Genomic DNA, 55,999 nt, shown 5'->3' with positions numbered 1-55,999 from the left:
CCGCCACCGGATGCTCCGTTCCCATGAACCGGAGCATCCCCTCCGGCACCGACAGACTGGCACCGCGGGCCCCGTCCCCTGTCTGTGGTGCGAGGGCTACGGGCGGTCAGTTCGTCTCGGCCGGCTGGATCGCCGGCGCGGCGGGCTCGGCGAGCCAGTCGTTGACGGTCGCCACCGCCCGCGCGGCCGCGGCCCGAGAACGTGTGGTCCACCCGAACAGGGCCAGGGGAAGGATCTCGACCTCCGCGCCACCCTCGTCGCGATAGCGGGGGACGATCGTCGACCAGCCCTCGTTCGTCTCGCCCTCGCCGAGCTCGAGGACGGCGCCCCTCGGGATTGGCTTCCTCCTGCCGGCCCCGTAGAGGAAGACGCCGTCCTCGGTACGGCCGACGCGTGCCCGTGCGAACCGCCACGCCGCGAACAGCATCAGCGGCGTCAGCACGGCCGAGCTCACCCGGTTGGCCGTGTTCCCGGGCATCATAAAGGTGCCTTCGATGGCAGCCACGACAAGCCAGATCACCGCCACGAAGCCCGACCACGGCGACCATACGGTGCGGCGACCCACGAACATGCGCACACAGTAAGGCCTACGTGGGCGGCCGGGGAGAGCATGAGACATGCTGCTCGACGACGTCGCCGCCACGTCCGAGGCCGTCGCGGCCACGAGGTCACGGCTCGCGAAGCGCGCGTCCATCGCCGCGCTCCTGCGCCGCGCCGCCGAGGAGATCCCACCGGTCGGCGAGAGCGAGCCCGGGCCGGACGAGCTCGCCGTCGTCACGTCGTACCTCGCGGGTGAGCTCCGGCAGCGTCGGACCGGGCTCGGGTGGGCTTCCCTGCGTTCCCTTCCTGCGCCGGCCGACGAGGCGACACTGACGGTCAGCGAGGTCGACGCCGCGTTCGAGCGCATGGCCGGCTTGTCGGGGCCCGGGTCTGACACCGCCCGTGCGACGGAGGCCTCGGCGATCTTCGGGGCCGCGACCGAGCGGGAGCAGCGGTTCCTGCGCGGGCTCGTCACGGGCGAGCTGCGGCAGGGAGCGCTCGACGCCGTCGTCGTGGACGCGATCGCCGAGGCATCGGGGGCCACGGCGGACACAGCGCGACGAGCCGTGATGCTCCGCGGCGACACGGGCGCCGTCGCCGTCGCGGCGCTCCGGGCCCCCGACCCTGCGGCGGCCTCCGAGGTGCTCGGTGGCTTCGGGCTGGAGGTCGGGCGGCCCGTGCGGCCGATGCTCGCGCAGTCCGCGCCCGACGTCGCCGCCGCGATCGAGAAGCTCGGCCCGCCCGGGGCCGCGGTGTCCGTCGACACCAAGCTCGACGGCATCCGCATCCAAGTCCACCGCACCGGCGACGACGTCCGCGTCTTCACGCGCAGCCTCGACGACATCACGCCCCGCGTCCCCGAGATCGTGGCCGCCGCCCTCGCCCTGGACGCACGGGCCTTCGTGCTCGACGGCGAAGCCCTCGCCGTGGACGCGTCGGGCACGCCGCGCCCGTTCCAGGAGACGGCGTCGCGGTCAGCGACGCAGGAGGCCGAAGCGCTCGCGGCCGTCGAGCTGACGCCGTTCTTCTTCGACGTGCTGCACGTCGACGGCCGCGACCTCCTGGACGCACCCCTGCGCGACCGCCTCGCCGTCCTCGACGGGTTCGCCGGGCCGTACGCCGTCGGGCGGCTGGTGACCGGCGACGCGGACGCGGCGGGCGCGTTCTTCACGGACGCCGTCGCGCGGGGCCAGGAGGGCGTTGTCGTCAAGGCACTCGACGCGCCCTACGCCGCCGGACGGCGCGGGGCCGGGTGGGTCAAGGTGAAGCCGCGGCACACCCTCGACCTCGTGGTGCTCGCCGTCGAGCGCGGGTCAGGACGGCGGCAGGGGTACCTGTCGAACATCCACCTCGGCGCGCGCGACCCCGACGGCGGCTTCGTGATGCTGGGTAAGACGTTCAAGGGGATGACCGACCAGATGCTCGCGTGGCAGACCGAGCGGTTCCTCGAGCTCGCGGATGGGCCGACCGACGGGTACGTCGTGAAGGTGCGGCCCGAGCAGGTCGTGGAGATCGCGTTCGACGGCGTGCAGCGGTCCACCCGCTACCCCGGCGGCGTGGCACTCCGGTTCGCGCGGGTGCTGCGCTACCGCGACGACAAGACCCCCGCCGAGGCCGACACGATCGATGCCGTGCGCGTGTACGCGGCCGGCTAGGAGAGTGCAGCGCGTGCGGCATCGCGCGGCGTGCCCTCGGCGCGGAGGACTTCCACCGCGCGGGCGACGACCTCGACCGTGTCCTCCTTGAGCAGCACGACGTAGTGCGTGAGGTCGGAGGGCCTCTGAACCGTCCGTGGGAGTGAATCGATGAGTTCGCTTCGTTCGACGCGCCCGGCCCATAGCACGCGGTCAAGGCCCTTGGCGTACAGCCGATGGAACCGAACTCCCTCGTCGTTGGGCGATCCCGTGCACGACCACATGACGCCGGACCATCGCAGGACTACGGATCGCTGGTCGTCGTCGTCCCCGTGCGCGCGTAATGCCAATGTCAGTACGGCATCGACGGCGACGACGACTGCCTCAGGGGCATTCGGTTCCCACCGCACGCCGAAGTCGTGAGCGACTACCTGCTCGGCCATCTAGCGGACGCTAACGCATTCGGACACGCATCATCGGTCGTAGTGACTTCGTTGCGTGCAAGACGTTCAAGGGGATGACCGACCAGATGCTCGCGTGGCAGACCGAGCGGTTCCTCGAGCTCGCGGATGGGCCGACCGACGGGTACGTCGTGAAGGTGCGGCCCGAGCAAGTCGTGGAGATCGCGTTCGACGGCGTGCAGCGGTCCAGCAGATACCCGGGTGGCGTCGCCCTTCGTTTCGCGCATGTACTCCGCTACCGCGACGACAAGTCTGCGGCCGAGGCGGACACCATTGAGACGGTCCGCTCGTTCCGAGCCCCAGGGTCCGCCTACACAGAGAGCGGCGGCTCATAGCGAACGATCACCCAACGCTCGCCTGGACGAAGTACCCGCGGCAGGTGAGACGGCAGGTGTTCCGCGATGTATGACACGTGATGCGTTTGCCAGAAGTCTGCGATGCACTCGGTTTCGGCATCGGAGATCATGCCCAATCTCATCTCGTCGGGTTCGTTAGCGAGCATGAACCGGACAGCCAGCGTCGACTCGCCAAGCAAGTACGCGACTCCACGGATGTCAGCCGACAGCCGATCCCACAACGACCTGGTGATCGAGAAGAGCGCGTCGGCGTGCGTCACAGCGTGACTCTATCCACCGACTTCGGTCGTATGTCACTTTTAACCTGCAAGACGTTCAAGGGGATGACGGAAGCGATGCTCGCGTGTCAGACCGAGCGATTCACGGAGCTCGCCGACGGGCCGACCGACGGGTACGTCGTCAAGGTGCGGCCCGAGCAGGTCGTGGAGATCGCGTTCGACGGCGTGCAGCGGTCGACCCGCTACCCAGGCGGCGTCGCGCTCCGGTTCGCCCGAGTGCTGCGCTACCGCGACGACAAGACCCCCGCCGAGGCGGACACGATCGACACGGTGCGGTCCTACGCGGCGGGCGACTCGCGCGGCGGGTCGGCGTCGGCCGGGTAGGTCAGGCGACCGTCGTCGCCGTGCACCGGCGTCGCACCCCAGCGCCCCAGCTCGTGGGTACGGACCGACCCGGGCCCGAGGACGTGCTGCACGACGCCGCCTCGCGCCGCCACGGTGTTGGCGATCAGCAGCCGGTGGCACCGCCACGGCATCGGTTCAGCGCAGAGGACAACCGTCGGGAGCTCCGCTGCGAGCGTGAGCAGGTGGGCGACGCCGTCCTCGTACGCCGGCGTCAGCGTGTAGTCCGCGTACCCGCGGAAACTCGTGTTGTGCCATCCCGCGTTGAGGTCGCCCGCCTCCGGTCGGCGCGGGCGGTGCCCACCGAGCTCCGGCAGGTGCACGTAGTCGACGTCTGCGTGCCCCAGCCACTCGCGCATGACGTCGCGCGTGAACTGCGGGCTGCGCCGGGAGCTCGGCGCCACACGCACGTCCGCCACGCGTTCGACGCCTGCCTCGCGGAGCATCCCGACGAACGTGTCCTCGGGGCACGTCCAGTGGCCGATCGTCCACAGCTCGTCCGACGTCGCCATTCACTCCCCTCGGCAGGGCCGCGAGCCCAGCGCGGCTCGTGTCCACGCTACGCGGGCTCAGCGCCAGGTCGAGGCCGCCCGCCAAGTCGCCACGCGGCGGGCGACGAGCTCGAACGGGCCGTCCCGACGATCCAACGGCCTCCTGCGCGGAAGGGACCTCAGGAGGGCGCGACCCTCGGTATCGGCGATGCGGGCGAGGTCGTCGCTCCGCAGGAGCTGCCGCAGTCGCGACTCCGTCACCCGTGCGCACGACGCGAAACCGTTGTGGTGCTCGAACGCCCGCCGCTCGCTCTCGGTCGCGTCGGGGCCGACCAGGTAACCCCAGCGCCCCGCCTCCGTCGGCTGGCCGTCACGCCGGTAGGCCTCGGCCAGGAGTCGACGGACCTCGAGATCGTGCGGGTACGTCACGACGAGGCTCTTCAGCCGTTCGCGGGCCGCACGCACGTCACCGGCGGCGAGGTCCGCCTTCGCCCGGGTCAGTCCGCTCACAGCGGGCCCAGCACCTGGGCGGGCTCGGCGTCGAGCGCGAGGGTCTCGAGGACCGACGACAGTGCTCGCTCCTCGTACCGGAAGTGGTTCTCCATGATCGCGGCGATGCCGTCGAGATGCTGCTCGAGCTCCGGCGACGACGACGGCGCGTCCACCGCGCGCTGCAGCCCCGTCACCAGGGAGGCGACCAGCGCGTGGTCCTGCACCAACCGGTCCAGCGTCGGTCGCAGCGACGGGTGCGCGGCCGCGATCGCCGGGAACAGCTCCCGGTCCTCTCCCTCGTGGTGCCCGGTCAGGGCGGTGCAGAAGCCGTGGCAGAACAACAGGAGGTCGCGACTCGCCGCCTCGGCGGGCGCACCACCGGCGAGCGCCTCACGGGTGAGCCGCAGCGCGGCGCGCAGACGCGTGTGGACGCTCCGCAGCTCGTGGTTCCAGGCGACCAGCCTGGTCGTCTCGCCCTCAGTCACGTGAGAGCGAAGGGGACGACGTCGTCATGTCGTTGTCCTTCGGGTTCCGCGCCTCCATGCCTGACACGGTCTGCCACCGGCACGCGACGCTGGCGTCAACGTAGCACCGGGGCGCCGGCCGAACCGTCAACCCACGAGCCCTGGGCGAGCGTCGGACGGCGCACGAACTACCTTGGCGGGCGCGGCGCCGTCGTCGTCGGGAACCGGGGCCCGGCCGGGGAGGGCGAGCTGGACGTGCACGCTCAGCAGGTCGGCGCCGAGGACCCGGACGTTCACGGCGTTGAGGGCCCGCAGCGGGTGCCAGGCGATGACGCTGCGCTGGCGGGCGAGGGCGTCGTCGTCGGGGCGGACGGTCGCGATCCCGTCGACCCAGCGGTGCCGCAGCCCGAGCCTCAGCCGGAGGCGCACGTGCGGGTCGTGGCGGATGTTGCGGACGTAACCGGCGCGTTCGCCGTGCTCGGCGACGATCCACAGCTCGTCGCCGCGCCGGCCGTTGCCGACCGGGGTGCGGCGTGGCTTTCCCGTGGTGCGGCCGCGCGTCTCGAGGATCGCCACCCCGAAGGGGTTGAGCCCCACCAGGAACCCCGCCCGCACGACCGGGTTGACGATCCAGCGCTGGAGGATCCGGACGAGCAGGACCTTGAGCCTCGGGTTCGCCCAGGTCAGGACGAACAGCGCGACGTACACGCCCGTCTGGGCGAGCGGCTGCCACACGGCGCCCGGCTGGAGGAGGAACAGGCCCCAGACGATCGCGGCCGCGACGAGGGTGCCGACGGCGAGCCCTCGGGGGATGTGCGGGACGGGTGCGACGATGGACACGGTGACACTCCCTCGCGTGAGTAAGAGGTTCTTACTTCAGATTGAGGGTGTTACTTAGTGATGTCAACCCCTGGAAGCACGGACGAAGAGAGCCACGTGACCGAGCCAGCTCCCGCGCAGCGCCCGAGCCGCCGCGACCGCTACCGCGCCGAGACACGGGACGAGGCCAAGCGCATCGCCCTCGACCAGCTCGCGACCGGGGGTCAAGCGGCCCTCTCGCTCAACGCGATCGCGCGCGAGCTCGGCATGACCGGCCCGGCGCTCTACCGCTACTTCTCGAGCCGGGACGAGCTCCTCACCGCGCTGATCGTCGACGCCTACGACGACCTCGGCACGACCCTCACCCGCGCCATCGGCCTCGCGGCACCCGACGGGCCCGGCGAGCAGGTCCGCGTCCTCGGCCGCACGATGCGCGCCTGGGCCCTGGCGCAGCCGCACCGCTACCTGCTCCTGTTCGGCACCCCGTTCTCCGGGTACCGCGCCCCCGACGCCGCGATCGAGGCCGCGCAGGCCAGCCTCGGGTCTGTCATGGAGGCGATGGGCGACTTCGAGCCCCGCGAGGGACGACCCGCCGCCCCACCGACGATCCTCGAGCAGCAGCTCGAGCGCGCGCCGTGGATCCCCGAGGAGCTTCGCGGCGCGATCCCCGGCGCCGTGCTGGCCGACGTCATCCTGTCGTGGACCCGTCTGCACGGGCTCATCGGCCTCGAGGTCAACGGACAGTTCGCGACCATGGGGTTCGACCCTGCGCTGCTCCTCGAGCGGGAGCTGGACGCCATCGTCGGCGAAGGCTGAGCGCGCACGACGCCGACGAGCCCTGCGACCGGCCGCGGACGGCGCGGGAATCGGTCGCCCACCAGCCCGGTTGCCGCCGGTATGACGACGACGCAGGGCAGCGACACGACCAGCACTCACCTCGGCGGGCGGTACGGCGTGTGGCGACGGGGCCTCGACCTCGACGGCACGCTCGCGGCCGCCCTGGAGCGGCTCGGCTACGGCGCGGTGTGGGTCGGCGGCTCACCCGACGCGAGCCTCGCCAAGCCGGAGGAGCTGCTCGCGGCCACGCAGTCGCTCGTCGTCGGGACGGGCATCGTGAACATCTGGACGGCGGCCGTCGACGACGTCTCGATGTCGACCCGGCGGCTCCTCGACACGTACGGCGAACGGTTCGTGCTCGGGGTGGGGTCGGGGCACCGTGAGGCGTCCGGCGCGAAGGCAGCGACGCCGTACCAGGCTCTCGTCGAGTACGTCGACACCCTCGTCGCCGACGGCGTCCCCCGGGAGACCGTCGTGCTCGCCGCACTGGGCCCGCGCGTGCTGGGCCTGGCGCGCGACCGTACCGCGGGCGCCCACCCGTACCTCGTCACCCCCGAGCACACCCGGGGAGCGCGCGAGATCCTCGGCGCGGAGCCGCTGCTCGTGCCCGAGCAGCACGTCGTGCTCGACACGGACGTCGCACGAGCCCGCTCGGTGGCGCGCGCCGCCCTGGCGAACTACCTCCGGATGACCAACTACCGGAACTCGTGGCTGCGCCTCGGGTTCACCGAGGACGACCTCGCCGGCGGCGGCAGCGACCGGTTCGTCGACGCGGTCGTCTTCCACGGGACGACGGCGTCGGTCGCGGCGCGCCTCGCCGAGCACGTCGACGCGGGCGCCGACCAGGTGGCCGTCCAGCTCGTCGCCGGGGAGCCCGGCGAGCCCGCCGAGGACGGGTTCGCGCGCCTCGCCGCCGAGCTCGGGCTCGGCTGAGCCGCGGCACGCACGTCGGACGCGGCGTCGGCGGGGTCAGACCTCCGACGCGTGCCCGACGACGTCGCGCCACGAGTGCTGCGGCTCGAAGCCGAGCAGCCGGCGCGCCTTGTCGATCGACAGGAGCGTCTCCGTGCCCTCGAGCGGACGCCGGACCTCGACGTCCGGGAAGACCTCGGCCACCAGGTCCGCTGAGGGCCGCTCCATGACGGTGTCCGCGTTCGCGACGACGAACGCCTCGAACCCCTTCAGCTCGCTCTCGACGGCGAGCCGCACCGCCTGGGCGCCGTCGCGCGCGTCGATGTAGCCCCACAGGTTCCAGCGCCGCCGCGCGGCGTCGGCCTGCCAGGACGGGAACTCGGCGTAGTCCGCGAGCGCCATGACGTTCGAGAACCGGAGCCCGATGATCGACAGCTCGGGGTCCCAGCGCGCGAAGTGGCGGGCCATCTCCTCCTCGACGGCCTTGCCGAGCGAGTAGGTCGAGTTGGGGAGGACGGCGTACTCCTCGTCGACGGGGACGTAGGGCGGCGGGACGTCGAACGGCAGCCCGAGGACGGTCTCGCTGGAGGCCCACACGACCTTCTTCACGCCGGCGATCTTCGCGGCCTGGAAGACGTCGAACGTCGACGGCACGTTGTTGTGGAACGTCGCACCGCTGGTGCGGAGCCCGGGCGCGGGGATCGCGGCGAGGTGCACGACGGCGTCCACGCCGGAGTAGCGGTCGTCGACGCCGGTGAGCAGCTCGACGACCTGCCCGAGGTCGGTGAGGTCGGCGCGCGTGAACTGCCCGGGCTGCCCGGGCGGCGGCGGGACCTGGTCGACCGTCACGACGTCGTACCCGTGCTCGGCGAGGTCGGTCACGACCGCCTGCCCGAGCTTGCCGCTGCTGCCCGTCACCACCACGCGTGCCATACGGCCAGGCTAGCGGCCGCGCTCAACCCCGCCCGAAGACGTCGCGCAGGGCCGGTTCGAGCGTCGGGTGCCGGAACCGCCAGCCGAGGCCGGCGAGCACGTCGGACGTGCAGTGCCGGCCGGTGAGCCCGAGCGCGGGGTCGCTGCGGAGCAGCCACGACCCGAGCCGGGCGACGGGTGCCGGCGTGGGGAGCCCGACCCGGCGGCCCGTCACCGCGCGCAGCGTCGCCATGAGCTCGGCGTTGCGCACGGGCGTGGGCGCCGACGCGACGAGGACCCCGCCCGGCAGGGCCGGATCGTCCAGCCCCAGCGCGCCCCGGACGAGCGCGAGCCAGTCGTCGACGTGGATCCAGCTGACCCACTGCCGGCCCGTGCCGACCTTCCCGCCGAGCCCGAGCCGGGTGAGCAGCTCGAGCCGCCCGACGACCGGTGAGCCGGGCTGGAGCACGAGCGACGTCCGCAGGGTCACGACGTGCTCGGCGTGCGCGCCCCGGACGGCGTCCTCCCAGGGCTCCGCGACGCCCGTCATCTGCGGGAGGCCCGGGTCCGGGAGCGGCGTGCCTTCGGTGATGCGCTGCTCGCCGCCGTCGGACCAGATCGCCGTCGTGGACATCTGCACCCAGCGTGCCACGGGTCGTGACGCGGCCCGGCTCGCGGCGACGAGGGCCCGCGTCGCGTCGACGCGCGACGACCGCAGGCTCGCGACGTTCGCGTCCGTCGGGCGGACGTCCACCAGGCGTCCGGCGAGGTTCACGACCCGGACGGGCCGCGCGCCGTCGTCGAGCAGCGCGGCCCACGGGCCGACGGTCCGCCCGTCCCACTGCTCCTGCCGCACCGCCCACGTGGGATCGGGCCGGCGGGTGAGCACGACGACGTCCGCACCGCGCCCGAGCAGGTCCGCCACGAGCGCCCGGCCGAGGCTGCCGGAGCCACCGGCCACCACCACGCGAGACATTCGTCCAGCGTAGGTGTCGATCGGGCGCGATCTCGTTCGTAGTGTCGGTGAGAGCCGGACCTGCCGGCTCACCGACCAAGGAGACAGCCATGAAGCAGTACCTCCTCGCCGTGAACGGCGTCCAGGGCGAGCCGACCCCGCCCGACGACACGGTCCAGCAGATGTACGCGGCCGTCGACGCGTTCAACACCGAGCTCCAGGACGCGGGCGCGTGGGTGTTCGCAGGCGGCCTGTTCCCGCCGGACGTCGCCACGACGGTCCGCCCGCAGGGCGACGACGTCCTCGTGACCGACGGCCCGTTCGCCGAGACCAAGGAGTACCTGGGCGGGTTCTGGGTCATCAAGGCCGAGGACCTCGACGCGGCCCTCGCCTGGGCCAAGAAGGGCGCGCTCGCCTGCCAGGGCGCCGTCGAGGTGCGCCCGTTCCAGGAGGAGCCCGAGGCGTGACCTCCACCGAGCCCGGCCCGGGGGCGTCCGCCGTCGCGGACGTCTTCCGGGCCGAGTACGGGGCGTGCGTGGCGACCCTCGTCCGCACGTTCCACGACATCTCGCTCGCCGAGGAGGCGGTGCAGGAGGCGTTCGCCGTCGCCGTCGCGCGCTGGCCCGCCGACGGCACTCCCCCCAACCCCGGCGCCTGGATCACGACGACGGCACGACGCAAGGCGCTCGACGTCGTCCGGCGCGAGTCGACCCGGTCCGCGCGGTACGCGCAGGCGGCGCTCGTGCACGGGCCCGCGTCGGGGGTGCGGGACGACGAAGGCGCACTCGGCGCCCCCGACGACGAGACCGAGGAGGGCCCGGTGCGCGACGACCGGCTGCGGCTCGTCTTCACCTGCTGCCACCCGGCCCTGAACCGGGCAGCGCAGGTCGCGCTCACGCTGCGGCTGCTCGGGGGCCTCGAGACCGGCGAGATCGCGCGCGCGTTCCTCGTCCCCGAGCCGACGATGGCGCAGCGGCTCGTGCGTGCGAAGCGCAAGATCAAGGACGCCGGCATCCCCTACCGGGTGCCGTCCGACGCCGACCTCCCGGACCGGCTACGGTCCGTCCTCGACGTCGTGTACCTCGTGTTCAACGAGGGATACACCGGGTCGACGGGCGCGGCCCTGGTCCGCGACGACCTGTGCGCCGAGGCGATCCGGCTCGCCCGGCTCCTCGTCGCCCTCATGCCCGACGAGCCCGAGGCCGCCGGCCTCCTCGCCCTGCTCCTGCTCACCGACGCGCGCCGCGCCGCCCGCACCGACGCCGACGGCGAGCTCGTCCTCCTCGCCGACCAGGACCGCACCCGCTGGGACGCCCGCCGGATCGCCGAGGGCCAGGGCATCGTGCGCGCCCTGCTGCGCCGCGCGCGCCTCACCGGGACCGCGCCCGGCCCGTACCAGGTCCAGGCGGCCATCGCCGCCGTGCACGACGACGCCCCCACCTCCGACGCCACCGACTGGCGGCAGGTCGTCGCGCTCTACGACCAGCTCCTCGCCGTCGCGCCCACGCCCGTCGTCGCGCTCAACCGGGCGGTGGCGCTCGCGGAGGTTGCCGGGCCGGGTCCCGCGCTGGACGTCGTCGACGGCCTGCGGCTCGACGCCTACGCGCCGTGGCACGTGGCGCGCGCCGACCTGCTGCGCCGGCTCGGCCGGGCGGCCGAGGCTCGCGCCGCCTACGACGCGGCCGCGCGGCTCACGCAGAACGCCGTCGAGCGGCGGTTCCTCGAGCATCGGCGCGACGCGCCCTCCTGAGCGGAGGGGCGCAGCCGCCGGCCGCTCAGCGGTCCGACGTCTCGCGGGCCCGCTCCCCACCGGGCGCGTCGGGCGACATCCGGCTGTGCCGGTAGCCGTAGAACGCGTAGACGACGACGCCGATCGCGAACCAGCCGACGAACCGCAGCCACGTCACCGGCTGCAGCTTCGTGATGAGGTAGATCGAGAAGGCGATCCCGATGATCGGCACGACGGGCATCCACGGGAGACGGAACGTCCGCGGCGTCTCGGGCGACCGGTAGCGCAGCACGACCACCGCGCCCGACACCACGATGAACGCCAGCAGGATGCCGATGTTCGTGAGCTCGGCGGCGTCGAGGATGGGCGTGAACCCCGCGATCACGGCGGCGACGACGCCGATGATCCACGTCGGCCGGTGGGGTACGGCGTTGCGGTTCGTCTTGGCGAACCAGCCGGGCAGGAGCCCGTCGCGGCTCATCGAGAACCACACCCGCGACGCCCCCAGCGTGAACGCGAAGAGCACCGTGAAGATCCCGACGATCGCCCCGACCGCGACGACCTTCGCGAACCCGGGGAGACCGACGTAGTCGAACGCGACGGCGAACGCCCGGGTCGGGTCGAGGTCCTTGTAGCTCTGCATCCCGGTGAGGACGGTGGCGGCCAGCAGGTACAGCACCATGGCGATAGAGAGCGACAGGATGATGGCCTTGGGCAGGTTCCGCTGGGCCTCCTTGGACTCCTCCGCGGCGGTGCTCATCGCGTCGTACCCGAACACGGCGAAGAACACCGTCGCCGCGCCCGTGATGGTCCCGCCGAAGCCGTAGGGCAGGTACGGCGAGAAGTTCGAGCTCTTGACGTAGAACGCCCCGACGACGATCACGGCGACGACGATCGCGACCTTCACGAACACGAGGATCGTCTCCACGCGCGCCGAGGAGCTGATGCCCTTCGTCAGCAGGAACGCGACGAGCAGGCACAGGGCCATCGCGAACAGGTCCACCTTGTGGCCCGAACCGGTGCCCGGGGCGCCGAGCATCCACGCGGGCAGGTGCACGCCGACCGACTCGAGCAGGAACGACAGATACCCGGACACCGAGATCGCGACGACCGCGACGATCGCCGTGTACTCGAGCAGCAGGTCCCAGCCGATGAACCAGCCCACGGCCTCGCCCAGCACCGCGTAGCCGTACGTGTAGGCCGAGCCGGCCTTCGGGATCATCCCCCCGAACTCGGCATAGCTGAGGGCCGCGCACGCACTGGCGATGCCGGCGACGAGGAACGAGATCGTCACGCCCGGACCCGCGTCGGTGTGCGCGACGGCGCCCGCGAGCGTGAAGATGCCCGCGCCGATGATCGCGCCGAGCCCGATCGCCGTGAGCTGCCACAGGCCGAGGCTCCGCTTCAGCCCGCCCGGCTCCTCGGACGTCTCGATGGGTTTGCGCCGCCAGACGCTGCGGAGACCAGGAGCCGACCGGCTCACGCTGGGTGCTGCTGGGCCGTCGCTCGGCATCGCCGTCCCTCCGTCGGAACCTCGTGGTCCCTCTCAGGCCTACCCCCGTCCGCCGGTGCTCACCACCGGGCGCGTGCACGCGGGAGCGCGCATGGTGGGGACATCCCCACCACGGCCGGCGGCCTAGGACCATCGAGCCGCGCCCGCGCGCTCCCTAGCGTCGAAGCCATGACCACCACCGACGCACCCGCCCTCGAGATGCGAGGGCTGACCAAGACCTACGGCTCCGGCCCCACGGCCGTCGCCGCCCTCCGAGGAGTCGACGTCGCGTTCCCGCCCGGCACGTTCACGGCCGTGATGGGGCCGTCCGGCTCGGGCAAGAGCACGTTCCTCGCCTGCGCGGCCGGGCTCGACCGCCCCACCGGCGGCCAGGTGCTCGTCGAGGGCGTCGACCTCACCGCCCGGGACGAGGTGGGGCGCACGATGCTTCGGCGTGAGCGCATCGGCTTCGTGTTCCAGGACTTCAGCCTCGTCCCGTACCTGACCGCCGCCCAGAACGTCGAGCTCCCGCTCCGGCTCGCCGGACGACGCGCCGACGCGCGGCAGGTCGCGGCACTCCTCGCGCAGGTCGGGCTGGCCGACCGCGCCGAGCACCTGCCGAGCGCCCTCTCGGGCGGGCAGCAGCAGCGTGTCGCGGTCGCGCGCGCCCTCGTGACCGAACCGGGCGTCGTCCTCGCGGACGAGCCCACGGGAGCGCTCGACACGTCGACGGCCCGGTCGGTCCTGCGGCTGCTCCGGGCCGCCGTCGACACGCTCGGCCGGACCGTCGTCATGGTCACGCACGACCCGGTCGCCGCCGCCTGTGCCGACGCGGTCGTGTTCCTCGTCGACGGACGCCTCGCGGGACGGCTGGACGCCCCCACGCCCGAGGCCGTCGCCGCCCGGACGGCGCGGCTGGAGGACCTCGTCCCGGCGGCCGCACGATGAGCGCCGCGACCGCGACGCTGGCGGTCCGGTCGCTGCGGCGCCGTCCCGCGGCGGTGACCGCGACGTTCGTCGCCGCGCTCCTCGGGACGGTCCTCATGGGGTCGTTCGCGACGCTCGTCCAGACGGCGCTGTCCACCGACGGCGACGACCGGCAGCTCCTCGTCATCATGGGCGCGGTCGTCGGGGGCTGGAGCGCGCTCATCGTCCTGTTCTCGATCGCGTCGACCGTCGGCATCACCGCGACGCAGCGGGCCCGCGAGACCGGGCTCCTGCGCGCCGTCGGCGCCACGCCCCGCCAGGCGCTCGGGCTGGTCCTGTGGGAGACGCTCGCGGTCACGGCCGTCGCCGCGGCGCTGGGAGCGGGGACAGCGGCCGCGACCGGACGGCGCCTGCTCGACGCCCTGCGCGACGGCGGCCTCGTCGGGGACGACACCGCGTTCGCCGGCGGGCCGGCCTCGCTCGGCGCCGCCGCTGCCGCGGTCGTGCTCGTCGGCCTCGTCGCGGCGTGGCTCGCGGGCCGGCGCGCGACCGCGGGTCCCGTGGTCCGCGTGCTGCGCGAGCAGGGGTCCGAGATGCGTCGCCTGCCCCGGTGGAGGGTCGGCGTCGGGGTCGTGCTGCTCGGGTACGGCGTCGGGCTCGCGGTCGTCACGACCACGGTCGGGCGGACCTCGGACGACCCCCACCTGGCCCAGGAGACCGCCGGGCCCGCGGGCATCGTCGTCGCGGTCGGGCTCGCCGTGCTCGCGCCGTGGCTGCTTGCCGTCCTGGCGGCCCCGGCGCGCCGGCTCGCCGGCTCGTCGGCCGCCGGCCACCTCGCCGCCTCCAACACGACGCGGCGCGCGCCGCTCCTCGCCGGGGTGCTGGCACCGGTGGTCGTGCTCGTGGCCACGGCCAGCGGCACGCTGCTCATGGTCGGCGTCGACGGGCGCACCCTGGACTCCGCGGGCGACCCCGCCGGCATGGACGAGACGATCACGCTGCTCAACTACGTCGTCGCGGGGATGGTCTGCCTGTTCGCCGCGATCATGGTCGTCAACGCCTTCGCCGCTGTCGTGGCCGCGCGGCGTGCGGAGCTGCACCGGCTGTGGCTGGTCGGCGCGACCCGTCCCCAGATCCGCCGCGCCGTGGTGGGTGAGGCGGCGATCGTCGCCGCGGTCGGCGTCGTGCTCGGCACGCTCGCCGCCGCGGCGACCTTCGTCCCGTACGCCGTCGCCCGCGGCGAGGGTCCGCTGCCCGACGGCCAGCTCTGGCTCCTCCCGGCCGTCGCCGCCGGGGCGGCGGCCGTGACGCTCGGGTCGGCGTGGGCCTGCGCGCGACGCGTGGTCCGATGACAGGATGCGGTCCATGCCCGTGACCTCGGTGGCGCCGCTGCCCGCGGCGCCACCACGCCTCGGCCGTGCCGGCGTCGTCGAGCGGCTCCGCCTCACCGCGCTCTCGGGCGGGTACGCGCTCGCGATGGTCCCCGCGCTGCTGCTCGCCGTCCTCACGGCCGTGGCCGTCCCGCTCGTCCTCGTGACGGTCGGCGTCCCGCTGCTCGGGCTCCTCGTGCCCGCGACCGCCCGGCTCACCGCCGCCCACCGGCGCGTCGACTCCGCACTCCTGGGTGAGCCGGTCGGAGCCGGGTACGCCGACACCACCGGGGCCGGCCCGCTCGCCCGTCTCACGGTCTGGGCCCACGACGGCGCCCGGTGGCGCGACCAGGCGTTCTGCTGGTTCTCCGCGACGGGCGGGTTCGTCCTGTCGGTCCTGCCGGTCGCGCTGCTCGCCGCGCCCCTCGTGCACGTCGTCCTCGCCCTGGCGCTCGGGCGCGAGACGTGGCTCTGGCTCGCCCTCGCCGTGGGCCTGCCCGTCGCGCTCGTCGCCTGGTGGCTCGCGACGCCCGCGCTCTTCCGGGCCCGTCTTGCCGCGGAGCGCGGCATCCTCGACCAGGACCGCGTCGGCCGCCTCGCGCGGCGCGTCGACCAGGTCGAGGTGTCGCGCGCCGACTCGCTCGACCTCAACGCCGCCGAGATCCGCCGGATCGAGCGAGACCTGCACGACGGCGCGCAGGCCAGGATCGCCGCCGCCGGGATGAGCGCCGGGCTGGCCGAGAAGCTGCTCCGCACCGACCCCGACGCCGCCGCCGAGCTGCTCCGCGAGGTGCAGACCACCACGGTCGACGCGCTCGAGGACCTCCGGTCGCTGGTCCGCAGCATCCACCCGCCCGTCGTCGCCGACCGCGGCCTCGCGGGCGGCGTCGAGACGCTCGCCCTCTCGGTGCCGATCCCCGTCGCCGTCGCGCTCGACGTCCCCCGGCTGCCCGCGCCCGTCGAGTCCGCGACCTACTTCGCGGTCGCCGAGCTCCTCGCCAACGTCGTCAAGCACGCGCACGCCACGCACGCCCGGGTGACCGGGCGCCACGACGGGGCGCGCCTCGTGCTCGAGGTGACCGACGACGGTCGGGGCGGCGCCGACGCCGGAGGGTCGGGCCTGACCGGGATCCGGCGCCGGCTCGGTGCGTTCGACGGAAGCCTCCGGCTCGACAGCCCGCTCGGCGGGCCCACCACGGTGACGCTGGAGGTGCCGTGCCGGACGCCCTGAGGGTCGTCGTCGCCGAGGACCAGGCCCTGCTCCGCGTCGGGCTCGGGCGGATCCTCGAGGCCGGGGGCATGGTGGTCGCCGCGTCCGTGGCGGACGCCGCGTCCCTGCCCGCCGCGCTCGCCCGCGCCGACGTCGGGCTCGCGATCATCGACGTCCGGCTCCCGCCCACCTTCACGACCGAAGGGCTGCAGGCCGCGATCGCGATCCGCGCCGAGCGACCGTCCCTGCCCGTGCTCGTCCTGTCGCAGCACGTCGAGCCGCTCTACGCCCGCGAGCTGCTCGCGGACGGGCGCGGCGCCGTCGGGTACCTCCTCAAGGACCGCGTCATCGACGTCGACGCCTTCCTCGCCGCCGTCCGCCAGGTCGCCGCCGGCGGCACCGTCCTCGACCCGGAGGTCGTCTCGGTGCTCATCGCCGGCCGGCCCGTCGACCGGCTCACCGACCGCGAGCGCGACGTCCTGGCCCTCATGGCGGGCGGACGCTCCAACGCGGCGATCGCGGCGCGGCTCTTCCTGTCCGAGAAGGCGGTCGGCAAGCACATCGGCAGCATCTTCACCAAGCTCGACCTGCCGCCCGCACCCGACGACAACCGCCGCGTCCGCGCCGTCCTCGCCTGGCTCGACGGCTGACGCCCGCCAGCTCTCAGCGCCCGACGGCGGCCAGCACGTCCGCGACGAACGCGTCCACGGCCTCGGGGGTCGTGTCCCAGGCGCACATCCACCGCACCTCGACGAGGCCGTCGTCGCGGTGGTCGTCCCAGTCGTAGAAGCGCCAGCGCTCGCGCAGTCGCTGGGCGGCGGCCTGCGGGAGGGCCGCGAAGACGGCGTTCGAGTCGGTGTCGCGGGTCACGACGAGCCGGGCCGGGTCGGCCCCGCCCGCCTCGAGCGCCGCGCGCAACCGCGTGGCCATCGCGTTCGCGTGCTCGGCGGACCGCCTCCACAGCTCCGACCCGTACAGCGCGACGAGCTGCGCCGACACGAACCGCAGCTTCGACCCGAGCTGCATGGTGAGCTTGCGGACGTACTCCACACCGTCCACGGCCGACGGGTCCAGCACCACGACGGCCTCACCGAGGACGATCCCGTTCTTCGTCCCGCCGAGCGACACCACGTCCACCCCGACCGCGCTCGTCAGCTCGCCCAGCCCCACGCCCAGGTGGGCGGCAGCGTTGGCGAGGCGCGCGCCGTCGAGGTGGACGCGCATCCCGAGGCCGTGCGCGTGGTCCGTCAGCGCCCGCAGCTCCTCGACCGAGTACACCGTCCCGAGCTCGGTCGCCTGCGACACCGACACGACGAGCGGCTGGGCGCGGTGCGGGTCGCCCCAGCCCCACGCCTCGCGGTCGAGCAGCTCGGGCGTGAGACGGCCGTCCGGCGTCGGGACGGTGAGCAGCTTGATGCCCGCGACCCGCTCGGGCGCGGCGTTCTCGTCGGTCACGACGTGCGCCGTCGTCGGGGTCACGACGGCACCCCACCGCGGCAGCATCGACGCGAGCGACACGACGTTCGCGCCCGTCCCGTTGAACACCGGGTACGCGACGGCCTGGTCGCCGAAGTGCCCGCGGACGACGTCCTGGAGCTGCGCCGTCCACGGGTCGGCGCCGTACGAGACGGTGTGGCCGCGGTTCGCAGCGGCCATCGCCTCCAGCACCTCGGGGTGGGCGCCGGCGTAGTTGTCGGACGCGAAGGACACGTCGGGCAGCGGGGCGGGGTCGGGCGTGCGGTCGAACGGGAGAGTCACGCTCCCCATTCTCACGCGGGCGCTCGCGCGCACCCTCACGCGCGCTGCGTGGGCGCCCGGCGCGACCATGGACCCATGAGCGACGCGTCGACGACGTTCCGCCGGCTCCACGAGGGTCCCGGTCCCCTGCTGCTGCCCAACGCCTGGGACGTCGGCTCCGCGCTCGCGTTCGTCGCGGCGGGGTTCCCGGCCGTCGGGACGACGAGCTTCGGGGTCGGCGCGGCCGCCGGGCATCCGGACGGGCGCGGCGCGAGCCGCGACGCGACGGTCGCCCTGGTCGCGCGGCTGCGCGGGCTGCCCGTGCCGCTGTCGGTCGACGTCGAGGACGGGTACTCCGCCGACCCTGACGACGTCGCGGCCTTCGTCGCCCGGCTCGACGTGGCCGGCGTCAACCTCGAGGACAGCGCGGGCGGCGCGCTCGTCGACCCGGAGGTCCCGGCCGCGAAGATCGCCGCGATCCGCGCCGCGACCCCCGACGTGTTCGTCAACGCGCGCGTCGACACCTACTGGTTCCACCAGTCCGACACGGTCGACGCGACCCTCGCCCGCGCCCGGCGGTACGTCGAGGCAGGCGCCGACGGCGTGTTCGTGCCCGGCCTCGCCGACCCCGACGCGATCCCCGCGGTCGCCGCCGCGCTCGACGTCCCCGTCAACCTCCTGCCCGTCCCCGGGCTGACCGTCGACGACCTCGGCGCCCTCGGCGTGCGGCGCGTCAGCACCGGCTCGCTCCCCTACCGCGCGGCGATCGACGCGGGTGTCGCGGCCGCCACCCGGCTGCGGGACGGCGCGCCCCCGGTCGCTGCCACGCCGTACGCGGAGGCCCAAGCGCGGCTGGAGGCGTTCGAGGACGGGACGCTCGGGCGGTAGCCGGCGAGCGCCGCGCTACCGTCGAGCGCATGCGCGTGCTCGTGATCGGTGCCGGCGTGGCCGGCGCGTCCGTGGCCTGGTCCCTCGCCCGCCGCGGGGCGGAGGTGGTCGTCGTCGACCGGCTGCACGACGGCGCCGCGACCCTCGCCGGGGCGGGCATCGTCCGGGCGTCGCTGGGCATCACGGAGCCGGGGTTCGTCGAGGCGTACGCGGCCGCCGTCCGGCACTACCCGGAGGCGATGCGCTGCCTCGGTGACGCGCTGGGCCGCGACGTCGCCGACGAGGTCGGGTACCGCGTCGTCGGCGGGCTGTGGCTCTCGGACGACGACGCCTCCCTGGCCGACGTCGAGGCCCGGCTCCGCGCGTTCGACGGCGCACAGGTCGGGACCGTCTCGCGCCTCGACCCCGCCCAGACCCGCGAGCTGTTCCCGGTCGCCGCCCCCAAGCTCGCCGCGGTGCACGTGACCCGGGCCGCGCGCGTCGACGGGCGCCGCCTGCGGCTCGCGCTCCTCGCGGCGGCCCGTGCGCACGGCGCGGTCACCCACGACGACGACGCCCGCCTCTCCCCCGACGGCACCGCCGTGGTCCTCGCGTCGGGCGAGCGGCTGGAGGCGGACCACGTCGTCGTCGCGGCCGGGACGTGGACGCCCGACGCGCTCGCGCCGCGCGGCCTGACCGTGCCCGTCACGCCGCAGCGCGGGCAGATCAGCCACCTCGGGCTGCCCGGCACCGACACGTCGCGCTGGCCGACGGCGACAGCGGTCGGCTCGTCCCACTACCTGCTCGCGTTCGACGACTCGCGTGTCGTCGTCGGCGCGACCCGCGAGCGCGACGCCGGGACCGACTACCGGGTCACGGCCGCCGGGCAGCTCGAGGTACTGGGCGAGGCGCTGACCGTCGCACCCGGGCTGGCCGACGCCACGCTGCTCGAGACCCGCGTGGGCTTCCGTCCCACGAGCCCGGACGGCGTCCCGATCGTCGGGCGGGTCGCGGACGACGTCACCGTCGTCACGGGGTACGGCGCGTCGGGGCTCACCCTCGGCCCGTACGTCGGGGAGCGCGTCGCGGACGACGTGCTGGGAACCGGGGCCGACGACGCACAGAACCGGTCCCGCCACGCGCTCGCGGCCTTCGCGCCGTCCCGCTTCGCCGAGGCGCGATGAGCGTCTTGACGGTCCCGGAGTCGTTCCGGGCGATGCCGCGCTGGTGGCACGACGACGCCGGCCGCACCTGGCTCGACGCCCTTCCCGCGCTCGTGGACGCGCGCTGCGAGACGTGGGGCCTCGTCGTCGACGGCGAGCCGTGGCACGGGTCGAACGCGCTCGTCGTGCCGGTCCGCCGGGGCGGAGAGCCGCTCGCGCTCCGCCTCGCTCCCCCGGGCGACGACGTCGCGCAGGAGGTCCGTGCGCTGGGGCTGTGGGCCGGGCGCGGCACCGTGCGGCTCGTCGACGCCGACCTCGAGGCCCGGGCCACGCTCCTCGAGCGCCTCGACGGGAGCCGCACGCTCGAGGGCGAGCCCCTCGCCGTCGCGCTCCCGGTGCTCGGCGCGCTCATGCGGACCCTCGCCGTCCCCGTGCCCGACGACGTCCCCTCCACCTCCGCGGTGGCCGCCGGTCTGCGGGACTCGCTCGAGGACGATTGGCGCGCCGTCGGGCAGCCGACGCCGCGGTGGCAGCTCGACCACGTGCTCGCGGGCGCGGCGGAGCGCGCCGGGGCATCCGCGGGAGACCGGGCCGTGAACGGCGACCTGCACTTCGGCCAGGTGCTCGCGGGCGAGCGGGCGCCGTGGCTCGTCGTCGACCCGGTGCTGCTCCGCGGGGACCGGGAGTACGACCTCGGCCGGGTCCTGTGGTCACGCCTCGACGAGCTCCCCTCCGACGACGAGGTCAGCCGCGCGTTCCGCACCGTCGTCGACGCAGCCGAGGTCCCCGCCGACCGGGCGGCGAGCTGGGTCGTGCTGCGCGCGATGTCCTACCTCGTCTGGGGCCTCGAACGCGGGCTCACGATCGACCCGTCCCGGTGCCGTCGGCTGCTGGACCTCTTCTGCGCGTGACAGCTTCCCGGACCAGCGCCCCTGCTCGACTACTCTCCCCTGCGTGAGAGCCTCCCAGGTCGTCGGCGCCGTCGCCGTCCTCGCCGCCGGGAGCATGCTCGCCGGCTGCACCATCGCCCTGCACGGCACGCCGGCGCAGCCGACTCCCGCCACCACGACGTGGCACGTGTCGTGGCCGGCGATGCACGTCACCGTCGGACCGGAGGACCTCACCGAGGAGAGCGCGGCCGCGGAGGGCCACCTGGCCGACGCGCGCCGCGCGCTCGACACGTGTCGTAGCCGGCACGAGAGCGGCAGCGCCGACGGCGCCGACCCGTGCGCCGCGGAGCGGGACGCCCTGGGGCTCGCCCGGGCCGAGACCTGGATCGCCCACGACGACGCGACCCGGAGGACCGAGGGTGCTTACCTGCTGATCTGCGACGACGGCTCGCTGGTCGACCCCGAGGACGGCTACGCCGCCTGCCCCGACGACGCCCATCCCTAACCGGCGCCGTCGGCGGTCAGGTCACAGGCCGGCCTTGTCGAGGACCTCGAGGAACGCCTTCATCCACGGGCCGTTGTCGGGCCAGGCGCGCCCGGACACGAGGTTGCCGTCGACGACGTCCGCCCCGTCCTGGAACGTGCCGCCCGCCGTCTCGACGTCGACCGCGAGCTGCGGGTACGCGGACGTCGTCCGGCCCTGCAGGACGCCGGCCGCAGCGAGCAGCAACGGCCCGTGGCACAGCGCGGCGACCGGGGCGTCCCGGTCGAAGAACGCCTTGACGAGACGCTTGGCGTCCGCGTCGTTGCGGATGTACTCGGGCGCCCGCCCGCCCGGCACGACGACGGCCACGTAGTCGTCCGGGTTCACGTCGCGGAACGCGACGTCCGCGGGCCACGTGTGCCCGAGCTTCTCGGTCTACGTGTCGAAGGTGTCGACGAAGTCGTGCACGACGAACTGCAGCGTCTTCTTCTCGGGCGCCGCGACGACGACCTCGTACCCGGCCTCCTGGAGCCGCGCGTACGGGTACATCACCTCGAGCGTCTCCGCCGCGTCGCCGGTGAGGATGAGGATCTTGGCCATGACGCACCTCGCTGTGCTGGGGGGACCGACGAGTCCAGGGTGCCGCGCCCGGCCGCGCCCGGCGACCCGGGCCGTGCCTGCGCCGCGGGGCCGCGGCGTCCTGACATCCTTCTCCCCATGCACAAGGAGACGTCGGACGAACGTGACCTCCTGCAGGGCCGGCTGGCGGGGCAGCGTCGCCACGTCCTCGACCAGGTCGAGGGCCTCAGCGACGAGCAGCTGCGCCGGCCGGTCCTGCCATCCGGGTGGTCGTGCCTCGGCCTCCTGCGCCACCTCACGCTGTCCGACGAGCGGTACTGGTTCGGGGTCGTCATGGCCGGCGAGCCCCTGGACTTCTGGCCCGAGGGCGACGGCGGCGACTGGCGCGTCGACGACGACGAGCCCGCGGCCTCGGTCGTCGCGGCCTACCGCGACGCCGTCGACCGTTCGGACGCGATCATCGCCGGCCTGTCGCTCGACTCGCCGCCCGCCCGGCACGAGGACTGGTGGGCGGAGGCGGGGCAGACCTTCCCGGACCTGCGCACCGTCCTGGTCCACGTCCTCGTCGAGACCGCCACGCACGCCGGGCACCTCGACGCCGTGCGCGAGCTGCTCGACGGCAAGCTGTACCTCGAGGTCTGAGGCCGGCGGGCCCGCGGTTCAGTCGTCCGCGGCGTCGCCCTCGCTCCCGAAGACGGCGCCGGTACCGGGCGCCCACCGGACCGACACCGAGGGCTCGGACGACGGCCCGGTCCCGACCGCGTTCACCGCGCGGACCGTGAACGTGTACGCGACGCCCTGCTTGAGACCGGTGAACGTGGCGGACGTGCCGGCCACCGTGACGGTCTGCTCGGGCTTCCCGTTCTTCTTCACGGCTGTCACGGCGAAGGTGGTGATCGGGGCGTCGCCCGCGTCGTCGGGGGCGGTCCAGGAGACGGTCGCGTGCCGCGAGCCGACGTCGCTCACCGTCACGGCGGTCGGCGCGCCCGGCAGGCCGTTCGTGACGGACAGCCGCTGCACCGCCGCCGTCACGCCGGACGCCGCCTGGTACTGCACGTACCGGGCGTCGACCGACCCCGGGAGCGCGCCGGCGATCGGCGCGGTGACCGCCGGGTCGAGCGTGCTCACGTCGAGCCTGCTCTGCGCGCCCGCCGACGCCGCGACGGAGCCGAGCGTCGTCCACTCCTTCCCGTCCGAGGAGACCCGGACGGTGTACGGCGTCGTCGAGGAGCCGCCGGCCACGACCGTCACGTCGCGGACGGGCTGGACGCGGCCGAGGTCGGCGGTGAGGGTCGCGCCCGCCGACGTCGCCTTCCACTGGGTCGCGGCCGACCCGTCGACGGCGGCCACGGCCGGGTAGCTGGGGTCGGCCGAGGTGGCGTCGACGGTGGCGCAGCGCGCGAGGTCCGTCGTCGGGGTGGTGTCGGGGGTGCGGGTGGCGAGCGTGATCGACGAGCCCGGCCGGACGGTCCGGGTCCGCCCGCCCGCGCTGACCGGCATGGCCTCCCCGGACGTGAGCGTCACCGTCGTCGTGTCACGCGCGACGCTGACGTCGAACGTCCGCCCGTGCCAGCTCAGGCCCGTGAGGTCGAGGCCGGGGAGCTGCGGCGGCAGCATCGGGTCGAGCACCACGGCGTCGGTGTCCCAGCGCAGTCCGGTGAACCCGTAGTAGAGCTCCTGCAGGAACCCGCCGAGGCCGGTCGTGAAGTCGATGACGCCGGTGGCCTTGAGGTGCTCGGAGTACTGGTCGAACGGCCCGACGGCGTACGGGTCGAGGCTGCGCCGGAAGTACGTGTAGGCGGAGCAGCCGGGCGTCGACAGGGCGGCGGTATCGATCATGTTGATGGCGTCGGTCATGGCCGGCCCGCTCGCCGCGGTCCGCGGCGTGTAGTAGTCGAGGTCGGCCTGCGCGACCTCCTTCGGCATCGGGTAGTTCCACGGGTACTGCAGCATGACGACGTCGGCCTGGTTCACGGTCGCGCCGCTGTAGCCGTCGTACTCGAGGTGGGTGTTCGTCGCCGGGTCGAACGGGATCGACTGCGCGAGCCCCTTCGCCACGGCGTCCCAGCCCGGGTCGGCGTCGACCCCGAGGAGGGCTGCGGCGCGCTCCGCGATCTGGAGCGTCGTGAAGCCCGAGACGTTGACGTACGCGCTGTTGTTCACGTTGTCGTGGTTCTCGTCCGGGCCCTCGACGCCGCGCAGCTCGTAGCGTCCGTCGCCCGTCGAGACCGCGCGCGAGGCGTAGTAGCGCGCCGCGCCTTGCAGGACGGGCCAGCCCTTCTCGCGGAGCCACGTGAGGTCGCCGGTCGCCTGGTAGTAGTCCCACTGTGCGAGCGCGACGTCGCCGGTGATGTGGATCTCGCGCGGGTGGATCCCGACGTCGGCGCCCGTCTGCGCGCTCTCCCACGGGAACTGCGCCCCCTGGAGCCCGTGCGACGACGCGGTGGCCGTGGCGGCGTCGAGCAGGGTGTGCCGGTACTCGTTCATGCCCGACGCGAGGTCCGGGTGGGCGGCGAGCAGCGCCGGGTACATCCACGTCTCGGCGTCCCAGAACACGTGCCCGTTGTACTCGGCGGACGACAGCCCGCCCGGGCTCATGCTCCAGTCGACCCCGTCCCGGACGCTCTCGAGCATGTAGAAGAGGGCGGACCGCGCCTGGAGGGTCAGGGCCGCGTCGCCGGGGACCGTGATGTCGGACCGCCAGAGCCGGGCCCACGCGTCCTCGTGGTCGCCGAGCAGGCGGTCCCAGCCGGCGTCGGCCGCGGCCGACGACGCCTCGACCGCGGCGACGACCGGGTCGTTCGTCGCCGCGACGAGCGGCGCGGAGCCGTCCGCGGTGTCGGTGCCGCTCGCGACGCCCACGTACTTCGTGACCGTGTACGTGCGGCTGTCCTGGAGGTCGACCGAGCCCTGCTGGGCCACCGACCGGGCAGGGACACGGTCGACGGCGGCGGTGTCGCCGGTCCCGTCCCCGACGACGAGCGTCGACGCGAGCCCCGCGGTCATGCCGAGCCCGACGGTCGACGCCTTCTCGCTGATGAGGTGCCGGGCGCCGTCGCGCTGCTGGCCGGAGATCGTGGTGAGGTCGATCGGCGAGGGCGTGCGGTGGCTCGCGGGGAGGACGGTCGCGCGGCCGTCGAGGAGGTCGACGAACGACGCGCGCCCGCTCCACCCGAGCGGCTGGGCGGTCACGCGGACGGCCGCGACGTGGGTCTCCGCGCGGCTCACGAACACCTCGTACGTGAGGCGCGTCCGGTGACCCGCCGGGGACGTCCAGGTGAGTCGGGTGGTGAGGAGCCCGGTGTGCAGGTCGAGGGTCTGCTCGTAGTCGCTGACCGGCGACTTCTCCGAGCCGCCGATCGGCCCGGCCGAGAGCCCCACCGCGTCGACGTTGACCAGGCACGTGTCTGCCGTCCCGCACGAGATGGTGACGGCGTGGTCTCCCGCCGTGAGCGAGACGGGCACCGTCACGGTCCCCCACGTGTCCCAGCTCGCGGTCGCGGGCATCGTGAAGCTCGTGCCGGCCCCGCCGTCGACGCTCGCCGTGAGCGTCTGGCTCGACGAGTTCGTCGCTGCCGCGTAGCGGACCGTGACGAGCGCGTCACCCGCGGGCGCGTCGGCGAAGCGGACGGTGGTGCCCGACCCGCGCTTCGGCACGCCCCCGGACGCGAAGCCCGCGACGAAGCCCGTCCCGGTGAAGCCGTTGTGGTCGGCCGCGATCTTCGCCGCTCCGGCGAGCGTGCCGGCCTCGGCCTCGCACAGCGCCCCGAAGGCGCAGCCCGTCGAGCCGACGGTGATCGAGTCGACGTTGACGACGCAGGTGTCGGACGTGCCGCAGCCCAGCGCGACGGCGGTCTCGCCCGCACCGACCGTGATCGGCACGGTGACCGTCGCCCACGTGTTCCAGTCCTTGGTCGCGGGCATCCGGACGGTGGTGGCGGCGCCGTCGACCGTCGCCGTGAGCGTCTGGGTGGACGTGTTGGCGCCCGCCGCGTAGCGCACCGTCAGCGTCGTCGCGCCGGCGCTCGGGGTGGCGACGAGGACGGACGCCGTGCTGCCGCGCTGGGGCACGTTGCCCGACGCCGCGAAGCCCGCGACGAACCCGCGCCCGGTGTACCCGGGGTGGTCGGTGGCGACGCGCGCGGCGCCCGAGAGCTCCCCGTCCTCGGCCTCGCAGACCGCTCCCTCGGCGCACGCCTGCTGCTCGCTCACGCCGTAGGTCGCGCTGCCGTCCGAGAAGCCGAGCGTCGACCACGCCGGGAGGCTCGCACGCTGGATCGTGGTCCCCGGGCCCTGGCCGTAGAACCCGGCGAGCTGGGACTCGGTCGTGACGGGCGTCGTCGAGAAGCCGGTCCCCTCGACGGGGATGCGCGCGGCGAAGTAGCCGTTGCCCACGTAGGTCGGGACGTAGCCGCCCTCGCCCGCGGGCGCGTAGGCGTCGGTCGAGAGCTGCCAGCCCGCCGCCGTCGTGGGCGACGGCACGGTGGCCCCGCCCGCTGTCTCTGCCACGGCGGTCGGGCCGACGGTGAGCGCGAGCACCACCGTCAGCGTGGACGCAGCGAGAGCCCGGAAGCCGCGGGTACGAGTCACCATTCCTCCTCGAGGACCGACGGGCAGCACCGTTGCTCGCGTCGTCGAAGAGGACGCTAGACAACGGTGTCAGATCCTGTCCAGTCCCTCTCACACCGTGAGCTCCCGCCGCGTGAGGAGGAGTTGACACCGCCGTCACCGCGCCGAGCACGTCGGCGCAACGCGAGACCCGCACGATGCAGGGGTGCAGCCGGACTCCCCCGCCCCGACGACGGTGCGTTCGTCGTGCTCGTACTGCGGTGTGGGCTGCGGGATGGTGCTGCAGATCGAGACGGACCCGGAGACGGGGCGCCGCCGGGTCGCGAAGGCCTCGGGCGACAAGGACCACCCGACCAACCGGGGCCGGCTGTGCACCAAGGGCGCGACGAGCGCGGAGATGCTGGCGGCGCCCGGGCGCCTCGAGCGGGCGCAGGTCCGGGCGAGCCGCGACGAGCCGCGCGTCGAGGTGCCCATGGCCGAGGCCGTCACGGAGACGGCGCGGCGGCTGCGGGCCGTCGTCGACGAGCACGGCCCGGACTCCGTGGCGCTGTACGTGTCGGGGCAGATGTCGCTCGAGGCGCAGTACCTCGCGAACAAGCTCGCCAAGGGGTTCTTGGGGACGCACCGGATCGAGTCGAACTCCCGGCTGTGCATGGCGAGCGCCGGCACGGGCTACAAGCTCTCGCTGGGCGCGGACGGGCCGCCCGGCTCGTACGACGACCTGGACCAGGCCGACGTGTTCTTCGTGATCGGCGCCAACATGGCGGACTGCCACCCGATCCTGTTCCTGCGGATGATGGACCGGGTCAAGGCCGGGGCGAAGCTGATCGTCGTCGACCCGCGGCGCACCGCGACCGCCGACAAGGCCGACCTGTTCCTCCAAATCCGGCCCGGCACCGACCTCGCGCTGCTCAACGGGCTCCTCCACCTGCTCGTGGCCGACGGCCGCACGGACGAGGACTTCATCGACGAGCTCACCGAGGGCTGGGAGCAGATGCCCTCCTTCCTCGCCGACTACCCGCCCGACGTCGTCGCCGGGATCACGGGAATCCCCGCGGACGACCTGCGCACGGCCGCCGAGTGGATCGGCACGGCCGAGCGGTGGACGTCCTGCTGGACGATGGGCCTCAACCAGTCGACGCACGGCACGTGGTCCACGAACGCCCTGGTCAACCTGCACCTCGCGACCGGCGCGATCTGCGAGCCGGGCAGCGGCCCGTTCTCGCTGACCGGCCAGCCCAACGCGATGGGCGGGCGCGAGATGGGCTACATGGGTCCCGGCCTCCCGGGCCAGCGCAGCGTGGTCGACGACGACGACCGCGCGTTCGTCGAGGAGGCCTGGGGTCTCGCGCCGGGAACCGTGGGCACCGAGGTGAGCGCGGGGACGGTCGACCTGTTCGAGCGCATGGCCGACGGCGAGGTCAAGGCCTGCTGGATCATCGGGACCAACCCGGTGGCGTCCGTCGGGAACCGGGGCACGGTCGTCCGGGCGCTGGAGCGGGCCGAGCTCGTCATCGCCCAGGACGTGTTCGCCGAGACCGAGACCACCCCGTTCGCCGACGTCCTGCTGCCCGGGACGCTGTGGGCCGAGTCGACGTACGTGACGGTGAACTCGGAGCGCACGCTGACCCTGCTCCAGCAGGCAGCCGACCCCGTCGGCGACGCGACCCCCGACTGGCGGATCATCGCCGACGTCGCGTGCGCGCTGGGATACGCGGACGCGTTCACGTACGCGTCGTCGGAGGAGGTCTTCACCGAGCTCCAGCAGTTCTGGAACCCGCGCACCGGCTACGACCTGCGCGGCGTCACCTACGACCGCCTCGCCGCAGGCCCGGTCCAGTGGCCGAGCCCGCCCCCGGCCGCGGACGGCACCGCGAGCGCCCGGGACGACGGCCGCCACCCCGTCCGCTACCTCAACGACGGCGTCAGCCAGACCCTCCTCGAGCGCCCCGACGGCACCCGCCCGCGCCTCGCGTTCGCCACCCCCAGCGGCAGGGCCCGCTTCTTCGCGCGGCCCCACCTCGACCCGGCCGAGCTGCCCGACGACGACCACCCGTTCGTCCTCAACACCGGCCGGGTGCAGCACCAGTGGCACACCATGACGAAGACGGGCAAGGTCGCGAAGCTGACGAAGCTCGCGCCCGGCCCGTTCGTCGAGGTCCACCCCGACGACGCCGCCCGGCTCGGTCTCGCGGACGGTGACCGGGCGGAGGTCGCGTCCTTGCGGGGGCGCGCCGTGCTCCCGGTCGTCGTGACCGACCGCGTCCAACCGGGAAACCTGTTCGCGCCGTTCCACTGGAACGACGTCTTCGGGGTGGACCTCGCCGTCAACGCCGTCACCAACGACGCCGTCGACCCGCTCTCGCTCCAGCCCGAGCTCAAGGTCGCGGCGGTGTCGCTGACGCGGGTCGCGCCGCCGGAGTCGTCCGTCGAGCCGGCCCCGACGCTCGCCGACCGGCCGGTGCCCGACGCGCCCCGGCCGGGCGAGCCCAGGTCGGGCGAGTCCGGTGCGGGAGAGCCCGCGCCGAGCGACGGCGCGGGCCTCGCCGTGCTGGCGGGCCTCGGGGTGCCCGCCGAACCCCCGACCCTCACCACCGAGCAGGGCCTCTACGTCCAGGGGCTCCTGTGGGCACGCCAGCGCCGCACCGACCCGGGCGTGCCCGTGCTCCCGCCGTCGGCACCGTTCGACGCGACGACCCGCGCCTGGGTGGACGGCCTGCTCGCGGGCCTGTTCTCCGACACCGCGGAGACGACGTCGAGTACGGCCTCGACCGCGCCGAGCGTCGCCGACGCGGCAGGCTCCTCCGTGCTCGTCCTCTGGGCGTCGCAGACCGGCAACGCGGAGGAGCACGCCGTCGCCGTCGCCGACCGCCTCGGCGCCGCCGGGCACGCTGTCCGCCTCGTCCCCATGGACGAGCAGGACGTCGCGACGCTGGCCTCCGAGCCCACCGTCCTGCTGGTGACCAGCACGTTCGGCGACGGAGACGCCCCCGACAACGGCGAGGCGTTCGGGGCGGCGCTCGCGGCCGACGACGCCCCTCGGCTCGACGGGACCCGGTTCGCGGTCCTGGCGTTCGGCGACCCGAGCTACAGCGAGTTCTGCGGGTTCGGGCGCAGTCTCGACGCACGCCTCGACGCCCTCGGCGGGACCCGGCTGACGCCGGTCGCGTGCTGCGAGCCCGACGACGACGCCCCCGCCGACGCGTGGCTCTCGGCCGTGACGGAACGCCTCGGTGACCTCGCCACCTCACCCGCAGCACCCCGGGTGGGGGCGACGTCCGCGCCCGGGCGAGCGGCCGTCGTCGGGCGGGAACCCGAGCCCACGGCGGGGCCGCGGTATCACCGCGACGCACCGCTGACGACGCGCGTGACCCGGAACGTGCGGCTCGGAGCGCACGGGTCCAGCAAGGACGTGCGGCAGTTCGGCCTGGCGTCCGAGGGCCTCGACTACCGGGCCGGCGATGCCCTGAGCGTGCGCCCGCGCAACAGCGCCGAGTCGGTGGACGCGTGGCTCGCGGCGACGGGGCTGGACGGCGAGACGGTCGTCGAGCTCGACGGCGTCGGAGCGCTCACGCTCCGCGAGGCGTGCACGGCGCACCTCGAGATCGTGGGCGTGACCCCGGACCTGCTGCGGTTCGTCCAGGAGCGGGCCGGCGACCGCGAGCTCGCGACCCTGCTGCGCCGCGACAACCGGCTCAGCCTCGAGCGTTGGCTGTGGGGCAAGCACGCGGTCGACGTGCTCGCCGCGTACCCGGTGCGCGCGGATGCCGCCGCGTGGCTGGGCGTCCTCAGACGGCTCCAGCCGCGCCAGTACTCGATCTCGTCGAGCCCGCTCGCCCAGCCGTCAGAGGTGCAGCTCACGGTCTCGGCGGTGCGCTACGAGTACCGGGGTCAGTCACGGCACGGGGTCTGCTCGACGTTCCTCGCGGACCGCAGCGCCGACGCCGACGTGCCGGTCTACGTGCAGCCCACCAAGCACTTCCGGCCCCCCAAGGGCTCCGACGTGCCGATCATCATGGTGGGCCCCGGGACCGGCGTCGCGCCGTTCCGCGGCTTCCTCCAGGAGCGGCGGGCGCTCGGCCACCACGGGCGGAACTGGTTGTTCTTCGGCGAGCGGCACGCCGCGACCGACTTCTACTACCGCGACGAGCTCGAGGGCATGCGCGCCGACGGCCACCTCACGCACCTGTCGCTCGCGTTCTCGCGCGACCAGCGGCAGAAGGTCTACGTCCAGGACCGCCTGCGCGAGCACGGGTCGCAGGTGTGGTCGTGGCTCCAGGACGGCGCGCACGTGTACGTGTGCGGGGACGCGAGCCGGATGGCGAAGGACGTCGACGCCGCGCTGCGCGACGTCGCCCGGACCTGGGGGTCCCTGTCGGACGACGCCGCGAGCGGCTACCTGCGGACGATGGCCAAGGAGAAGCGGTACGTCCGCGACGTCTACTGAGGCGGCTCCCCCACGCCCGACGGCGCGCCCGCGCGCGGCAGCCACAGCCCGCCGACGGCGACCGCGAGCCCCGCGAGGACGGGCAGCCAGAACGGCGTTCCCCCGGAGGCGGCCGTCCAGCCCGCCGCGTGCGCGCCGCCCGTGGCCGTGATGATCCCGGTCAGCACCGCGATCCCGACGGCGCCGCCGAGCTGGTTCGCGACGAACAGCGTGGTCGTGGCGTTGGGGATCTCGCGCGGCGTGAGCACGCGGTACAGCGACGACACCGTCGGGCCACCCACGAACCCGACCCCGAGCCCCGCCACGACGGACGCGACGACGAGGACCGCGAGCGGCGCCGTCGGGCCGGCGATCAGGTAGACGGCCATGCCCGCGACCACGGCGGCCGCGCCGGACGGGACCAGCACCCGCGCGCTCACGCGGTCGCTGAGCCGGCCCCCCATGACCATGCCGACGAGCGACCCGGCGCCCTGCGGCGCGAGCAGCAGCCCGGACGCGAGCACCCCGTACCCGCGGACTCCTTGGAAGAACTGGGGCAGCCCGTAGAACAAGGGGTAGATCGCGAGCCCCAGCGTGAGCATGACGAGCGTGGCCGAGAGCACGGTCGGGTGGCGCAGGACGGTCACGTCGACGACGGCGGCGCTCCCCCGGCCCGCCGCGTGCCGGGCGAACACGGCGAGGACGGCGAGCCCGAGGACGATCGGCCCGGCGACGGCGAACGTCCCGCCACCCTCGGAGGTCTGCGCGAGGCCGACGAGGACCGCGACCGAGCCGAGCGAGAGCAGGCCGAGCCCGATCCGGTCGAGCCGCTGGGCCGGGTCGAGCGGCACGCCGGCCGGGAGCGCGCGCCACGACACGACGAGCACCGCGGCCGCGGCGACGACGAACGCGACGAACAGCCCGCGCCAGCCGACCGCGTCGACAGCGACGCCGCCCAGGAGCGGGCCGAGGAGCGGACCGATCCCGATGGCACCCGAGACGAGACCCATGATGCGGCCCATCCGAGCGGGGCCGGCGAGCGTCGCGACCGTCGTGAGCATGAGCGGCTCGAGCATCCCGCCGCCGAACCCCTGGACCGCTCGCGCCACCACGAGCGCGGGCAGCGACCACGCCGCCGCCGAGGCCGCCGCCCCGACCCCGAAGAGGGCGAGCGCCGCGAGCCAGGGGGCGCGCGTCCCGAACCGGATCGAGGCCCAGCCGCTCACGGGGATCGCCACGGCGACCGCGAGCACGTAGGCCGTGCCGACCCACTGGACGGTGCCGAGGGGAGCGTCGAGGTCCGCCGCGACGTCGGGGATCGCGACGCCCGTGACGGTCATGTTGAGGAGCGCGAGCAGGCCGCCGGCGACCAGGAGGGCCAGCAGCGGGCCGAGGCGCGGCTCGGCCCCGGGCTTGCCGCCGGACGCCGGGGCTGCCGTGGGCGACGTCGTCGAATACCCGAGAGGACGTTCCGTTGTACTCATGCGTTCAGTTTGAACTCACGAGTACAAGAAGCGCAACCCCTCGATGCAGTCCGGGTACGATCGGGTCATGGCAGGAGCGGCACCCACGACCCGCCGCGTCGACAAGCACCGCGCGATCCTCGACGCGGCGCTCGACGTGTTCGCCCAGCGCGGGTACGCCGACACCAACCTCGACGAGGTCGCCGAGGCCGCCGGGGTCGCGAAGCCGACGATCTACAACCACTTCGGCGACAAGGCCGGGCTGTTCGCCGCCGTCGTCGAGGCTTCGTCGCAGGACGCGAACGCGAGGGTCGCGGACGTCATCGCCGCGACCTCCACGAGTCCCGACGACCTGCGCGCCGAGCTCGAGACCCTCGCCCGCAGCCTCGTCCACTGCCTCCAGGGCGGCGCCGGCTCCGCGACCATGCGGCTCCAGCTCGTCGAGGGCGCCCGGTTCCCCGAGCTCATCTCGCGCGTGCGCGACGGCAACCGCGAACGCACGCTCGACCTCCTCGCCGGCAAGCTCGCGCAGCTCGGCGCGACCGGCCACCTGCGCCTCAGCGACCCCGGCCGCGCCGCGCGCCAGCTCATGGCCCTCGTCAGCGACGAGCCCCTCGTCAACAGCGGGTTCGGCGCGCGGCCCGTGGACCCGGCCGTCGTCGACCGGGCCGTCAACGAGGGCGTCGACACGTTCCTCGCGGCGTTCGGAGCCGGCCCCACCACCGACGCTTGACGCCCTCTCGCCGACGGCGACGCTGCGTTCGCCGACGGTGACGCTGCGTTCGCCGACAGTGACGCCCGGTCCGCCGACGGTGACGCCCGGTCCGCCGACGGTGACGCCCGGTCCGCCGACGGTGACGCCCGGTCCGCCGACGGTGACGCCGCGTTCGCCGACGGCGACGTCCCGTCCGCCGATGGCGACGGAGGCGCCGAGCGCGAGGTCGTGCCGGCTGAGGGGTCCACGGCCTCGCGGTGGGCAAGGGCAGGGGATGCCGAGAGGCCGAAATCTGTTGGCTCGCGGGGGCACCGGCCAGCAGATTTCGGCCTCTCGGCGGGGTACATGGTCAGGCGACCAGGCCGGATCATCGTGACCAGCTCCTGAACGTCACCCTCGGCGAACGCGGCGTCACCGTCGGCGAACGCGGCGTCACCGTCGGCGAATGGGACGTCACCGTCGGCGGACGGGACGTTACCGTCGGCGGAGGGCGTGCCCCGCCGTCAGTAGTTGTAGCCGGAGTCGTTGCTCGGCGACGGCGACGAGCCGCCCGACCCGGCGATGCTGGTGACCGCCGAGCCCGACGGGGCGACGACCCACCACAGCGCGCCGAACCCGTCGACACCCTGGCCCGTCGTGTCGCCCGCGCTCCTGTCCTGCACGAAGTAGTACAGCGCGTGGCCGTCGTAGGCGACCTGCTTGCTCCCGTCGTCCCGCGTGATCGTCGTGAGCTTCGCCGCGTCGACGCCGCTGCCCGCCTTCGGAGCGCCCTGCGCGGTCAGCGGAGGCCACGCCGACGCGCACGAACCGTCGCACGTCGACTTCCCGGACGGGTCCTTGACGAACAGGTAGAGCGTGTTGCCCTTGCTGTCCGTCAGGTACGTGCCGAGCGCACCCTGGTGCGCGTCGACCTCGACGGCGCTCCCCGCCGCCATCGCCCCCGCGCCGGTCGACGTCGTGCCGCCCCCGCTTCCCGCCGTGCTGCCGCCCGAACCTCCGCCGGAGCTGCACGCCGCGAGCGCCAGCGCGCCCGCGATCGCCACCCCGACCACACCCGACCGCACGACCGTGCGCCGCGTCGTGGGACCTGCGGTCCGCCCCGGGACCTGTGCCGTTCGCCGTGCCATGTCGCCCTCCGGCCGGGCGCCGTCCGGCACCCGCCCGTCCGGCGGGGGCGTCGTGCGCTCCTACCGGGGACACGAGACGCGGGGCGTGGCGGTTCACCGAGCGGCACTCGACGTGTGACTTCCCGGGCGCGGACCGGCGAGCGCTAGGGTCGCGGCGTGCGGTTCGTCGCGGTGACCCAGCGGTACGACGACGTGGACGTGCTCGTCGGCGTCGACCTCGAGCTCGACGGTTACGTCGTGGTGCGCGGGCCGAACGGCTCCGGGAAGTCGACGCTGCTGCGGATCGCGGCAGGCGCCGCCCGGCCGACCGCCGGTCGCGTCGAGGGCAGGCCGCGGCACGTCGGCTACGTGCCGGAGCGCTTCTCGCCGCCCGCCGGGATGCGGGCCGACGCGTACCTGCGCCGCACGGGCCGGCTCCTCGGGCTCGACGCCTCCACGTCCGCCGCGCGCGCCGACGCGCTCCTGCACCGGTTCGACCTGCGTCCCGGCCCGGACGCGCGCCTCGGCACGCTGAGCAAGGGCAACCGGCTCAAGGTCGGGCTCGCGCACGCGTTCCTCGCGCCCGTCGGCCTCGTGGTCCTCGACGAGCCACGCGACGGCCTCGACGACGCGGCAGCCGCGGTGCTCGGCGACCTCGTGGACGAGGCGCTCGACCGCGGTGCGACCGTCCTCCGGGCAGCGCACGACGACGTCGCTCCCCGCGCGACGCTCCTGCGGGTGGGCGGAGGGGCGGTGACAGTAGAGCGCGCCACGTCGGGGGCGGCGGCCTCGGGCGCCCCGCCCGGTCGCGGCAGCGACAACGAGGACGAGGACGAGGACGCCCACGTGACCGCCCGGGTCCGCGAGCCCGACGGCACCGAGCGGACGCTCGCGCTCTCCGGCGCCGAGCGCGACGCGGCCCTGCTCGACGTCCTGCGCCAGGGTGGTTCCGTCCTCGAGGTCCGGCCCGAGCCGGGCGACACGGCCCGTCACGAGGCGAGGACCGAGACCGAGACCGAGACCGAGACCGAGACCGAGACCGAGAGCGAGGAGCGTCGCGCATGAGCGCCCTCGTCGCCTACACCGTCGCGCGCTGCGGACGGGCGCAGGTGTGGGTCGCGCCGTGGCTCACCTTCGTCGTCGCGATCGCTCTGCTCGACGCGCCGTCGGGCCGCGCCGCCGACGCCCTGGCCCTCAGCACCGTGGCGCTCCTGTTCGTCGCCGCGTGGCTCGTGATCGCGACGCTCGGCTCCCAGGCGCCCGAGCAGTCCGGCGTCCTCGCCGCGGCCGTCGGTGGCGCACGGCGCGAGCGGCTGGGTGCGCAGCTCGCGGCCGCGGTAGGGAGCGCCGTCGTCGTACCCGTCTCGTTCCTCGTGGCGTGGGCCGAGTCCCGCGACCCCGTGCACCCCGCGTCGCTCGCGCACGGCCTGTCCGGCACGCTCGTCGTCACCGCGCTGCTCGCTCACGTCGTCGCGGTGGTGTGCGGGACCGTCGTCGGGGCGGCGCTCGCCCGGCCGCTCGTGACGAGCCGCGTGGTGACGTTGCTCGTCGTGCTGCTGGTCGGGGTGCTGCTCGTCGTCGTGCCGTGGGCGCCCGTGTCGGTGGCCGTCGGCCGGACGGCCCACCCGACCGCGGCCGGCACTGCTGTCATGGCGCTGGCCGTCGCCGTCGTCGCGGTGGTGGGCGTCGCCGTCGCCTGGTGGACGGCGGGCCTCGCCGCGCGACGGGGCTGACGAGCCGGGCCGGGGGCGCGGCTCCCGGTGGCAGGATGTGCGCGTGCCCGGTACCGCAGCCGGGGCCGGCGAGGGTCGACGCACGTCACCCCGGCCCCTCACCCTCGCCGTCGTCGTCGTGGTGCTGCTGGCGCTCGGCGCCGGCGTGGCCTGGCAGGTGGGCGGCTTCCTCGGGCTGAGCCACGCGCCGGCCGACGTCCCCGCGGAGCGCACGACGGCGCTGCCCGCCCGCGCCGACGACGCGGCCCCGGCGCTCCGGCTCGTCACCGCCCCGGACGCGCGACCCGTCCGCCTCGCCGCGCAGGCCGTCGCCGACGCGTACGCGGGGCGAGGCCTCGATCGCCCCGCGGTCGCCGCCGACGACGGGACCCGTGGCCCGGCGGGTGGGGTCCTCACCGTGCGGGTGGCGCCGTCGTCGGGCATCACCGGGGAGCGGTTCCGCCTGTCGACCGCCGGAACCGGCCTCACGCTCGACGCCGCCACGACCGCGGGCGCCGCCGCGGGTCTCTACACGGTCGCCGACCGGGTCCGGTCCGCGAGCGCCGTCGTCCCGGGCGACGAGGACGGCGTCGTGCAGGGTCCGCGGCTCGGGCTGCGCCTGACGGACGTGGGCGCCGTCGGGCTCGACGACGACGCGGCGCGGTTCGCCGCGGGCGACGACTACTCGCTCAACTCCGACGTCGTCGGGTCGGCGCTGCTGCCGCACGCCCCGTGGGTCGACCCGGACGCCGTCGCGGCGATCTCCGCGCAGTTCCGCGCGCTCGTCGACCACGCGCTGCGCCAGGGTTACAACGGCGTCGTGGTGCCCGGGTTCCTGGAGTACGTGACGTTCTCCGACCTCGGCGTCTACGCCGCGGACGACCCGCACGTCGCCCGGGCGCGGGCGATGGTCGCGGCGTTCGCGCCGGTGTGGCGGTACGCGCACGACATGGGCATGAAGGTGTACCTGTCGACCGACATGCTCGCGGTCGACCCGCCGCTCGAGGCGTACCTGACGCAGCGGTTCGGCAGCCTCGGCACACCGTCGACCTTGACGTCGCCGGGCTTCTGGTCGGTGTACCAGGGCGGTCTGCGTGAGCTGTTCCGCTCGATGCCGTTCGTCGACGGGCTGATGATCCGGGTCGGCGAGGGCGGCTCGGCGTACCGGCTCGCGGGCTGGGACTACGGCTCGAAGCTCGCCGTGACGACGCCGGACGCGGTCCAGGCGATGCTGCGGGCGTTCCTCGCGACGGCAGGGGACGCCGACAAGGACGTGATCTTCCGGTCGTGGACGGTCGGGATCGGCGCCGTCGGCGACCTGCACACGAACCCGGCGTCGTACGAGCAGGTGCTCGGCGCGCTCCACGACCCGCACCTCGTCGTGTCGACCAAGTACTCGGCGGGCGACTTCTACAGCTACCTGGCGCTCAACCCGACGCTGGCCGTCGGGGACCAGCGGCGGATCGTCGAGCTGCAGGCGCGTCGGGAGTTCGAGGGCCAGGGCGCCCTGCCCGACGACCTGGGTGCGCTCGAGCAGGAGGCGCTGCGCACCTTCCTCGCGACGAACCCGCACGTGGAGGGGATCTGGGACTGGGCGCAGACCGGCGGACCGCTCTACGCCGGCCCGCGCGCCCTCTACCTCCGCGACGGGTTCTGGCAGCTGTGGGACCTCGACGCGTACCTGGCAGCGCGGCTCGCGGCCGAACCCGACGCCGACGTCGCCCGGCTGCGCGCCGACTGGGTGCGCCAGACCCTGTCCACCGACCCCGCCACGGTCGCCGCGATCTCGGACGCGCTCGCCCTGTCACGGTCCGCGATCACCGACGGTCTGTACCTCGGGCCGTACGCCGAGCAGTCCGTCAGGGCGCTCGGCCTCCAGCCGCCGCCGATGATGTGGATCTTCGAGTGGGACATCGTCTCGGGCGACTCCGCGACCTTCGACACGATCTACACGCTCACGCGGACACAGGTCGACGAAGCCGTCGACCAGGGCCACCGTGCCGTCGCCACCGTCGGCCGCATGCGCGACCTCGTCGCGGGCACCGCCGCGTCGTCGTGGACCGACCCCGAGCACCGGACCCGGCTGCTCGCCGCCCTCGACTACGAGCAGAACCTGTTCACGACGCTCGACGCCTACCGCGAGACCCAGCTCCGCCGCGTGGAGTGGCTCGACACCGGATCGACGGCGTCGCGGACCGCGTGGAAGGCCGCCGAGTCCCGGTTCCGGGCGGCGCTCGCGGCGCACGAGGCCCGCTACGGCGAGGACCTGCAGCTCCCGGCGTACAACTTCACGGCCGCCCACCTCGGGCTCGTGCGCGCCGACCGGGACGTCGCGATGGCATGGGTCGCGCGAGCGCTGCTGGTGCTCGTCGTGGGGGCGCTCGGGCTCGGGGCGTGGTCGCGGCGCCGGCCGAGGTTCCCCGGGCACCGCGCGCTGCACGCGCTCTGGACCGGCGGGACGCGACCGTGGCGCCTCGGTCCGGACGGCGGCGGGGCCGTCGTCGGCGGGTGCGACGCCCGCGCTCTGGCGACCGCGGACGACGCACCCGGGCGCGTCGACCGGGTGCTCGTGTGGGCGCTCCCCGCCGTCGTGCTGGTGCTCTCCCGCCTCGCCTACGGCTGGTTCGCGGCACCCGTCCACCTCGCCCTCACGCTCGGCGCATGGGCGCTGTTCGCGCTGACGGCGCGGGCACTCGTCGGGCGGCGCGACGGCTTCTGGCTCTGGGGCGCGGTCGGCGGGGTCGCGCTCGTCCGGTCCGCCCTGCTGCTCGCGGTCCTCGCGTGGCGTGGTCCGGGCCGCTACTGGTTCGGGTTCTGGACGGTGCCGGTCCAGCGCGCCGCCTACGTGACCGTCGCGTTCGCGCTGTTCTGCTGGCTGTTCGTCGCGACGTTCGCGGTGCTGCGCGCGCGGTACGGGCTGACCCGCAGGCGCGCGTCCGGCGCGGTCGCGGTCGCCGCGGGGCTGCCGCTGCTCGTCGGCGGCGCGCTCGTCGCGGCGGTCGGGCTCGAGCCCGTTCTGAGCGCCTGGAACGACCAGCTCGCGCTCCTCCCCTGGGGGCTGCACCGCATCCTCGGTCTCACCGAGTACCTCGGCATCCCCACGGCGCTCCCGAGGTGGGTCGCGATCGCGGGCGCCGTCGTCATCGGGATCGCAGGCCTTCTCGCGCTGAGCCGATCCGCGCGAGACACGACGGGGCGACCCGCGGGCAGGGCTCGCGCAGCTCGAGAGCCGGCGGCTCGCTGACTTCCCGGCGTTCGGGGAACCCGTGCACTCCGCTGCCGGCGGAGCGCGACGCTCTCCCGATCGACGGGTCGGCTGCTGTCGGAGGACGTCAGCACCACGGTGACTCGGGAGGCGCTCGAGCATCTCGACGCGCTCGTCGCCCGCAGTCCGGGTGCCCTCGGCTCTCTCATGGCAGGAGCCGCCGAAAGCTGGTCGGCGATCCAGTCTCCGTGCCCGAGAGCATCGCGCTGTTGGACCAGGACCTGCTCGACGCGGTGCACGCCTACCGCCAGGAGACGCGCTCACCCCACGGTGACGCGGCTCGCACCTCGTGCCGCAACCAGCTGTCTGACGCCGTCGTCGAACGCGACACGCGGACGCCAGCCCGTCTCCGCCCGCAGCCGCTCCGACGACGCGGTCACGTGCCGGACGTCGCCGAGCCGGTACTCGCCGGAGACGACCGGCTCGGGGCCGCGGGTGGCGCGCGCGAGCGCCGACGCCAGGTCTCCGACCGTGCGCACCTCTCCGCTGCCGACGTTGAACGCCCGCGCGACGCCGGCCCGCTCACCCGGACCGCCACCCGCCGACCAGGCCACGGCCGCGAGGTTGGCGGCGGCGACGTCGTCGACGTGCACGAAGTCCCTGCGCTGGCCGCCGTCCTCGAAGACGCGCGGCGCGCGTCCGCGCTCGAGCGCGTCCAGGAACAGCGCGGCGACCCCCGCGTACGGGGTCCCGGCCGGCAGACCCGGGCCGTAGACGTTGTGGTAGCGCAGCAGGGCCGCCGTCCCGCCCGTGGCGCGCGCCCACGACGACGCGAGGTGCTCCTGGAAGAGCTTCGTCGCCGCGTACACGTTGCGGGGCTCGAGGGCGGCGTCCTCCGTCACGAGCACCGGGACGAGGGGGCGTCCGTCGGCGCCGAGGGGGTCGAACACCCCGCGCTCGAGGTCCTCGACCCGGCGCGGCGGCGGCTGGCGGGGCGGCCCGTCCGGCCGGCTCGCGTCGAGGTAGCGCCCCTCGCCGTAGACCACCATCGACGACGCGAGCACGAGCCGGCGCGCTCCCGCGCGCGCCGCCGCGGCGAGGACGCACGCCGTGCCGGTGCCGTTGCTCGCGGCGTAGTCGGGCGCGTCGTCGAACGAGACGCCGAGGCCGACCTTCGCGGCGAGGTGGACGACGGCGTCCGCGCCCGAAAGGGCCCGGTCCGCCGCGCCGGCGTCGCGCACGTCGGCGACCACGACCTCGACGTCGTCACGGTCCGCGAGCGCCTCGAGGTCGCGCGGGGGGCGCCCGTCGGCGTGGACGTCGCCGCGCAGCGAGTCCACGACCCGCACGCGCCATCCGGCGTCGAGCGCGGCGCGCACGGTCGGGAGCCCGACGAACCCGGCACCGCCCGTGACGACGAGCAGCCCGCTCATGCGAGGGCCCCGACCGGCGCCAGCGCGAGCACACGGCGGCTCGCCGCGCGCGGGACGAGCTCGCGCGCCTCGTAGTCGCCGGGCACCGCGGCGACGACCGCGGCGAGGAGTGCGAGGAGGCGCGGCTGGGCGGCCGCCATGCGCGCGAGCACGAGGGCGGCGTCCGCGGCGTCGGCCTCGCCCGGGAGGATCCCGGCGTCGGTGTCGGTGACGAACGAGAGGTTGACGAGCCCGAGGCCGAGCTCGGCCGCGAGGACCGTCTCCGGGTACTGGGTCATGTTGACGATGTCGGCGCCCGCTGCCCGGTACCACCGCGACTCCGCGCGCGTGGAGAACCGCGGCCCCTGCACGACGACGGTCGTCGCGGCGTCGCGCACGTCCTCGCCGGCGGCGCGCACCGCCGCGAGCGCGACGGATCGCAGCCGCGGGCAGAACGGGTCCGCGGCGGCGAGGTGCTCGACGCCCGAGGCGCCCGCGGGGTCGCCGTCGAAGTACGTGTCGGCGCGGCCCGACGTCCGGTCGATCAGCTGGTCGGGGACGACGAACGAGCCCGGCACGAGCGCCGGGTCGAGCGAGCCGACCGCCGTCGACGACACGACCGCGCGCACCCCGAGCGAGGCGAGCGCCCACAGGTTCGCGCGCGCGTTCACGCGGTGCGGAGGCAGGGCGTGGCCCTGGCCGTGGCGCGCGAGGAAGGCCACCGTGCGTCCGCCGAACGTCCCGACGCTCACCGGGCCCGACGGCGGTCCGTACGGGGTGGGCACGTCGACCTCCGTCGCGGTGCCCTCGTCGAAGAGCCGGTAGAGCCCCGAGCCGCCCACGACGGCGACGGTGGGCGGGTCGGTGAGTGGCAGGTGGGTCATGCGGGCCTCCAGGTGAGTCGGGGAAGACGGGCGGGACGGGACGCGCGGACGAGCGTCACCGCGAGCACGACGACGAGCGCCACGCCCATGGCGGGCCGGATCACCGCCATGCGCGGGTACAGCTCGCCCGCGGCGAGGGCGGCGGGGACGGCGAGCCACTCCCAGCGGTGGCTGAGCGCCACGAGCGGGACGAGCAGGAGCGCGTACCAGGCGTTCGACGGGCCGACGACGAGCAGCGTCCCGCCGACGAGCACGACCTGGGCGTGCCAGGGCGCGTCGGGGTCGGCCCGCCACCAGCACGCGACGGCGAGCGCACCGACGAGACCCACCGCCACGACGGTGGCCACCGGCCCGGGCAGGAACGCGAGCAGCGCGAACCGGTTGCCGCTGTCGTAGCCCTCCTCGTCGAGGTAGCCGGGCAGGAACCCGAGCACGCCGCTGCCCGCCCCCACGACGTAGGGCACGTAGACGAGGACGAACGTCACGACCGCGACGGCCGCCGTCCGCCAGCCGTCCCGCCGTAGGAGCGGCGGCCCTGCGATCGCGGGCACGAGCTTCGTGGCGGCGGCGAGACCGAGCAGCGCACCCGTCGTGAGCGCACGCCGCACCCCGGCGGGCCGCGTCGACGCGAGCGTCGCGGCCAGCACGAGCGCGGCGCCGAGCACGTCGACGTGCGAGTTCGTCACGGCCTCCGACGCCACGAACGGGCACCACCCCCACACGGCGGCCCAGCGCACGCCGAGGTCCCTGCGGCGCAGGGCGACGAGCAGGCCGCCCGTCACGGCGAGGCTCACCGCGAGCCCGCCCACCTGCAGGGGCCAGTACGCCGCCGACGACGGCACGGGCGTACGCACGGCCGCGAACCAGGCCTCCGCGACGGGCGGGTAGATGGTCGGGACGTGGGGCCGGTTGATGGCGGTGCACAGCGGCTCGCCGGAGGGGACGCTCGTCGTCGGGTCGACGCGTTCCGCCGGGCAGACCGCCACGCCGCCGGCGTCCGTGCCGGCAGGCGCCGGGAAGAGCCAGTCCGTGCGCAGCGGCTCGAGGGCGTCCGCGGTCGGCACGTGCGCGTAGGGCGAGGTGCCGGCGTCCTGGACGATGCCGTCCCAGGCGTAGCGCGCGGAGTCGGTGCTGAGGTTCGGCGGGCCCGTGAGCGCGGCCAGCCCGACGGCGACCGAGCCCGCGAGCACGAACGGCACCACGACCCGCTCGGGGACCCGCCGCAGCGCGAGCACGGCGACGGCGAAGGCCACCCAGCCCGCGCCGATCGCGACCAGGGCCCGCGGCCGGTCGGCGTGCGCGAAGCCGTGGACGTGCGTGCCCACGGCCACGACCGCCACCAGGAGGATGACGGCACCGCCCGCGAGGACGGTCGGGAGGAGGGCTCGGGTGCTGCGCACCGTCCGATCGTCCCGCCTCGACCGGGCCGGACCGGCGGAAACCGGCCCCTCGTTCGTGGACCGTAAGATCTCCGGACCCGCCGCGCGCGGCCGTCGCAGCACGATGAGGAGCATGAGGCTCGAGCGGCTCCGGACCGCGGCGGACGCCCGCGGCCGCACCGCGGCCGGCCGGGCCGCGGCGCTGCTGCGGCACCCGGCGCGCTCGCCGCGCACCACGGTGGTGATCGGGCGGCTGCTCGGCGCCGCGTTCCTCGTCTGCTTCGCCACGGGCCTCTACAGCCACTTCCTCCAGGACCCGCAGCCGTGGATGCGGTTCCCGACCTGGCCGCCGAACCTCTACCAGCTCACCCAGGGCGTGCACGTCGCGGCCGGGATCGCGAGCATCCCGCTCCTGCTGGCCAAGCTCTGGAGCGTCTATCCGCGCCTGCTCCAGTGGCCGCCCGTCCGCAGCGCGCTGCACGCCGTCGAGCGGGTCCTCGTCGGGGTGCTCGTCGCCGCCGCGCTCGTCGAGGTGGCCACGGGCCTGCTCAACACCTACCAGTGGTACCCGTTCCGGTTCCCGTTCCGAGGCACGCACCTCGCGCTCGCGTGGGTCGTCGTCGGCGCGCTCGCGATCCACGTCGCCGCCCAGCTCCCGACGATCGTCCGGCACTGGCGGCGCGAGCACGCCGTCGCCGACGGTCGCGTGCCCGACGACGCAGCGACCGGGGCGGCGGCGTCGCGGCGCGGCTTCCTCGTGGCGGTCGGGTCGAGCGTCGCAGCGGTCGTGGTGCTCACCGCCGGCCAGTCGTTCGGCGTGCTGCGGCGGACCAACCTGTTCGCCCCGCGCGTCCAGGACCTCGGGCCGCAGGGCCTGCCCGTCAACAAGACTGCGGCCGCCGCGCGCGTCCGCGACACCGCGACGGACCCGGCGTGGACCCTCACCGTCGCGCACGGCAGACGGTCCGTCGCCCTCACGCGCGCCGAGCTCGAGGCGCTCCCCCAGACCGAGGTCGAGCTGCCCATCGCCTGCGTCGAGGGATGGACCACGTTCGCGCACTGGCGCGGCGTGCGGGTCGCGGAGCTCCTCGACCTCGTCGGCGCTCCCCCCGGCGCCGCCGCCCGCGTCACCAGCCTCGAGCCGACCGGCCCCTACCGGACGAGCGACCTCGAGCCCGCGTTCGCGCACCACCCGCGCACCCTCGTCGCGCTCGAGCTCGCGGGCGAGCCGCTCGACCTCGACCACGGCTTCCCCGCGCGCCTCGTCGCGCCCGCACGCCCCGGCGTCCTGCAGACCAAGTGGCTCACCCGGATCGAGACGACGTGAGCGCGACACCGCCCCCCGTCACCGACCGCTCCGGCCCGGACGGCCGAGCCGTCCGCGTCGCCCGCGTGGTCCTCGTCGTCGCGGGGGTCGCCGGGCTCACCGTGGGCGGCTGGAAGCTCACCGCCCTCCACGGCTACCAGCTGCGAGCGCTCGGGGTCTGGCTGGTCTCGGCGCTCGTCCTGCACGACGGCGTCCTCGTCCCCGCCGTCACCCTCGCCCTGGTCGTGGGCAGCCTCGTGCTCGGGCGCCTGGCGGGCCGGGGCGTCCGCGGGCACCGGTGGCGGGCGCCGCGCGGCGCGGGGACCCTCGTCGCGACCTGCCTGGCCGTCGGCGGCGTGCTGACGCTCGTCGTCCTGCCCGAGCTCCACGCGCAGTCCCTCGGCCCCGCGAACCCGACGGTCGTGCCGGGCGACTACGGGCGGCACCTCGTCCTCACCTGGGTCGTGCTCGCCGTGGTCGCCGTGGCCGGGACGCTCACGCTCGGCCTCCGCGACCGGGCTCGGCGGAGGAAGCCCCCTCCCGGCGTCTCCCGCGCACGACCATGACGACGAGTCCCAGCACGAGCCATCCGGCGGCGACCTCGAGCGCGAGATGGCTGGCGAGGACCAGCACGGCGACGACGATCGCCGCGCCCACGGCGGGGACGACGGTGTGGAGCACACGCCGCTCCGTGCGGCGCCCCACCACGTAGTACCCGACGACGGCCGCGTGCAGGAACACGAAGGCCGTCAGCGCCCCGACCGTGACCATCGACGAGAGCAGGTCCAGGCCGTCGGGCTTGAGGGCCGCCGCGACGGCGATGACGAGCGTCGCGACCGCCGACACGAGGATCGCCAGGCGGGGGACGCCGGTGCGACGGCTCACCGAGCCGAGCCGGGCCGGCAGCTGACCGTCGCGCGCCATCCCGTACATGAGGCGGCTCACCGCGGCCTGCGCCACCAGCGCCGACAGCACCGGTCCGATCGCTCGCACCGTGGTGACGGTCGTGCCGAACCACGACCCGATCGAGTCGCCCAGCATCGTGTAGAAGACGGTGCCCTGCTCGTCCGGGTGCGCGGCGAGCTCCGCGGGCGTCGTCGTCGTGAGCAGCGCACCCAGGTAGGTCTGGAGGACGAACAGGAACCCGGCGAGGCCGAGGCAGAAGACGAGCGCCTGGCCGACGCGTCGCGGGGAGCCCGTGGTCTCCTCCGCGAAGGTCGCGATCGCGTCGAAGCCGAGGAACGCGAGCGCCGCCACGGAGACCGCGCCGAGCACCCCCGTCAGCGTGAACCCGTCGAGGCCGGTCAGCGGGGACAGCCACGGCCGGGCCGGGCCGTCCTGCACCAGCACGACGACGGCGCCCACGCAGAACGCGGCCAGGACGAGGAGCTCCACCGCGAGCGAGACGAGGCCGACGGTGGCCGCGAGCCTGACGCCACCGAGGTTCAGGGCCGTGATGACGAGAACCGCCGCCGTCGTGAACACCCACACGGGCACCGCCGGAACGAGGGCGTGGCTGGCGATGCCGGTGAAGAGCGCCGCGAGGCTCGGGATGAAGAGGTAGTCCAGGCCGATCATCCAGCCGGCCATGAAGCCGGGGCGGCGCCCCAGGCCGGCGGTCGCGTACGCCGAGACGGACCCCGCCCTCGGGACCGCGACGGACATGCGCGCGTAGGACCACGCGGTGAACCCCATCGCCAGGGTCGCGACGAGGAACACCAGCGCGACCGCGCCGTCGCTCCGTGCGTCCAGGACACCGAACGTGCCCATCGGCGCAGTCACGCCGATGAACAGCAGCCCGTAGATGATGAGGTGCCGCAGGGAGAGGCTCCGGTGCAGCGTCCCTTCGGGCGCTCCGGGGGCGGGTACCTCGCGTGCGGTGCGTGGCTCGGTGGACGCGGCTCTCAGCTCCTCGGTCGTGCACGGTGGACGTCCGGGACGCCCCGACACCGTCGAGCCGTCCCGGTCCCATGGTCGCTCAGCGTGCCGGGACGAGCCGCACGAACGTCCGCCCGCCGCGTACCCACCGCTCGCCCGGCGCGAGGCCGGCGGGTGCCGCGTGCCGGGCGAGCGCATCGGCCCCTACCTCGGCCCACGCGAACGGCAGGCTCCGGCGTCCGGCCTCATCGGTCACGACCGCCTCGAACACCCGGTCGCGGGTCGCGACCCGGTCGGTCTCGACGACGACGGCGCCCCACGGCGCGACGAGCTGCGCGCACCGCGACAGCAGCCCGGACGGGTCGCCGCCGATGCCGACGTTCCCGTCGAGCAGCAGCACCGTGCCCCAGCCGCGCGCCACCGGGACGTGCCCGAACACCGACCGGTGCAGCACCGGCAGCCCGCGGTCCCGCGCCACGGCGACCGCCGCCGCCGACACGTCGAGGCCCAGAGCAGGCATCCCCTCGGAGAGGGCCGCGCTCACCATCCGCCCAGGCCCGCAGCCGACGTCGAGCACGGGCCCGCGAGCGCGGCGCAGCACCTCGACGTCGACGGCGTCCGCCGGCCCCGCGTAGCGGCCCACGTCGAGGACGGTGTGCCCGGCCGGGACCGGGAGCCCGGCACCCGCGGGGCCACCGGCCCGTGCAAGCCGGAGCCGGCCGGCGCCCGCCGCGAGCGCGGCCTCGTAGGGGCGGTCCCCGCCGCCGCCGAAGTGACGGACGTCGGACCGTGCCGTGCCGGACGTGGCGTCGAGCGCGGTCACGACACCGCCTCCGGGACGGCCTCGAGGCAGCCCAGCTCCGCGGCCGTCCGCGCGACGCGCCCACCGGGCGCCTCGCGCACGACGCCCCGCAGGTCGCGGACCGTGTCGACGTCGACGAGCTCGTCGAGCAGGTGGACCCGCAGGCCCGCGCGCTCGAGCCGCTCGCGCTGCCGCTCGCCCGTGTCGTCGCGCGACATCGGGACGCCACGGACGAGGTCCCCGCGACGCGCGGGCCGAGCGGCGGTCGAAGCGGCCCCGGAGCGCCCCGCGGCCGCGCCCAGCCCGAGCGCCCAGTAGCCGCCGTCGGCGGCGAGCCCGAGCCAGGCGTCCCGCCCGCTCCCCGTGGCCGCCAGGCGATCCAGCGCCGGGGCGACGTGCGCGGCCGTGACCTGGGGCGTGTCCATCCCCATCAGCAGGAGCGGCTCGTCGAGGTGGTCGAGCAGCGCGCCGAGCCGCACGTCGAGGGTTCCCGTCGGCTGCCCGAGAACCTCCCAGCCCACGGCCTCGTCGGGCAACGCCGGGCCGGGGCGTCGTGACCCCGGCGGCCCGACGTCGTCGGGCCGGCCGAGGTAGAGGACGTGGCGAGCCGCCGGCGCGTCCGCGAGCGCCGCGAGGGTGTCGGCGAGGCACGCCGCGGCCACCGCCGCCGCGCCGGTCGGGCTGAGGGGCGGGCAGAGCCGCGTCTTGACGTGCCCGGGCACGCACTCCTTCGCCACCACCACGAGCGCCGTCACGAGGCGGCCCCGTCCGCGTGACCCGGTGCGGGAGCCGGTGCCGCGAGGAGCCGCGACATGTCGCGGACCGCGGTGACGGTACCGCGCACGGTGCCCGTGACCTTCGACCGCCCGACACGCGGCTGGTAGCGCACGTCCACCTCCTCGATGCGCCAGCCCGCGCGCGCGGCCCGGAGGAAGACCTCGAGCGGGTAGCCGCTGCGGCGGTCCGCGAGCCCCAGCGCCAGCAGGGCGTCGCGGCGCGCGGCGCGCATCGGGCCCAGGTCGTGCACGCGTCGTCCCGTCCGGCGGCGCAGCTCGGCCGCGAGCACCGCGTTCGCGATCCGCGCGTGCGGTGGCCAGGAGCCCGGGGTCGGACGCCGTCGCCCGAGCACCAGGTCGGCCTCGCCCGCGAGGACGGGGCCGGTGACGCGGGGCAGGTCGGCCGGGTCGAACGAGCCGTCGGCGTCGCAGAAGGCCACGACGTCGGCCGTCGCCGTGAGCAGCCCCGCGTGCGCCGCGGCCCCGTAGCCGCGTCTGGCCTCGTGCACGACGACGGCTCCGTGCGCCCGCGCGACGTCCGCGGAGCCGTCGGTCGAGCCGTTGTCGACGACGACCGCCCGGTAGCCCGGCGGCATGCGGGCGAGGAGCCTGGGCAGGGCCGCCGCCTCGTCGAGGCACGGCAGCACGACGTCGACGGCGACACCGGGCGCGGCGGGGCCGGCGGACTCGACCGGCGCGGGTTCGTTCACCTTCCCGACGCTACGGACGCGGCCAGCCCACGCCGGGGCGGAAAGTCTTACGAACCGCGGACGGTCGCGCGCCGGGACCGCCGTCCGCGCCCTGGCCGCCGCGCCCGTGCCTACCCTGGAACGGTGACCCCCGTTCCCGTCGACGCGCACGACGACCTGCTGACGGATCGTCGCGTGCTCGTCGTCGAGGACGACCCGACGGTCCGGGAGGTCGCGTGCTCGTACCTCGTCTCCGCGGGGTTCCTCGTCGACGAGGCTGCCGACGGGGTGAGCGCGCTCCGGGCCGCCGCCCGCGCCCGCCCCGACCTGGTCGTCCTCGACCGGATGCTCCCCGGCCTCGACGGGGTCGAGGTGTGCCGGCGGCTGCGCGCGGACCACGGGACCGCCGTCGTCATGCTCACGGCCCTCGGCTCGACGGAGGACCGGATCACCGGGCTCGAGGCCGGGGCGGACGACTACCTCGCCAAGCCCTTCTCCCCGCGTGAGCTCGTCCTGCGGGTGCGTTCCGTGCTGCGCCGCAGCGTCGGCGAGCTCACCCCCGAGTCCGCGTTCGACCTCGGCCCGTTCCGCCTCGACCCGGCGCGGCGGGTCATCACCAAGCGCGGCAGCGAGCTCGCGCTGTCGGTGCGCGAGCACGACCTGCTCGCGTTCTTCCTCAAGCACCCCGACCAGGCGTTCAGCCGCGACCAGCTCCTCCGCTCCGTGTGGCGGTGGGACTTCGGCGACCTGTCGACGGTGACCGTCCACGTCCGGCGGCTGCGCGAGAAGATCGAGGACGACCCCACCCGGCCCACCTGGCTCACGACCGTGTGGGGCGTGGGCTACCGGTTCGGTGTGACGTGACCCGGACCCGCTCGACGGACCCACCCGGAGGCCGACCATGATCCCCCTTCCCGACCTCGCCGTGATCGTCGGCGTCGCGCTCGCCTGCGCGTGCGCCGTCGGGCTGGTCGGGCTCGGCGTGCTCCGGCTGGCGCGGCGCGCGAGCCTCACCGCGCAGCTGTGCGTCGTCGTGCTCGCGGCTGTGCTGTCCGTGCTCGCGGGCATGGTCGCGGTCGCGCGCGCCATGTACCTGTCGGGCCACGACCTCGTCGTCGCCATGTGGGTCGCGGGCGTGTCCGGGGTGGTCGCGGTGGCCGTCGCGCTCGTCCTGGGGCGCGGCCTGGTGAGCGACGTGCGACGCGCCCGGTCCCTCGCCCGCGCCGTCGGCGAGGGGCGGACGGTGCGGCCCTCGACCGCCGGCAGCGCCGAGCTCGCCGCGCTGTCCGCCGAGCTCGCGGCGACGAGCGAACGGCTCGCCGACGCGCGGGCCGAGGCCGAGCGCGTCGAGCGCTCGCGCCGCGACCTCGTCGCCTGGATCTCGCACGACCTGCGCACCCCGCTCGCGGGCCTGCGTGCCATGGCCGAGGCGCTCGAGGACGGCCTGGTCGACGACCCCGCCCGCTACCACCGCCAGATCCAGGCGCAGGCCGATCGCCTGTCCGGGATGGTCGACGACCTGTTCGAGCTGTCGCGCGTCCACTCGGGCACGCTCGCGCTCTGCCTCGAGCCCGTGGCGCTCTACGACCTCGTGAGCGACGCCGTCGCCGAGCTCACGCCGCTCGCCCGGGCGCGGTCGGTCACCCTGCGGCAGACGGGCCCCACCGACCTCACCGTCGTCGGCGACGCGCGCGAGCTGGCCCGTGCCGTCGGGAACCTCCTCATCAACGCGCTCCAGCACTCGCCGGCCGGCTCCGAGGTCGTGGTCTCGACGACCGCGGAGACGGCGGACCAGGTCGCCGTGTCCGTCGTCGATGCGGGCGGCGGTATCCCCGAGGCGGACCTCACGCGGATCTTCGAGGCAGGCTGGCGCGGTTCGTCCGCGCGCACGCCCGAGTCCGTCGACGACGCCGCCGACCACGTGCGGGCGACGGGCGCGGGCCTCGGCCTCGCGATCGCGCGGGGCATCGCCGAGGCGCACGACGGCGGCGTCCGGGTGCGGAACGTCCCGGGCGGTTGCCGGTTCGACGTGCTGCTCCCCCGCCTCGCCACCACCATGGTCGGGTGACCACCTCGCCCGACCCGCAGCTCGTGCTCGTCCGCCACGGCGAGACGGCGTGGTCGCTGAGCGGCCAGCACACGGGCACGTCCGACATCCCGCTGACGCCGCACGGCGAGGAGCAGGCCCGGGCCGCCGGCGTCCTCCTCGCCTCCCGCGTGGCAGCGGGCCAGCACTTCCGCACGGTGCTCACGAGCCCCCGCGCGCGGGCACGCCGGACGGCGGAGCTCGCGGGGTTCGGGGACGCCGTCGTCGACGAGAACCTGGCCGAGTGGGACTACGGCCCGGTCGAGGGCCGCACGTCCGCGCAGGTCTCGGCCGAGACCGGCACGGACTGGGAGATCTTCCGCGACGGCGTCCACGCCGTCGGGCCGGAGCACGCCGCCGTCCCGCACCCGACCGCCGGCGAGACGCTCGACGACGTCGCGGCCCGGACCGCGCGCGTCGTGGAGCGGGTCCTGCCCGCGCTCGAGGACGGGGCGAGCGCGCTCGTGTTCGCGCACGGGCACGTCCTCCGCGTCCTCGCGACGACGTGGCTCGGGCTCCCGGCGACGACCGGCGCCCTCCTCGAGCTGGGCACGGCGTCGGTGTCGATGCTCGGGTTCGGGCACGGGATCCGGACGCTCGAGGGCTGGAACCAGCCGTCGGGCGCGTGAGGCGGACCGGTCAGGGGCGGTCGCGCGCCATCTGCACCTGACGCGGCGGGGCGTCGAGCCCGTCGATCCGTTCCATGAGCATGGTCGCGGCGGCCGTGCCGAGCTCGCGCGGGTTGAGCGGCGCGACGAGGACCTCGGCGATGCGTGACGTGGCGAACGGCAGCTCGCCGATGACCGCGACCCCGAGCTCGGGGGTCGTGGCGTCGGCGGGCCGGGGGCCGGAGACCGGCCGTCCGTGCCGGTCCGCGAGCGCGCGCAGGACGCCGACGCCGACGAGGTTGTTGGTCGCGAGCACGGCCTCGGGCGGTGCGGTCACCGCGAGGAGCTGCTCGAGCGCACGGTAGCCGCCGTCGACGCGGAAGTTCGCGTGGACGAGGAGCTCGTCGGGGGCGGCGAGGCCGGCCTCGTCGAGCGCGGCCGCCCACCCGACGGCGCGGTCGACGGCGGTGCTGGTGTCCGCGGGTCCGGTGACGCAGGCGATCCGCCGGAAGCCGCGGTCGAGGAGCCCCTGGGTCAGCGTGCGTCCCAGGTCCACGTTGTCGAACGTGACGGTGTCGACGTGCGCGCTGACCCGCCGGTCGAGGACGACGACGCCGCGCCGCCGCTCGAGGAGCCCGGCGACGGCCGGGTCGTCGCTGGCGGGGGCGATGATCACGCCGGCCATGTTCTCGTCCTCGGCGACCTGCAGGTACTGGCGCTCCTTCTCGTGCAGGTCGTCGGTGTTGCACAGGACGACGGAGTAGCCCGAGCGTTGCGCGACGTCCTCGACGCCGCGGGCGAGCGCGGTGAAGAACGGGTTCTCGATGTCCGGGAGCACGAGCGCGATCACGTCGCTGTGCCGGCGCCGCAGGGACCGCGCGGTCCGGTCCGGCGTGTAGGCGAGGGTGGTGACGGCGTGCTGGACCCGGTCGGCGAGGTCGGGGCGCACGCCGATGCCGTTGAGCACCCGCGACACCGTCGCGGTGGAGACCCCGGCGAGCTCGGCGACGTCCTTGATCCGGACCACGCCCCCAGCGTAATCGATTACGACTCGCCGACGGCGCTGTGTGTTTCCTTGACACGCCGTGGGGGCGGTCCTAGTGTCGCAAACTGTAATCGATTTCACGAGAGGCCGGTGGCCGACCCCTCGTGGGGCCTCGCAACGGAGCGAAGGAGCCGGTGATCACCACCCAGAACACTCCCGCGCCCGGTGCCGAGCAGGCACCGGCGGTCCTCGAGATGCGCGGCATCGGCAAGTCGTTCCCCGGCGTCCGCGCGCTCGACGACGTCGGGATCAGCGTCCGGAAGGGCGAGGTCGTCGCCCTGCTCGGCGAGAACGGCGCCGGCAAGTCCACCCTCATCAACATCCTGTCCGGAGTGTTCGCGTCCTACGACGGAGAGATCCTCCTCGACGGCCGGCCCGTCCCGATCCACACGCCCGCCGACGCGCAGCGGCTGGGCATCAGCACCATCCACCAGGAGCTCAACCTCGTCCCCGACATGTCCGTCGCGGACAACATCTGGCTCGGCAGGGAGCGCGCCACGGCCGGCTGGCTCGACCGTGGCGAGGCGAACGTCCGCGCCGCCGACCTGCTGCGCCGGGTCGGCCTCACCCGCGTCAGCCCTCGACGGCCCGTGCGTCAGTACCGTGTCGCCGAGCAGCAGCTCATCGAGGTCGCGAAGGCGCTCTCGCTCGACACGCGCGTCCTCATCATGGACGAACCCACGTCCGCGCTCGCCGACGCCGAGGTCCGCCGTCTCTTCGACGTCATCCGGTCGCTGACGGCCGAAGGCGTCGCCGTCGTCTACATCTCGCACCGGCTCGAGGAGCTCGAGGAGATCGCCGACCGCGTCCACGTGCTCCGCGACGGCCGATGGATCGGCGAGCGGTCGATGCAGGACGTCCGGCGCGACGAGCTCATCCGCATGATGGTCGGCCGACCGCTCGCGGAGCTCCCCGAGCGGACCGTCGCCGACCGGACCGAGGCGCGCACCCCGCGCCTCACCGTGCGGGGGCTCACCGTGCGGGCCGACAGCCTCGCCGGGCGGGTCGCGCTGCGGGGCGTCGACCTCGAGGTGCGGCCGGGCGAGGTCGTGGGGCTCGCCGGACTCATGGGCGCGGGCCGAACCGAGACCCTCGAGGCCGTGTTCGGCGCGTACGCCCGGCACGACGTCGGCGGCGAGGTCCTGCTCGACGGCTCGCCGTTCGCCCCCCGCACGCCGCACGAGGCGATCGACCACGGCGTCGCGCTGGTCGCCGAGGACCGCAAGACCCAGTCGCTCGTGCTCGGGGCCTCGGTCCGGTTCAACACGAGCCTCGCCGCGCTGCGTGCCTTCGCGCGCGGTGGCTGGCTGCGCCGCGCGCGCGAGCGGCACGACGTCGGGGCCGAGGTGCGACGCCTGGGCGTCAAGACGCCGGGTCTCGGCACCGCCGTCGGGAACCTGTCGGGCGGGAACCAGCAGAAGGTCGTGCTCGCGAAGTGGCTGCTCACCGGCCCCCGCGTGATCCTCCTCGACGAGCCCACCCGGGGCATCGACGTCGGGGCCAAGTCGGAGATCTACGAGATCGTCGGCGCGCTCGCCGCGCAGGGCGTCGCCGTCCTCGTCGCCTCGTCCGAGCTGCCCGAGCTCCTGCGCATGAGCGACCGGATCGTCGTGCTGTGCGAGGGGCGCGTCACCGCCGAGCTCGACGCCGCCGCCACGACGCAGGAGGAGATCCTCACCGCGGCGATGGCACGCCGAGCGCTCGTCAACCCCTGACCCGTCAGGGCCCCCCATCCCGAACCCGAGAGGACGCACCGTGACCGCCTCCGACCGCATGCGCCGCCTGGCCCCCATCCTCGGGTCGGCGCAGGGCTACATCGGCCTCGTCCTCATCGCCCTCATCGGGCTGTGGTCGCAGGGGTCGCGCTTCGCGGACATCGACAACCTCACCAACGCCATCGGCTACTTCGCGCCGCGCGGGATCCTCGCCGTCGGGATGACGCTCGTCATCATCACGGGCGGCATCGACCTGTCGGTGGGCGCCCTGATGGCCGTCGGGTCGACGGCGTCCGCCTGGATGCTCACCGAGCTCAACTGGCCCGTCGTGCTCATCGTCCCGGCGTCGATGCTGCTGTGCGCGATGTTCGGCTTCGTCAACGGGGCCGGCACCGCCTGGCTGAAGATCCAGTCCTTCGTCATGACGCTCGCGATGATGTCGATCGCGCGCGGCATCGTGCGCGAGTTCTCCGACAACGTGTCGATCGGCACCGTGGTCCTGGACCCGAACGGCAACGTGGCCCCGGGCTCCCAGCAGTTCCAGATGCTCGGGACCCCCGGGACGAAGCTGTTCGACGTGCCGCTCATCGGCTACTTCCCCGTGCTGGCGCTGCTCGTCGTCATCGTCGTCTTCCAGCTCCTGCTCTCCCGGACGACGTTCGGCCGGCACCTGTACGCCGTCGGCGGCAACCCGACGGCCGCCAGGCTCTCCGGCGTGAACGTCACCGGGGTGACGATCGCGGTGTTCACGCTCTCCGGCCTGCTCAGCGGCCTGGCCGGACCCATCAGCGCCGCGTACAACGCGTCGGCCGACCCGCAGGCCGGCCTGGGCTACGAGCTCGACGCGATCGCGGCCGTCGTCATCGGTGGGGCGAGCCTCGCGGGGGGCCGCGGCTCCGTCGTCGGGACGGCCGTCGGCGCGCTCATCCTGACCCTGCTCGACAACGTCCTGGGGCTCAACAACTTCAGCGCCAACTGGCAGATGATCATCAAGGGCATCATCGTCATCGCCGCCGTGGTGATCCAGCGGCCCGACCTGCTGACGTCGACCGTCGAGCGCCTGCGCCGACGCCGCGAGCCGGACGACGCCGCCCCGCCCCCCACCCCTCCCGCCGGGCCCGCCGGCACGCCCGGCCCGGCCGCGCCCGCGGCCGCCGACCACACCCCTGACGACACCCGCGAAGTCACGACAAAGGAGTTCTGATGAAGCACCACACGCTCGTCGGCCTCACGGCGGCCTCCGTCGCCGGGCTGATCACCCTTGCCGCGTGCAGCACCAACAACGACTCGGGCGGCTCCGGCGACAGCCCGAGCGCCGCGGCGGGCGGCTCGACGCCCGCCGCCACCGGCCTGGTCGCGAAGAAGGACGTCTACACGATCGGCTACAGCCAGTCGAACAACGCCGAGCCGTACCGCGCCCAGCTCAACAAGCAGCTCGAGTACTACGTCTCGCAGCACCCCAACCTCAAGCTGCTGCCCATCGCGGACGCCCAGCAGGACTCCTCGCGCCAGGTCAGCCAGGTGCAGCAGTTCATCCAGCAGGGCGTCGACGTCCTGATCGTGTCCCCCAACGAGTCCGACCCGCTCACTCCCCCGGTCGAGCAGGCGTGCGCCAAGCACATCCCGGTGATCGTCCTCGACCGCACCGTCAACACCGACTGCATCACGGCGTTCATCGGCGGCGACAACGTCGCGATCGGCAAGGAGGCCGGCGAGCTCGCGGTCAAGGAGCTCCCGGACGGCGGGAACGTCGTCGAGCTGCGGGGGATCATGTCGAACCAGCCGCAGATCGACCGCGACAAGGGCTTCCGGGACGCCATCAAGTCGAACCCGAAGATCAAGATCGTCAAGGACCAGGACGCCAAGTGGCTCAAGGAGGAGGCCACCAAGGACATGCAGCAGTGGCTGCAGTCCGGCACGAAGATCGACCTGGTCTACGCACAGAACGACCCGATGGCGCTGGGCGCCTACCTCGCCGCGGCGGGCGCGGGGAAGGCGAAGGACATCACGTTCATCGGCACCGACGGTCTAGCCATCCCCGACGGCGGGATCCGCGCGGTCCAGCAGGGCCAGCTCGCCGGTACCTTTATCTACCCGACGGGCGCCAAGGAGGCGGTCGACACGGTCCTCGCCATGGTCGACGGCAAGCCGTTCGAGGCCAAGCAGGTCCTGCAGACCACGGCGGTCACGCCCGAGAACGCCGCCGAGCTCTACAAGCAGTACGACTTCAGCGCCAAGCAGTGAGCGCACGGGAGGGGGCGGCCGCCGGTGGGTCCGGCGGC

The 55,999-nt window shown here is 74.7% G+C and carries 50 protein-coding genes and 3 pseudogenes (1 of these 53 cut by a window edge); 29 read left to right on the top strand and 24 right to left on the bottom strand.

From position 1 onward, the window contains the following. Positions 1-7 carry the start of a hypothetical protein gene (locus ACFT5B_RS08730; protein WP_386797602.1) on the bottom strand. 458 nt of this gene lie to the left of the window's left edge, so the window shows 7 of its 465 coding nt (coding positions 1-7); its start codon is at positions 5-7; its stop codon lies off the left edge, out of view. Between the two features lie 99 nt (positions 8-106). Next, a complete protein-coding gene (locus ACFT5B_RS08725) occupies positions 107-571 on the bottom strand; it encodes a hypothetical protein (protein WP_386797601.1) in 465 nt (154 codons plus the stop codon). A gap of 46 nt (positions 572-617) precedes the next feature. Here ACFT5B_RS08725 and ACFT5B_RS08720 point away from each other — a divergent pair, with 46 nt between their 5' ends. Beyond that, a complete protein-coding gene (locus tag ACFT5B_RS08720) occupies positions 618-2,195 on the top strand; it encodes an ATP-dependent DNA ligase (protein ID WP_386797600.1) in 1,578 nt (525 codons plus the stop codon). Here ACFT5B_RS08720 and ACFT5B_RS08715 read toward each other — a convergent pair. Next, on the bottom strand, positions 2,192-2,617 hold the full coding sequence (locus ACFT5B_RS08715) for a hypothetical protein (protein WP_386797599.1): 426 nt from the start codon (positions 2,615-2,617) through the stop codon (positions 2,192-2,194). The two genes, ACFT5B_RS08720 and ACFT5B_RS08715, sit on opposite strands and share 4 nt — an antisense overlap. Before the next feature lie 59 nt (positions 2,618-2,676). On the opposite strand from ACFT5B_RS08715, the pseudogene ACFT5B_RS08710 reads away from it, so the two are divergent. Then, a pseudogene (locus ACFT5B_RS08710) lies at positions 2,677-2,970 on the top strand (ATP-dependent DNA ligase); the annotation flags it as partial. Here the strand turns inward: ACFT5B_RS08710 and ACFT5B_RS08705 are convergent. After that, positions 2,946-3,251, bottom strand: a complete 306-nt coding sequence (locus tag ACFT5B_RS08705) for a hypothetical protein (RefSeq protein ID WP_386797598.1) — start codon at positions 3,249-3,251, stop codon at positions 2,946-2,948. The pseudogene ACFT5B_RS08710 and the gene ACFT5B_RS08705 overlap by 25 nt on opposite strands. 48 nt (positions 3,252-3,299) lie before the next feature. Between ACFT5B_RS08705 and ACFT5B_RS08700 the strand changes: the two are divergent. Then, positions 3,300-3,593 (top strand): annotated as a pseudogene (locus tag ACFT5B_RS08700) (ATP-dependent DNA ligase); the annotation flags it as partial. Here the strand turns inward: ACFT5B_RS08700 and ACFT5B_RS08695 are convergent. The 4 genes from ACFT5B_RS08695 to ACFT5B_RS08680 all read right to left on the bottom strand — a co-directional run bounded on the left by ACFT5B_RS08695 (position 3,548) and on the right by ACFT5B_RS08680 (position 5,898). After that, complete coding sequence (locus ACFT5B_RS08695) at positions 3,548-4,123, bottom strand: DUF488 family protein (RefSeq protein WP_386797597.1); 576 nt, start codon at positions 4,121-4,123, stop codon at positions 3,548-3,550. The pseudogene ACFT5B_RS08700 and the gene ACFT5B_RS08695 sit on opposite strands and share 46 nt — an antisense overlap. A gap of 57 nt (positions 4,124-4,180) precedes the next feature. Then, positions 4,181-4,612 carry a DUF6584 family protein gene (locus ACFT5B_RS08690; protein WP_386797596.1) on the bottom strand — a complete coding sequence of 144 codons (432 nt, stop codon included), beginning with the start codon at positions 4,610-4,612 and terminating at the stop codon, positions 4,181-4,183. Then, positions 4,609-5,079 carry a hemerythrin domain-containing protein gene (locus ACFT5B_RS08685; protein ID WP_386797595.1) on the bottom strand — a complete coding sequence of 157 codons (471 nt, stop codon included), beginning with the start codon at positions 5,077-5,079 and terminating at the stop codon, positions 4,609-4,611. The genes ACFT5B_RS08690 and ACFT5B_RS08685 overlap by 4 nt, the downstream gene beginning before the upstream one ends. Positions 5,080-5,205: 126 nt before the next feature. Further along, a complete protein-coding gene (locus ACFT5B_RS08680) occupies positions 5,206-5,898 on the bottom strand; it encodes a nitroreductase/quinone reductase family protein (RefSeq protein ID WP_386797594.1) in 693 nt (230 codons plus the stop codon). Between the two features lie 96 nt (positions 5,899-5,994). Here ACFT5B_RS08680 and ACFT5B_RS08675 point away from each other — a divergent pair, with 96 nt between their 5' ends. After that, entirely contained in the window at positions 5,995-6,693 is a 699-nt protein-coding gene (locus ACFT5B_RS08675; protein ID WP_386797593.1) for a TetR/AcrR family transcriptional regulator, read from the top strand. Between the two features lie 81 nt (positions 6,694-6,774). Beyond that, on the top strand, positions 6,775-7,647 hold the full coding sequence (locus tag ACFT5B_RS08670) for a TIGR03620 family F420-dependent LLM class oxidoreductase (protein ID WP_386797592.1): 873 nt from the start codon (positions 6,775-6,777) through the stop codon (positions 7,645-7,647). A gap of 36 nt (positions 7,648-7,683) precedes the next feature. On the opposite strand, the gene ACFT5B_RS08665 is transcribed toward ACFT5B_RS08670, so the two are convergent. Continuing rightward, on the bottom strand, positions 7,684-8,559 hold the full coding sequence (locus tag ACFT5B_RS08665; protein WP_386797591.1) for an NAD-dependent epimerase/dehydratase family protein: 876 nt from the start codon (positions 8,557-8,559) through the stop codon (positions 7,684-7,686). A 22-nt stretch (positions 8,560-8,581) separates the two neighbouring features. Then, on the bottom strand, positions 8,582-9,514 hold the full coding sequence (locus ACFT5B_RS08660; protein WP_386797590.1) for an epimerase: 933 nt from the start codon (positions 9,512-9,514) through the stop codon (positions 8,582-8,584). A gap of 89 nt (positions 9,515-9,603) precedes the next feature. On the opposite strand from ACFT5B_RS08660, the gene ACFT5B_RS08655 reads away from it, so the two are divergent. Beyond that, a complete protein-coding gene (locus tag ACFT5B_RS08655) occupies positions 9,604-9,960 on the top strand; it encodes a YciI family protein (RefSeq protein ID WP_386797589.1) in 357 nt (118 codons plus the stop codon). Further along, positions 9,957-11,243: an RNA polymerase sigma factor gene (locus ACFT5B_RS08650; protein WP_386797588.1), complete on the top strand. Its 1,287-nt coding sequence runs from the start codon at positions 9,957-9,959 to the stop codon at positions 11,241-11,243. The genes ACFT5B_RS08655 and ACFT5B_RS08650 overlap by 4 nt, the downstream gene beginning before the upstream one ends. Before the next feature lie 25 nt (positions 11,244-11,268). On the opposite strand, the gene ACFT5B_RS08645 is transcribed toward ACFT5B_RS08650, so the two are convergent. Next, positions 11,269-12,735, bottom strand: a complete 1,467-nt coding sequence (locus tag ACFT5B_RS08645; RefSeq protein ID WP_386797587.1) for an amino acid permease — start codon at positions 12,733-12,735, stop codon at positions 11,269-11,271. Between the two features lie 168 nt (positions 12,736-12,903). On the opposite strand from ACFT5B_RS08645, the gene ACFT5B_RS08640 reads away from it, so the two are divergent. The 4 genes from ACFT5B_RS08640 to ACFT5B_RS08625 are packed head-to-tail and all read left to right on the top strand — an operon-like array spanning position 12,904 to position 16,871. Then, positions 12,904-13,662, top strand: coding sequence for an ABC transporter ATP-binding protein (locus ACFT5B_RS08640; RefSeq protein WP_386797586.1), 759 nt, complete (start codon positions 12,904-12,906; stop codon positions 13,660-13,662). After that, on the top strand, positions 13,659-14,993 hold the full coding sequence (locus ACFT5B_RS08635) for an FtsX-like permease family protein (RefSeq protein WP_386797585.1): 1,335 nt from the start codon (positions 13,659-13,661) through the stop codon (positions 14,991-14,993). The genes ACFT5B_RS08640 and ACFT5B_RS08635 overlap by 4 nt, the downstream gene beginning before the upstream one ends. Positions 14,994-15,006: 13 nt before the next feature. After that, positions 15,007-16,242, top strand: coding sequence for a histidine kinase (locus ACFT5B_RS08630; RefSeq protein ID WP_386797584.1), 1,236 nt, complete (start codon positions 15,007-15,009; stop codon positions 16,240-16,242). After that, a complete protein-coding gene (locus tag ACFT5B_RS08625; RefSeq protein ID WP_386797636.1) occupies positions 16,239-16,871 on the top strand; it encodes a response regulator in 633 nt (210 codons plus the stop codon). Before ACFT5B_RS08630 ends, ACFT5B_RS08625 begins: the two co-directional genes overlap by 4 nt. Positions 16,872-16,884: 13 nt before the next feature. Here ACFT5B_RS08625 and ACFT5B_RS08620 read toward each other — a convergent pair whose 3' ends face one another. Further along, on the bottom strand, positions 16,885-17,988 hold the full coding sequence (locus ACFT5B_RS08620) for a threonine aldolase family protein (protein WP_386797583.1): 1,104 nt from the start codon (positions 17,986-17,988) through the stop codon (positions 16,885-16,887). A gap of 66 nt (positions 17,989-18,054) precedes the next feature. On the opposite strand from ACFT5B_RS08620, the gene ACFT5B_RS08615 reads away from it, so the two are divergent. The 4 genes from ACFT5B_RS08615 to ACFT5B_RS08600 are packed head-to-tail and all read left to right on the top strand — an operon-like array spanning position 18,055 to position 21,383. After that, complete coding sequence (locus ACFT5B_RS08615) at positions 18,055-18,846, top strand: isocitrate lyase/phosphoenolpyruvate mutase family protein (RefSeq protein ID WP_386797582.1); 792 nt, start codon at positions 18,055-18,057, stop codon at positions 18,844-18,846. 29 nt (positions 18,847-18,875) lie between these two features. After that, the gene (locus ACFT5B_RS08610; RefSeq protein ID WP_386797581.1) at positions 18,876-20,009 is read left to right on the top strand and encodes an NAD(P)/FAD-dependent oxidoreductase; all 1,134 of its coding nucleotides are present in this window, start codon (positions 18,876-18,878) and stop codon (positions 20,007-20,009) included. Continuing rightward, a complete protein-coding gene (locus tag ACFT5B_RS08605; protein WP_386797580.1) occupies positions 20,006-20,899 on the top strand; it encodes an aminoglycoside phosphotransferase family protein in 894 nt (297 codons plus the stop codon). Before ACFT5B_RS08610 ends, ACFT5B_RS08605 begins: the two co-directional genes overlap by 4 nt. A 43-nt stretch (positions 20,900-20,942) precedes the next feature. Continuing rightward, positions 20,943-21,383, top strand: a complete 441-nt coding sequence (locus ACFT5B_RS08600; RefSeq protein WP_386797579.1) for a hypothetical protein — start codon at positions 20,943-20,945, stop codon at positions 21,381-21,383. A gap of 21 nt (positions 21,384-21,404) precedes the next feature. On the opposite strand, the pseudogene ACFT5B_RS08595 reads toward ACFT5B_RS08600, so the two are convergent. Beyond that, positions 21,405-21,962, bottom strand: a pseudogene (locus ACFT5B_RS08595) (DJ-1/PfpI family protein). Positions 21,963-22,079: 117 nt separating this feature from the next. On the opposite strand from ACFT5B_RS08595, the gene ACFT5B_RS08590 reads away from it, so the two are divergent. Then, entirely contained in the window at positions 22,080-22,583 is a 504-nt protein-coding gene (locus ACFT5B_RS08590; RefSeq protein ID WP_386797578.1) for a DinB family protein, read from the top strand. 18 nt (positions 22,584-22,601) lie between these two features. Here ACFT5B_RS08590 and ACFT5B_RS08585 read toward each other — a convergent pair whose 3' ends face one another. Further along, positions 22,602-26,531: a fibronectin type III domain-containing protein gene (locus ACFT5B_RS08585; protein ID WP_386797577.1), complete on the bottom strand. Its 3,930-nt coding sequence runs from the start codon at positions 26,529-26,531 to the stop codon at positions 22,602-22,604. 184 nt (positions 26,532-26,715) lie between these two features. Between ACFT5B_RS08585 and ACFT5B_RS08580 the strand changes: the two genes are divergently transcribed. Further along, positions 26,716-30,957, top strand: coding sequence for a molybdopterin-dependent oxidoreductase (locus ACFT5B_RS08580; protein ID WP_386797576.1), 4,242 nt, complete (start codon positions 26,716-26,718; stop codon positions 30,955-30,957). Here the strand turns inward: ACFT5B_RS08580 and ACFT5B_RS08575 are convergent. Continuing rightward, on the bottom strand, positions 30,951-32,420 hold the full coding sequence (locus ACFT5B_RS08575) for an MFS transporter (RefSeq protein ID WP_386797575.1): 1,470 nt from the start codon (positions 32,418-32,420) through the stop codon (positions 30,951-30,953). The two genes, ACFT5B_RS08580 and ACFT5B_RS08575, sit on opposite strands and share 7 nt — an antisense overlap. Positions 32,421-32,487: 67 nt before the next feature. Here ACFT5B_RS08575 and ACFT5B_RS08570 point away from each other — a divergent pair, with 67 nt between their 5' ends. Then, positions 32,488-33,132 (top strand): TetR/AcrR family transcriptional regulator, encoded by a 645-nt coding sequence (locus ACFT5B_RS08570; RefSeq protein ID WP_386797574.1) that lies wholly within the window; start codon positions 32,488-32,490, stop codon positions 33,130-33,132. Positions 33,133-33,617: 485 nt separating this feature from the next. On the opposite strand, the gene ACFT5B_RS08565 is transcribed toward ACFT5B_RS08570, so the two are convergent. Continuing rightward, positions 33,618-34,241 carry a hypothetical protein gene (locus ACFT5B_RS08565; protein WP_386797573.1) on the bottom strand — a complete coding sequence of 208 codons (624 nt, stop codon included), beginning with the start codon at positions 34,239-34,241 and terminating at the stop codon, positions 33,618-33,620. Positions 34,242-34,397: 156 nt separating this feature from the next. Here ACFT5B_RS08565 and ACFT5B_RS08560 point away from each other — a divergent pair, with 156 nt between their 5' ends. The 3 genes from ACFT5B_RS08560 to ACFT5B_RS08550 are packed head-to-tail and all read left to right on the top strand — an operon-like array spanning position 34,398 to position 39,176. Further along, positions 34,398-35,285: an ATP-binding cassette domain-containing protein gene (locus ACFT5B_RS08560; protein WP_386797572.1), complete on the top strand. Its 888-nt coding sequence runs from the start codon at positions 34,398-34,400 to the stop codon at positions 35,283-35,285. Next, positions 35,282-35,953 (top strand): hypothetical protein, encoded by a 672-nt coding sequence (locus ACFT5B_RS08555; protein WP_386797571.1) that lies wholly within the window; start codon positions 35,282-35,284, stop codon positions 35,951-35,953. The genes ACFT5B_RS08560 and ACFT5B_RS08555 overlap by 4 nt, the downstream gene beginning before the upstream one ends. Before the next feature lie 43 nt (positions 35,954-35,996). Further along, positions 35,997-39,176, top strand: a complete 3,180-nt coding sequence (locus ACFT5B_RS08550; RefSeq protein WP_386797570.1) for a hypothetical protein — start codon at positions 35,997-35,999, stop codon at positions 39,174-39,176. A gap of 281 nt (positions 39,177-39,457) precedes the next feature. On the opposite strand, the gene ACFT5B_RS08545 is transcribed toward ACFT5B_RS08550, so the two are convergent. From ACFT5B_RS08545 to ACFT5B_RS08535, 3 genes are read right to left on the bottom strand one after another with little or no spacing between them, the layout of a single operon-like run. Then, positions 39,458-40,570, bottom strand: a complete 1,113-nt coding sequence (locus ACFT5B_RS08545) for an NAD-dependent epimerase/dehydratase family protein (protein WP_386797569.1) — start codon at positions 40,568-40,570, stop codon at positions 39,458-39,460. Further along, on the bottom strand, positions 40,567-41,433 hold the full coding sequence (locus ACFT5B_RS08540; protein ID WP_386797568.1) for an MTAP family purine nucleoside phosphorylase: 867 nt from the start codon (positions 41,431-41,433) through the stop codon (positions 40,567-40,569). Before ACFT5B_RS08540 ends, ACFT5B_RS08545 begins: the two co-directional genes overlap by 4 nt. Then, entirely contained in the window at positions 41,430-42,833 is a 1,404-nt protein-coding gene (locus ACFT5B_RS08535) for a glycosyltransferase family 87 protein (RefSeq protein WP_386797567.1), read from the bottom strand. Before ACFT5B_RS08535 ends, ACFT5B_RS08540 begins: the two co-directional genes overlap by 4 nt. A 112-nt stretch (positions 42,834-42,945) precedes the next feature. Here ACFT5B_RS08535 and ACFT5B_RS08530 point away from each other — a divergent pair, with 112 nt between their 5' ends. Together ACFT5B_RS08530 and ACFT5B_RS08525 are read left to right on the top strand one after the other, a co-directional pair. Continuing rightward, the gene (locus ACFT5B_RS08530; RefSeq protein WP_386797566.1) at positions 42,946-44,139 is read left to right on the top strand and encodes a molybdopterin-dependent oxidoreductase; all 1,194 of its coding nucleotides are present in this window, start codon (positions 42,946-42,948) and stop codon (positions 44,137-44,139) included. Next, positions 44,136-44,684: a hypothetical protein gene (locus ACFT5B_RS08525; RefSeq protein ID WP_386797565.1), complete on the top strand. Its 549-nt coding sequence runs from the start codon at positions 44,136-44,138 to the stop codon at positions 44,682-44,684. The genes ACFT5B_RS08530 and ACFT5B_RS08525 overlap by 4 nt, the downstream gene beginning before the upstream one ends. Here ACFT5B_RS08525 and ACFT5B_RS08520 read toward each other — a convergent pair. From ACFT5B_RS08520 to ACFT5B_RS08505, 4 genes are all read right to left on the bottom strand, one after another. Next, a complete protein-coding gene (locus tag ACFT5B_RS08520; RefSeq protein WP_386797635.1) occupies positions 44,614-45,924 on the bottom strand; it encodes an APC family permease in 1,311 nt (436 codons plus the stop codon). The genes ACFT5B_RS08525 and ACFT5B_RS08520 overlap by 71 nt on opposite strands. Before the next feature lie 172 nt (positions 45,925-46,096). Further along, on the bottom strand, positions 46,097-46,819 hold the full coding sequence (locus tag ACFT5B_RS08515) for a methyltransferase domain-containing protein (RefSeq protein WP_386797564.1): 723 nt from the start codon (positions 46,817-46,819) through the stop codon (positions 46,097-46,099). Continuing rightward, entirely contained in the window at positions 46,816-47,553 is a 738-nt protein-coding gene (locus ACFT5B_RS08510; protein ID WP_386797563.1) for a DUF2064 domain-containing protein, read from the bottom strand. The genes ACFT5B_RS08515 and ACFT5B_RS08510 overlap by 4 nt, the downstream gene beginning before the upstream one ends. Continuing rightward, complete coding sequence (locus ACFT5B_RS08505) at positions 47,550-48,284, bottom strand: glycosyltransferase family 2 protein (RefSeq protein WP_386797562.1); 735 nt, start codon at positions 48,282-48,284, stop codon at positions 47,550-47,552. Before ACFT5B_RS08505 ends, ACFT5B_RS08510 begins: the two co-directional genes overlap by 4 nt. Before the next feature lie 123 nt (positions 48,285-48,407). On the opposite strand from ACFT5B_RS08505, the gene ACFT5B_RS08500 reads away from it, so the two are divergent. Genes ACFT5B_RS08500 through ACFT5B_RS08490 form a run of 3 tightly spaced genes read left to right on the top strand, consistent with a single transcriptional unit; the run spans position 48,408 to position 50,978 of the window. Next, a complete protein-coding gene (locus tag ACFT5B_RS08500; RefSeq protein WP_386797561.1) occupies positions 48,408-49,127 on the top strand; it encodes a response regulator transcription factor in 720 nt (239 codons plus the stop codon). Positions 49,128-49,164: 37 nt separating this feature from the next. After that, positions 49,165-50,331, top strand: a complete 1,167-nt coding sequence (locus tag ACFT5B_RS08495; protein WP_386797560.1) for a sensor histidine kinase — start codon at positions 49,165-49,167, stop codon at positions 50,329-50,331. Next, positions 50,328-50,978, top strand: coding sequence for a histidine phosphatase family protein (locus tag ACFT5B_RS08490; RefSeq protein ID WP_386797559.1), 651 nt, complete (start codon positions 50,328-50,330; stop codon positions 50,976-50,978). The genes ACFT5B_RS08495 and ACFT5B_RS08490 overlap by 4 nt, the downstream gene beginning before the upstream one ends. Positions 50,979-50,988: 10 nt before the next feature. Here ACFT5B_RS08490 and ACFT5B_RS08485 read toward each other — a convergent pair whose 3' ends face one another. Beyond that, entirely contained in the window at positions 50,989-51,984 is a 996-nt protein-coding gene (locus tag ACFT5B_RS08485; protein WP_386797558.1) for a LacI family DNA-binding transcriptional regulator, read from the bottom strand. 152 nt (positions 51,985-52,136) lie between these two features. Here ACFT5B_RS08485 and ACFT5B_RS08480 point away from each other — a divergent pair, with 152 nt between their 5' ends. From ACFT5B_RS08480 to ACFT5B_RS08470, 3 genes are read left to right on the top strand one after another with little or no spacing between them, the layout of a single operon-like run. Beyond that, positions 52,137-53,717, top strand: a complete 1,581-nt coding sequence (locus ACFT5B_RS08480; RefSeq protein WP_386797557.1) for a sugar ABC transporter ATP-binding protein — start codon at positions 52,137-52,139, stop codon at positions 53,715-53,717. A gap of 40 nt (positions 53,718-53,757) precedes the next feature. Then, positions 53,758-54,921 (top strand): ABC transporter permease, encoded by a 1,164-nt coding sequence (locus ACFT5B_RS08475; protein WP_386797556.1) that lies wholly within the window; start codon positions 53,758-53,760, stop codon positions 54,919-54,921. After that, positions 54,921-55,961, top strand: a complete 1,041-nt coding sequence (locus ACFT5B_RS08470; protein WP_386797555.1) for a substrate-binding domain-containing protein — start codon at positions 54,921-54,923, stop codon at positions 55,959-55,961. The genes ACFT5B_RS08475 and ACFT5B_RS08470 overlap by 1 nt, the downstream gene beginning before the upstream one ends. Positions 55,962-55,999 lie beyond the last annotated feature (38 nt).

It is taken from the genome of Luteimicrobium sp. NPDC057192 (genome assembly GCF_042670205.1).
Classification (GTDB): domain Bacteria; phylum Actinomycetota; class Actinomycetes; order Actinomycetales; family Cellulomonadaceae; genus Luteimicrobium.
This window is presented reverse-complemented; position numbering and strand designations above follow the sequence as displayed.

Bases quoted from the DNA above. Each gene is read 5' to 3' on its own strand.
- ACFT5B_RS08695 (WP_386797597.1), bottom strand. From the start codon at position 4,123: ATGGCGACGTCGGACGAGCTGTGGACGATCGGCCACTGGACGTGCCCC.
- ACFT5B_RS08610 (WP_386797581.1), top strand. From the start codon at position 18,876: ATGCGCGTGCTCGTGATCGGTGCCGGCGTGGCCGGCGCGTCCGTGGCC.
- ACFT5B_RS08570 (WP_386797574.1), top strand. From the start codon at position 32,488: ATGGCAGGAGCGGCACCCACGACCCGCCGCGTCGACAAGCACCGCGCG.
- ACFT5B_RS08470 (WP_386797555.1), top strand. From the start codon at position 54,921: ATGAAGCACCACACGCTCGTCGGCCTCACGGCGGCCTCCGTCGCCGGG.
- ACFT5B_RS08605 (WP_386797580.1), top strand. From the start codon at position 20,006: ATGAGCGTCTTGACGGTCCCGGAGTCGTTCCGGGCGATGCCGCGCTGG.
- ACFT5B_RS08725 (WP_386797601.1), bottom strand. From the start codon at position 571: ATGTTCGTGGGTCGCCGCACCGTATGGTCGCCGTGGTCGGGCTTCGTG.
- ACFT5B_RS08565 (WP_386797573.1), bottom strand. From the start codon at position 34,241: ATGGCACGGCGAACGGCACAGGTCCCGGGGCGGACCGCAGGTCCCACG.
- ACFT5B_RS08540 (WP_386797568.1), bottom strand. From the start codon at position 41,433: ATGACCCACCTGCCACTCACCGACCCGCCCACCGTCGCCGTCGTGGGC.
- ACFT5B_RS08715 (WP_386797599.1), bottom strand. From the start codon at position 2,617: ATGGCCGAGCAGGTAGTCGCTCACGACTTCGGCGTGCGGTGGGAACCG.
- ACFT5B_RS08615 (WP_386797582.1), top strand. From the start codon at position 18,055: ATGAGCGACGCGTCGACGACGTTCCGCCGGCTCCACGAGGGTCCCGGT.
- ACFT5B_RS08645 (WP_386797587.1), bottom strand. From the start codon at position 12,735: ATGCCGAGCGACGGCCCAGCAGCACCCAGCGTGAGCCGGTCGGCTCCT.
- ACFT5B_RS08545 (WP_386797569.1), bottom strand. From the start codon at position 40,570: ATGAGCGGGCTGCTCGTCGTCACGGGCGGTGCCGGGTTCGTCGGGCTC.
- ACFT5B_RS08620 (WP_386797583.1), bottom strand. From the start codon at position 17,988: ATGGGGAGCGTGACTCTCCCGTTCGACCGCACGCCCGACCCCGCCCCG.
- ACFT5B_RS08720 (WP_386797600.1), top strand. From the start codon at position 618: ATGCTGCTCGACGACGTCGCCGCCACGTCCGAGGCCGTCGCGGCCACG.
- ACFT5B_RS08635 (WP_386797585.1), top strand. From the start codon at position 13,659: ATGAGCGCCGCGACCGCGACGCTGGCGGTCCGGTCGCTGCGGCGCCGT.
- ACFT5B_RS08575 (WP_386797575.1), bottom strand. From the start codon at position 32,420: ATGAGTACAACGGAACGTCCTCTCGGGTATTCGACGACGTCGCCCACG.
- ACFT5B_RS08555 (WP_386797571.1), top strand. From the start codon at position 35,282: ATGAGCGCCCTCGTCGCCTACACCGTCGCGCGCTGCGGACGGGCGCAG.
- ACFT5B_RS08530 (WP_386797566.1), top strand. From the start codon at position 42,946: ATGAGGCTCGAGCGGCTCCGGACCGCGGCGGACGCCCGCGGCCGCACC.
- ACFT5B_RS08640 (WP_386797586.1), top strand. From the start codon at position 12,904: ATGACCACCACCGACGCACCCGCCCTCGAGATGCGAGGGCTGACCAAG.
- ACFT5B_RS08590 (WP_386797578.1), top strand. From the start codon at position 22,080: ATGCACAAGGAGACGTCGGACGAACGTGACCTCCTGCAGGGCCGGCTG.
- ACFT5B_RS08655 (WP_386797589.1), top strand. From the start codon at position 9,604: ATGAAGCAGTACCTCCTCGCCGTGAACGGCGTCCAGGGCGAGCCGACC.
- ACFT5B_RS08630 (WP_386797584.1), top strand. From the start codon at position 15,007: ATGCCCGTGACCTCGGTGGCGCCGCTGCCCGCGGCGCCACCACGCCTC.
- ACFT5B_RS08660 (WP_386797590.1), bottom strand. From the start codon at position 9,514: ATGTCTCGCGTGGTGGTGGCCGGTGGCTCCGGCAGCCTCGGCCGGGCG.
- ACFT5B_RS08670 (WP_386797592.1), top strand. From the start codon at position 6,775: ATGACGACGACGCAGGGCAGCGACACGACCAGCACTCACCTCGGCGGG.
- ACFT5B_RS08495 (WP_386797560.1), top strand. From the start codon at position 49,165: ATGATCCCCCTTCCCGACCTCGCCGTGATCGTCGGCGTCGCGCTCGCC.
- ACFT5B_RS08665 (WP_386797591.1), bottom strand. From the start codon at position 8,559: ATGGCACGCGTGGTGGTGACGGGCAGCAGCGGCAAGCTCGGGCAGGCG.